General features: G+C 58.5%; 46 protein-coding genes and 2 pseudogenes. 22 read left to right on the top strand and 26 right to left on the bottom strand.

The features are described from left to right. Positions 1-219: 219 nt before the first annotated feature. The 9 genes from EC915_RS23030 to bioB form a co-directional block, all read right to left on the bottom strand. Positions 220-1995 carry an acyl-CoA dehydrogenase C-terminal domain-containing protein gene (locus tag EC915_RS23030; RefSeq protein WP_133752815.1) on the bottom strand — a complete coding sequence of 592 codons (1776 nt, stop codon included), beginning with the start codon at positions 1993-1995 and terminating at the stop codon, positions 220-222. A 221-nt stretch (positions 1996-2216) separates the two neighbouring features. Beyond that, the gene (locus EC915_RS23025) at positions 2217-3512 is read right to left on the bottom strand and encodes a GGDEF domain-containing protein (RefSeq protein ID WP_133752814.1); all 1296 of its coding nucleotides are present in this window, start codon (positions 3510-3512) and stop codon (positions 2217-2219) included. 216 nt (positions 3513-3728) lie between these two features. Then, a complete protein-coding gene (locus EC915_RS23020) occupies positions 3729-5534 on the bottom strand; it encodes a phenylacyl-CoA dehydrogenase (protein ID WP_133752813.1) in 1806 nt (601 codons plus the stop codon). Positions 5535-5902: 368 nt separating this feature from the next. Beyond that, positions 5903-6199 carry a pyrroloquinoline quinone biosynthesis protein PqqE gene (locus EC915_RS23015; RefSeq protein ID WP_133752812.1) on the bottom strand — a complete coding sequence of 99 codons (297 nt, stop codon included), beginning with the start codon at positions 6197-6199 and terminating at the stop codon, positions 5903-5905. A gap of 149 nt (positions 6200-6348) precedes the next feature. Further along, positions 6349-7032, bottom strand: a complete 684-nt coding sequence (gene bioD, locus EC915_RS23010) for a dethiobiotin synthase (protein WP_133752811.1) — start codon at positions 7030-7032, stop codon at positions 6349-6351. An 87-nt stretch (positions 7033-7119) separates the two neighbouring features. Next, positions 7120-7968 (bottom strand): malonyl-ACP O-methyltransferase BioC, encoded by an 849-nt coding sequence (gene bioC, locus EC915_RS23005; protein ID WP_133752810.1) that lies wholly within the window; start codon positions 7966-7968, stop codon positions 7120-7122. Continuing rightward, on the bottom strand, positions 7961-8692 hold the full coding sequence (locus EC915_RS23000) for an alpha/beta fold hydrolase (RefSeq protein ID WP_133752809.1): 732 nt from the start codon (positions 8690-8692) through the stop codon (positions 7961-7963). Before EC915_RS23000 ends, bioC begins: the two co-directional genes overlap by 8 nt. Beyond that, positions 8685-9875 carry an 8-amino-7-oxononanoate synthase gene (gene bioF / locus EC915_RS22995; protein WP_133752808.1) on the bottom strand — a complete coding sequence of 397 codons (1191 nt, stop codon included), beginning with the start codon at positions 9873-9875 and terminating at the stop codon, positions 8685-8687. The genes EC915_RS23000 and bioF overlap by 8 nt, the downstream gene beginning before the upstream one ends. A 173-nt stretch (positions 9876-10048) precedes the next feature. After that, positions 10049-11104, bottom strand: a complete 1056-nt coding sequence (bioB, locus tag EC915_RS22990; RefSeq protein WP_133752807.1) for a biotin synthase BioB — start codon at positions 11102-11104, stop codon at positions 10049-10051. A gap of 107 nt (positions 11105-11211) precedes the next feature. Between bioB and EC915_RS22985 the strand changes: the two genes are divergently transcribed. The 5 genes from EC915_RS22985 to rarD all read left to right on the top strand — a co-directional run bounded on the left by EC915_RS22985 (position 11212) and on the right by rarD (position 17338). Beyond that, positions 11212-11946, top strand: a complete 735-nt coding sequence (locus tag EC915_RS22985; RefSeq protein ID WP_133752806.1) for a ComF family protein — start codon at positions 11212-11214, stop codon at positions 11944-11946. A gap of 262 nt (positions 11947-12208) precedes the next feature. Then, a complete protein-coding gene (locus tag EC915_RS22980) occupies positions 12209-12973 on the top strand; it encodes a TOBE domain-containing protein (protein ID WP_133752805.1) in 765 nt (254 codons plus the stop codon). Between the two features lie 105 nt (positions 12974-13078). After that, on the top strand, positions 13079-15007 hold the full coding sequence (locus EC915_RS22975; protein WP_133752804.1) for a PhoX family phosphatase: 1929 nt from the start codon (positions 13079-13081) through the stop codon (positions 15005-15007). 228 nt (positions 15008-15235) lie between these two features. After that, positions 15236-16210, top strand: a complete 975-nt coding sequence (locus EC915_RS22970) for a serine/threonine protein kinase (protein WP_133752803.1) — start codon at positions 15236-15238, stop codon at positions 16208-16210. 234 nt (positions 16211-16444) lie between these two features. Then, positions 16445-17338 (top strand): EamA family transporter RarD, encoded by an 894-nt coding sequence (gene rarD, locus EC915_RS22965; protein ID WP_133752802.1) that lies wholly within the window; start codon positions 16445-16447, stop codon positions 17336-17338. A gap of 309 nt (positions 17339-17647) precedes the next feature. Here the strand turns inward: rarD and EC915_RS22960 are convergent. After that, positions 17648-18167, bottom strand: a pseudogene (locus EC915_RS22960) (glycine cleavage system protein R). A gap of 399 nt (positions 18168-18566) precedes the next feature. Between EC915_RS22960 and EC915_RS22955 the strand changes: the two are divergent. Continuing rightward, positions 18567-20744: a malate synthase G gene (locus tag EC915_RS22955; protein ID WP_133752801.1), complete on the top strand. Its 2178-nt coding sequence runs from the start codon at positions 18567-18569 to the stop codon at positions 20742-20744. A gap of 86 nt (positions 20745-20830) precedes the next feature. Here the strand turns inward: EC915_RS22955 and EC915_RS22950 are convergent, their stop codons facing one another. Beyond that, entirely contained in the window at positions 20831-21277 is a 447-nt protein-coding gene (locus tag EC915_RS22950) for a response regulator (RefSeq protein ID WP_133752800.1), read from the bottom strand. A gap of 225 nt (positions 21278-21502) precedes the next feature. Between EC915_RS22950 and EC915_RS22945 the strand changes: the two genes are divergently transcribed. The 8 genes from EC915_RS22945 (at position 21503) to EC915_RS22910 (ending at position 31759) form a co-directional block, all read left to right on the top strand. Then, positions 21503-23437 (top strand): putative nucleotidyltransferase substrate binding domain-containing protein, encoded by a 1935-nt coding sequence (locus EC915_RS22945; RefSeq protein ID WP_133752799.1) that lies wholly within the window; start codon positions 21503-21505, stop codon positions 23435-23437. Positions 23438-23447: 10 nt separating this feature from the next. Beyond that, positions 23448-24167 (top strand): PolC-type DNA polymerase III, encoded by a 720-nt coding sequence (locus EC915_RS22940; protein WP_133752798.1) that lies wholly within the window; start codon positions 23448-23450, stop codon positions 24165-24167. A gap of 332 nt (positions 24168-24499) precedes the next feature. Continuing rightward, positions 24500-25018 carry an RNA polymerase sigma factor gene (locus tag EC915_RS22935; RefSeq protein ID WP_133752797.1) on the top strand — a complete coding sequence of 173 codons (519 nt, stop codon included), beginning with the start codon at positions 24500-24502 and terminating at the stop codon, positions 25016-25018. Beyond that, positions 25015-26004, top strand: coding sequence for a FecR family protein (locus tag EC915_RS22930; RefSeq protein WP_133752796.1), 990 nt, complete (start codon positions 25015-25017; stop codon positions 26002-26004). Before EC915_RS22935 ends, EC915_RS22930 begins: the two co-directional genes overlap by 4 nt. A gap of 145 nt (positions 26005-26149) precedes the next feature. Then, a complete protein-coding gene (locus EC915_RS22925; RefSeq protein ID WP_133752795.1) occupies positions 26150-28585 on the top strand; it encodes a TonB-dependent siderophore receptor in 2436 nt (811 codons plus the stop codon). Positions 28586-28666: 81 nt separating this feature from the next. Continuing rightward, positions 28667-29800, top strand: a complete 1134-nt coding sequence (locus tag EC915_RS22920; RefSeq protein ID WP_133752794.1) for a PepSY domain-containing protein — start codon at positions 28667-28669, stop codon at positions 29798-29800. Next, the gene (locus EC915_RS22915; RefSeq protein ID WP_133752793.1) at positions 29797-29994 is read left to right on the top strand and encodes a hypothetical protein; all 198 of its coding nucleotides are present in this window, start codon (positions 29797-29799) and stop codon (positions 29992-29994) included. Before EC915_RS22920 ends, EC915_RS22915 begins: the two co-directional genes overlap by 4 nt. 451 nt (positions 29995-30445) lie before the next feature. Beyond that, on the top strand, positions 30446-31759 hold the full coding sequence (locus EC915_RS22910; RefSeq protein WP_133752792.1) for an MFS transporter: 1314 nt from the start codon (positions 30446-30448) through the stop codon (positions 31757-31759). A 60-nt stretch (positions 31760-31819) separates the two neighbouring features. Here the strand turns inward: EC915_RS22910 and EC915_RS22905 are convergent. Further along, positions 31820-32089, bottom strand: a pseudogene (locus tag EC915_RS22905) (response regulator); the annotation flags it as partial. A gap of 59 nt (positions 32090-32148) precedes the next feature. Further along, on the bottom strand, positions 32149-32649 hold the full coding sequence (locus EC915_RS22900; RefSeq protein ID WP_133752791.1) for an ATP-dependent zinc protease: 501 nt from the start codon (positions 32647-32649) through the stop codon (positions 32149-32151). A 197-nt stretch (positions 32650-32846) separates the two neighbouring features. On the opposite strand from EC915_RS22900, the gene EC915_RS22895 reads away from it, so the two are divergent. Then, the gene (locus EC915_RS22895; protein WP_133752790.1) at positions 32847-33740 is read left to right on the top strand and encodes an acyltransferase; all 894 of its coding nucleotides are present in this window, start codon (positions 32847-32849) and stop codon (positions 33738-33740) included. 113 nt (positions 33741-33853) lie between these two features. Here the strand turns inward: EC915_RS22895 and EC915_RS22890 are convergent, their stop codons facing one another. Then, entirely contained in the window at positions 33854-34405 is a 552-nt protein-coding gene (locus EC915_RS22890; RefSeq protein WP_166651064.1) for a DUF2780 domain-containing protein, read from the bottom strand. Between the two features lie 257 nt (positions 34406-34662). Between EC915_RS22890 and EC915_RS22885 the strand changes: the two genes are divergently transcribed. Beyond that, the gene (locus EC915_RS22885) at positions 34663-35031 is read left to right on the top strand and encodes a hypothetical protein (RefSeq protein WP_133752788.1); all 369 of its coding nucleotides are present in this window, start codon (positions 34663-34665) and stop codon (positions 35029-35031) included. A 41-nt stretch (positions 35032-35072) separates the two neighbouring features. On the opposite strand, the gene fdhA is transcribed toward EC915_RS22885, so the two are convergent. From fdhA to EC915_RS22840, 9 genes are all read right to left on the bottom strand, one after another. After that, on the bottom strand, positions 35073-36272 hold the full coding sequence (fdhA, locus tag EC915_RS22880; RefSeq protein ID WP_133752787.1) for a formaldehyde dehydrogenase, glutathione-independent: 1200 nt from the start codon (positions 36270-36272) through the stop codon (positions 35073-35075). Positions 36273-36470: 198 nt separating this feature from the next. Further along, the gene (gene purU, locus EC915_RS22875; RefSeq protein ID WP_133752786.1) at positions 36471-37328 is read right to left on the bottom strand and encodes a formyltetrahydrofolate deformylase; all 858 of its coding nucleotides are present in this window, start codon (positions 37326-37328) and stop codon (positions 36471-36473) included. Between the two features lie 154 nt (positions 37329-37482). After that, on the bottom strand, positions 37483-38115 hold the full coding sequence (locus tag EC915_RS22870) for a sarcosine oxidase subunit gamma (RefSeq protein WP_133752785.1): 633 nt from the start codon (positions 38113-38115) through the stop codon (positions 37483-37485). A 123-nt stretch (positions 38116-38238) separates the two neighbouring features. Further along, entirely contained in the window at positions 38239-41259 is a 3021-nt protein-coding gene (locus tag EC915_RS22865; RefSeq protein ID WP_133752784.1) for a sarcosine oxidase subunit alpha, read from the bottom strand. Then, on the bottom strand, positions 41256-41579 hold the full coding sequence (locus EC915_RS22860) for a sarcosine oxidase subunit delta (RefSeq protein ID WP_133752783.1): 324 nt from the start codon (positions 41577-41579) through the stop codon (positions 41256-41258). Before EC915_RS22860 ends, EC915_RS22865 begins: the two co-directional genes overlap by 4 nt. A gap of 22 nt (positions 41580-41601) precedes the next feature. Further along, positions 41602-42852: a sarcosine oxidase subunit beta family protein gene (locus EC915_RS22855; protein WP_133752782.1), complete on the bottom strand. Its 1251-nt coding sequence runs from the start codon at positions 42850-42852 to the stop codon at positions 41602-41604. 15 nt (positions 42853-42867) lie between these two features. Next, positions 42868-44121, bottom strand: a complete 1254-nt coding sequence (gene glyA, locus EC915_RS22850) for a serine hydroxymethyltransferase (RefSeq protein ID WP_133752781.1) — start codon at positions 44119-44121, stop codon at positions 42868-42870. A 321-nt stretch (positions 44122-44442) separates the two neighbouring features. Beyond that, the gene (gene alaC / locus EC915_RS22845) at positions 44443-45660 is read right to left on the bottom strand and encodes an alanine transaminase (RefSeq protein WP_133752780.1); all 1218 of its coding nucleotides are present in this window, start codon (positions 45658-45660) and stop codon (positions 44443-44445) included. A gap of 245 nt (positions 45661-45905) precedes the next feature. Next, a complete protein-coding gene (locus tag EC915_RS22840; protein ID WP_133752779.1) occupies positions 45906-46649 on the bottom strand; it encodes a TraX family protein in 744 nt (247 codons plus the stop codon). 99 nt (positions 46650-46748) lie between these two features. Here EC915_RS22840 and EC915_RS22835 point away from each other — a divergent pair, with 99 nt between their 5' ends. Continuing rightward, entirely contained in the window at positions 46749-47789 is a 1041-nt protein-coding gene (locus EC915_RS22835; protein ID WP_133752778.1) for a low specificity L-threonine aldolase, read from the top strand. A gap of 177 nt (positions 47790-47966) precedes the next feature. Here the strand turns inward: EC915_RS22835 and EC915_RS22830 are convergent, their stop codons facing one another. Together EC915_RS22830 and EC915_RS22825 are read right to left on the bottom strand one after the other, a co-directional pair. Then, positions 47967-48269 carry a cell division protein ZapA gene (locus EC915_RS22830; RefSeq protein ID WP_133752777.1) on the bottom strand — a complete coding sequence of 101 codons (303 nt, stop codon included), beginning with the start codon at positions 48267-48269 and terminating at the stop codon, positions 47967-47969. Then, the gene (locus EC915_RS22825; protein WP_133752776.1) at positions 48266-48499 is read right to left on the bottom strand and encodes a hypothetical protein; all 234 of its coding nucleotides are present in this window, start codon (positions 48497-48499) and stop codon (positions 48266-48268) included. Before EC915_RS22825 ends, EC915_RS22830 begins: the two co-directional genes overlap by 4 nt. 320 nt (positions 48500-48819) lie before the next feature. On the opposite strand from EC915_RS22825, the gene EC915_RS22820 reads away from it, so the two are divergent. Further along, positions 48820-50445, top strand: a complete 1626-nt coding sequence (locus EC915_RS22820; protein WP_133752775.1) for a methyl-accepting chemotaxis protein — start codon at positions 48820-48822, stop codon at positions 50443-50445. Positions 50446-50620: 175 nt separating this feature from the next. On the opposite strand, the gene gbcB is transcribed toward EC915_RS22820, so the two are convergent. Next, on the bottom strand, positions 50621-51721 hold the full coding sequence (gbcB, locus tag EC915_RS22815; RefSeq protein ID WP_133752774.1) for a glycine-betaine demethylase subunit GbcB: 1101 nt from the start codon (positions 51719-51721) through the stop codon (positions 50621-50623). Between the two features lie 329 nt (positions 51722-52050). Between gbcB and gbcA the strand changes: the two genes are divergently transcribed. The 4 genes from gbcA to EC915_RS22790 all read left to right on the top strand — a co-directional run bounded on the left by gbcA (position 52051) and on the right by EC915_RS22790 (position 57365). Continuing rightward, positions 52051-53346: a glycine-betaine demethylase subunit GbcA gene (gbcA, locus tag EC915_RS22805; RefSeq protein WP_133752773.1), complete on the top strand. Its 1296-nt coding sequence runs from the start codon at positions 52051-52053 to the stop codon at positions 53344-53346. A 196-nt stretch (positions 53347-53542) separates the two neighbouring features. Continuing rightward, positions 53543-54577, top strand: a complete 1035-nt coding sequence (locus EC915_RS22800; RefSeq protein ID WP_256658817.1) for an IS3 family transposase — start codon at positions 53543-53545, stop codon at positions 54575-54577. A 624-nt stretch (positions 54578-55201) separates the two neighbouring features. Then, a complete protein-coding gene (locus EC915_RS22795) occupies positions 55202-55597 on the top strand; it encodes a hypothetical protein (RefSeq protein WP_133752772.1) in 396 nt (131 codons plus the stop codon). A gap of 439 nt (positions 55598-56036) precedes the next feature. Continuing rightward, positions 56037-57365, top strand: coding sequence for an HlyD family secretion protein (locus EC915_RS22790; RefSeq protein ID WP_133752771.1), 1329 nt, complete (start codon positions 56037-56039; stop codon positions 57363-57365). The last annotated feature ends 306 nt before the right edge of the window (positions 57366-57671 follow it).

The raw sequence follows: 57671 nt of genomic DNA, 5'->3' as shown, positions 1-57671 counted from the left end.
ATAAAAGAAAACCCCGCCGAAGCGAGGTTTTCCAGACTGTTTCCCTTTTGACTTCCCTTTCTTCCCGCCATCCTGGCAGGCATTCCCTACGTGTCCCTGTTATCTGTTTGCGCATCCTGCGCTACGTCCATGTGTGTAGATTAACTTTGGATCCCATACCGCGATAGAGCAGATTGTCATCGCGTCGTGTAAGCAAAAGCTTACACGAACCCTCCGCCGTCAGAATTGTGACGCCTGGAGCAGATACAGCGACTCACTGCCCGCTTTGACCGATGCTGCAAGCGACTGAATTCTGGGCAGCATGCGTGCGAAATAGAAACGCGCGGTGCCCAGCTTGCCGGCGTAGAAGTCCTCCTCATCCTTGCCCAGCGCGGCCTTCGCCGACATCGCCCACATGTAGGCGTATGCCGTGTAACCGAAAGCGTGCAAATACTCCACCGACGCTGCGCCGATTTCGTTGGGGTTGCTTCGCGCGCGATCCAGTATCCAGTCAGTCAATTCATCCAGGGTGGTCAGCGCTGCGGCCAATGGTTTGGTGAACTCTCCCAGCGAGGGGCCGGACAACTCAATGAAAGCGCGGACTTCATCAGAAAACAGCCGGTAATGCGCCCCCTCGCTGCCAACGATCTTGCGGCCCAGAAGATCCAGCGCCTGAATGCCGTTGGTGCCCTCGTAGATTTGAGTGATGCGCACATCACGGACCAATTGCTCCTGGCCCCACTCACGGATGTAACCGTGGCCGCCGAACACTTGCTGACCGAGGATGGTGATGTCCAGCCCCATATCGGTCAGGAACGCCTTGGCAACCGGTGTCAGCAATGCGACCAACCCATCGGCGCGCTGGCGCACATCAGCGTCTTCGCTGTATTTGGCAGCGTCCAGTTGCAGAGCGACATAGGTAGAAAACGCACGTCCGCCCTCGTTCAGGGCCTTCATGGTCAGCAGCATGCGCCGCACGTCAGGGTGCACGATGATAGGGTCGGCAATAGTGTCCTTGGACTGCGCGCCGGTCGGCGCCCGACTTTGCAGGCGGTCACGGGCGTATTCGATGGCGTTCTGATAAGAGCGCTCGCCGGACGCCAAACCCTGAATACCAACGCCCAAGCGCTCGTAGTTCATCATCGTGAACATCGCCGCCAGCCCTTTGTTTGGCTCGCCGATCAGATAGCCTTCTGCCTGATCGAAGTTCATTACGCACGTCGCGGAGGCCTGGATACCCATTTTGTGCTCGATGGAACCACAGGACACCGCGTTGCGCTCGCCCAGGCTGCCATCACTGTTGACGAAGAATTTCGGCACCAGAAACAGCGAAATGCCCTTCGGGCCAGCAGGCGCGTCCGGCAGTTTGGCCAGGACCAGATGGATGATGTTTTCAGTCAGATCGTGTTCGCCACCGGTAATGAAGATCTTGGTGCCGGTGATCTTGTAGGTGCCGTCGGTCTGCGGCTCGGCCTTGGTGCGGATGATCCCAAGGTCGGTGCCGGCATGCGCTTCGGTCAGGCACATCGAACCGGCCCAGATACCGGCGTACAGATTCGGCAGGTAAGTCGCCTTGAGCTCTTCGCTGGCGTGGGTGTTGATCGAGACGCAGGCGCCCGAGGTCAGCATCGGATAAAGGCCGAAGGCCAGGCTTGATGAGTTGACCATTTCCTCGACCTGAGCCGAAACAGCCTTGGGCATGCCCATGCCGCCGAACTCGGGATTGCCGCCAACCCCCACCCAGCCGCCCTCGGCGTAGGCCTGGTAAGCCTTGACGAAGCCTTGCGGCGTGGTCACCACGGTGTCGTTCCAGTGGCAACCTTCTTCATCGGCTGCGCGGCTGAGCGGGGCCACGGATCTGCTGGTGACCTTGCCCGCCTCTTCTAGAATCGCCTCGACAGTTTCGGCATCCACTGCCTCGGACAGCTCCGGCAGCGTGGCCCAGAGTCTGGAGACTTCGAACACTTCATTGAGGACGAAGCGCATATCGCGCAAAGGCGCTTTGTAGTCAGCCATGGCAAACCTCGCAAACAGCAACAGATACCCGAAAATGAGACGCCGCAGACCGTGAGCAGCATCAATGTGTCAGTGAGTCGGAGTGTACAGGAACGCCATTTAAGACACATAGGGTCAAGTAGTGACTACAAGACAATTTTCGGTCACATATTTCCCGCGCGCACGAGAAAGACCCACCCGCAGACAAAGGTCTCTGACAATAAAGAAGAAGGACGACGCGATCAGCCAGCAGCAGCCATTCTTTCGGCGCCGCGCCTGTTGGTTTGACCGTAGGCAATAACGCAATTTCGGCCCGCGCCTTTGGCCGCATAAAGTGCCTGGTCCGCAGCTTTGAGCACCTCGTCGGGGTTGCGATGCTCCGCCTGACGCTCGGCTACCCCGATACTGACGGTCACCGACACCACCGATGCCGGTGAACCTGCGCGACGTTGACGACCTTGCAGATCGTCCTGTGGCCGGTTGTCCTGATTACGTAAATGGATAGCGTAGTTAGCGATGGTCTCGCGGATGACTTCCAGATGCGGCATGCACTCATCCAGCGTCTTGCCCGCAAAAACGATCGCGAACTCTTCGCCCCCGTAACGATAGGCCCGGCCGCCGCCGTTGGTGATTTTCGATAACTTGCTCGCCACCAGACGCAGCACCTGGTCGCCGACATCGTGGCCGTGGGTGTCGTTGAATTTCTTGAAATGGTCGACGTCACTCATTGCCAGCACGTAGTTTCGGCCCAGGCGCTGCATGCGCTCGTTGAGCGCCCGTCGACCCGGCAATCCTGTCAGCTCATCGCGGAAGGCCATTTGATAGGCCTCATGAGCGACCGCTGCGGCGATCATCAGCATGACCTGACTGCACATGATGTTCAGCGTAAAGGGCAGGATGAAGGTTTTCGGCAAGGCCCAGAACAACCCCAACAGCCCCACCAGTTGAGCGGCATGCAACGGCCTGGGCTTGCGAATGTACTGGACGAGCAGCACGGCGAAGGCAATGAGGAAGGTCACGTAGGAGAGCTGAATAAGGCTCATCCATTCGCCATGCAGCGAGGGCCAGCGAATGTCGGCCAGCCACGCCAGCAGGCTTTGCGGGAAGCTCTGTTCAAGCCCCAAGGCAACGCTGCCGACGGCGACAAGCACCGCCAGCCGCGCGACAAGGTCCTGAAGCAAATGGGTACGCTCTTCCCAGGCAGCGAACAACCCAAACATGACGGGCAGCAACAGGCAACAAAGATGGAACACCACTGCGGCGTCTTCGCGGACTTTGCCGTTGTCGCGGTAGTAATCGGTCTGGGTATCGAGCAGGAAATAGGCGATGTACACCGTAATCGTCAGGAACAGTTCACGCTGGCGCTTATAAACGATGCAGTAGGCACCGCCGAGCAACAGAACCAATGTGGGCAGCACGTTGAACAGCGAGGTGAAGAACACGTTGAGGTCCTTCACGTACGCAGCCGCAAGTCCGGCGATCAACAGCGCCAGTGAAGGTAGAAAATGGCTGAGGTGTGCAGCTGACGGGCGCAGCAAAAGGACTGACTCCTACCCATAACGAACGTGTGTAAATTAAATGGCATTGTGCCTGTATCGACCGGATAGCGAATTTGATGAGGAAAATTGTGAGACAGGTCACTGTTTTTCCGTCAGTGCCCGTATCCGCGCGGTATCGGTTGAGCTGCCTGACAGGCACAAAAAAGCCGCCTGCCCCGAAGGACAAGCGGCTTTAAGGTAAAACAGGCCGGTGACTCAGTAAGCCAGGCCGAAGTGCTCTTCGTTCATGTCCATCAGGTTGCTGGCACCTGACAGCATGGCCGCAACATGTGTGCGGGTACGCGGCAGGATGCGCTGGAAGTAGAAGCGCGCAGTCTGCAGTTTCGCGGTGTAGAAAGCTTCTTCGCTGGTGCCGGCTGCCAGTTTCTCGGCTGCAATGCGGGCCATGTCAGCCCAGAAATACGCCAGGCATACGTAGCCTGAGAACATCAGGTAATCCACCGATGCGGCACCGACTTCTTCGCGATCTTTCATGGCGGCCATGCCGACCTTCATGGTCAGGTCGCCCCACTCCTTGTTCAACGCAGCCAGCGGGGAGACAAATTCGCTGACCGCTTCGTTGCCTTCCTGCGCCTGGCAGAATTTGTGGACGATCCTGGTAAAGCCCTTCAGCGCCTCGCCTTGAGTCATCAGCACTTTACGGCCCAGCAAGTCGAGAGCCTGAACGCCCGTAGTGCCTTCGTACAGCATCGAAATACGGCTGTCGCGCACGTTCTGCTCCATGCCCCATTCCGCGATGAAGCCGTGGCCGCCGTAGATCTGTACGCCGTGGTTGGCGGATTCGAACCCGACTTCTGTCATGAACGCCTTGGCGATCGGGGTCATGAACGCCAGCAGGCCATCGGCTTGCTTTTTAGCATCAGCGTCATCGCTGTATTTGACAATGTCGACCTGCTTGGCGGTGAAGTAAACCATCGCCCGAGTCCCCTCGGCGAACGCCTTCATGGTCAGCAGCATGCGACGCACGTCCGGGTGGACGATGATCGGGTCAGCGGCCTTGTCCGGCGCTTTCGGGCCCGTCAGCGAGCGCATCTGCAAACGTTCACGGGCGTATTTCAGGCCGCCCTGAAAGCCGACTTCAGCGTGGGCAAGACCTTGCAACGCGGTACCCAGACGCGCCGTGTTCATGAAGGTGAACATGCAGTTCAGGCCCTTGTTCGGCGGACCGATCAGAAAGCCGGTGGCGCTGTCGAAATTCATTACGCAGGTAGCGTTGCCGTGGATGCCCATCTTGTGTTCCAGCGAACCACAGCTCACTGCGTTACGCTCGCCGACGCCGCCGTCAGCCGCCGACAGGAACTTGGGAACGATGAACAGCGAAATGCCTTTGGTGCCTGAAGGCGCGTCGGGCAGACGGGCCAGCACGATGTGGACGATGTTATCGGCCATGTCGTGTTCGCCAGCGGAGATGAAAATCTTGGTGCCGGACACCTTGTACGAGCCATCTGCCTGAGGCTCGGCCTTGGTGCGCAACATGCCTAAGTCAGTGCCACAGTGAGGCTCGGTCAGGCACATGGTGCCGGTCCACTCCCCCGAGACCAGTTTGGTCAGGTAGGCATCCTGTTGCTCAGGCGTGCCATGCTCGGAGATGGTGTTCATTGCGCCATGGGACAAGCCGGGGTACATGCCCCACGACCAGTTGGCCTCGCCGACCATTTCACTGACCGCCAGACCCAGCGACTCAGGCAGACCCTGACCACCATGAGCGACGTCGTGGGCCAGACTCGGCCAACCGCCTTCGACGAATTGTTTGTAGGCTTCTTTGAAGCCGGTCGGCGTCTTAACGCCCGATTCGCTCCAGGTGCAGCCTTCGGTATCACCCACACGGTTCAAGGGCGCCAGTACCTGCTCACAAAACTTGGCACCTTCCTCGAGAATGGCGTCGACCATGTCAGGCGTGGCGTCCTGGCACGCTGGCAGGCTCTGATAGTGCGCTTCATAGCCAAGCAGCTCGTCACGAACGAAGCGAATATCACGCAAGGGGGCCTTGTAATCAGGCATAGCGATAAACCTCTGCTGATGAATCCTGGAGTTGGATGACCGTGTGGTCACTGCGGGGACTTGCCCCTTACACCGAGAGTTGTTCTTTGGTCGGCGGTCAAACAGGTGTTTGAAACATACGTTTACGCCCATTTCTTGTCAAGGGTGCGTCACGCACCTTTCATCGTGGACGTCTGAACGTCGCGCAATATGAAGCGCAGAATTCCGGCTCCGAACGAATAGTAGAGGTTAAGTCCAGTTGAGCGGACCTGCACGCAGGCGGCAGAGCACTGGGATTCGCCCGCTTGATGGGCGCTATTCGGAGGGGAAGCACATACGCAAACGTGCGCCGAAGCGCACGTTGAAAGGAGACATATTTCGAAGAGTAATCAGGCGAAGGTGTCGATCAGCGTGCCAAGCATTTCATCGGCGGCCTTTTCGACCTTGACGCCCGCCTGGACCTGAATCTTGCCCTCGGTCAGTTCAACGACATTGGTGGCCATGTCGGAACGTTGCGGGCGATCGACCGAACGCAGGCGCTCAAGCTGAAAGTCCGAAGACTGGCTACGACCCGACACTTCGGTGGCTGGGCTGGCCAGCTGAGTGGCGGCCTGGTCGACACGGTCCTGCCCGACCTGAATGGCGCTCAGGCCTGGATACAGCGTGTTGTTCAGCGAGATTTGCATCAGCAGGACCCTCTGTTCATAAGCGAACAAGGCCATTAAACCAGCAAACGCCACGAAGCATTTAGCAAACGGACTAATGGCATTACGCCTTGTGACGTGGATCACATTGCCGCGATCCCCCGCAGGCAAATGCGCAGTCCGCAGCAAGCTCACTCATCCAGCAATTCCAGGTGCAAATGCTCGGCAACCATTTCCGGGGTAGCTTTCTTCATGTAGGGCACGCGCCCCAGACACGGCGCCGGCAGACGCTCGGCCAAGGTGGCGAGATTTTCTTCCAGGCGCGACGTTTTCGGGTCGATGACGTTAGCCACCCAGCCCGCCAGTTGCAGACCGTCGTTAGCGATGGCTTCGGCAGAGAGCAACGCGTGGCTGATGCAACCCAGACGCACGCCCACCACCAGGATCACCGGCAACCCAAGCGCGATTGCCAGATCGGACAAGTTGGCCTGGTCCGCCAACGGCACGCGCCAGCCTCCCGCACCTTCGATCAGGGTGAAGTCGGCCTGTTTTTCGAGAATGTGGCGCATGGGCCCAAGCAGAGATTGCACGGTCAGCGCGATGCCCGCTTCACGTGCCGCCAGATGCGGGGCGATGGCCGGTTCAAAAGCCACCGGGTTGACCTCGCTGTACGTCAACGCAATCGAACATTCGGCGCGCAAAGCCACCGCGTCGGCATTGCGCAGGCCCTTGGGCCTGACATCGCAGCCCGAGGCCACGGGTTTGCCCGCCGCCGTGCTCCGTCCGGATTGTCGCGCCGCACACAGCAGTCCTGTGGCAATGGTGGTTTTGCCAACATCGGTATCGGTTCCCGCGATGAAATAAGCAGCACTCATCTTGGCGACCATCCGTTTATAAGTTTCAAACTATTGCTCACTCACTATAGCGCCCGGATAAAAAATGCTGGCAGAACTGGTCATTCTTTAACCAGCAGCAGGCTTTTCCAACACGGCGTAAATAACCTGATAGGTCGCAGGCAGACCTTCTTCCTGGCGGAACCCTTCATACGCAGCGATCAACGCCTGAATTCGCGCCCGGCCTGTCAAACCGCCCGGACGACCCGGATTGATGTTGTGGGCGCCCAGCGCTTTGAGTTCGTGGGTCAGGCTGCGCACATCGGGGTAATGCAGGACATGCGGCTGGACGTGCAAACTGCGCACCTGCATGCCGCTGGCAGCACAGAGTCGCTGGTACTCTTCGAACTCGCGAAAGCGATTGACGTGGACCAGGCCATCCACCGCCTGCCAGCTGTCGCGCAGCTCATAAAGGGTTCCAACGCACAAACTGGCAAAGGCAAGAACGCCTCCCGGCTGCAAGACCCGACTGGCCTCGGCGAGCACCGAGGCGAAATCCGAGCACCACTGCAGGGCCAGACTCGAGAACATCAGATCGACGCAGCCATCACGCAGCGGCAGACTTTCCGCATCGCCAGCCACGTAATGCTGAGGGCCTCCCAGCGGTCGGGCATGGGCGAGCATGCCTTGGGCGATATCCAGCGCGACGCCCTCACTTTGCGGAAACCGTTCAGCCAGCATTCGACTGAAATAACCGGTACCACTGCCCAGATCGAGCCAGCGAGCGGGCCTCATCTCGGGTAGAAGCGACATCAACTCGCTGCCCACCGCACGCTGCAACTGCGCAACGCTGTCGTAACTGGCCGCAGCCTTGGAGAAGGATGCTGCGACCTGACGCTTGTCCGGCAGGCGGCTCTGGGCATTGGCCTGTTGCTGTTTCACGGCCTTCAACACCGCGCAATGGGAAAGATCAGTCATCACCGGACTCATGTAGGAATGCCTGGACCGCTGCGGCGACGCCGTGGGGGTTTTCCAGAATGAATGCGTGGCTGGCCTGTTCGATCACGCCCACTTCGATATCGGGCAAGAGATTGAGCAGGTCGGCCGACGCTTCGGCGGGCACCAACGCATCGAGACCACCAAACAAATGCAGCTGCGGGCCGCGATAAGCCTGCAATGCAGCGCGGGTGTCCATGCGCTCAAGCAGCTTCAGGCCTTCGATCAAACCGGCACCGGGGCCGTGGGGGGCGCCTGCCTTCAACTGTCGCGACAGCGCCCGCGGCGCCTCTGCGCCCTGCACACACAACAGACTGAAACGCTTGAGCGTGACCTCAGGATCGGCCTTGCACCCGGCGATGAATGCGTCGAAGTCAGCCTGCGGCATTGCGTTCGGCCACTGACTGCGGGCAACGAAGCACACGTTGCTGGCAAACGTCGCCAAACCACAGCAACGCTCGCCACGCCGCGCTGCCAATTCAGCGGCGAGCATGCCACCCAGGGACCAGCCGCCCAGCCACACGTTATCCGGCAGGGTCGAATCCAGTTCGTCGAGCCAGTCGTTGAGGTCGGCATTGTCCAGGTCTGGCAGCGGCTCGATCTCGACTCGCAAGTGCTCGTCCAGCCCACGCAGCGCTGCCGCTAATGGCTCAAGCGGCGAAACGCCAAGCCCCCAGCCCGGCAGCAGGACCAACCGGTCACGCATGTTGTGGCTCCCCGGTCTCACTCGCACCCAGCAGCGGATAGCACCGCTCCAATGCGTCCAGCAATAGTTGCACCTGCGCCTGACTGTGGGCTGCGGACAGGGTGACGCGCAATCGCGCGCTCCCGGCGGGCACGGTAGGTGGACGAATCGCCGTCACCATCAGCCCGCGCTCGCGCAACATCTGAGACAAGCGCAGGGCCCGACCACTGTCTCCGATCAGGATCGGCTGGATCGGCGTGAAGCTGTCCATCAACGTCAGGCCAAGCGCCTGCGCGCCCTCACGGAACTGTTTGATCAGCGCCTTCAAATGCTCACGACGCCACTGCTCGCTGCGCAGCAGTTCGAGGCTTTTCAGCGTCGCGCAGGCCAGCGCCGGCGGCTGACTGGTGGTGTAGATATAGGGACGGGCGAACTGGATCAGCGTTTCGATCAACTCCTCACTTCCGGCGACGAATGCGCCTGCCGTGCCAAACGATTTGCCGAGGGTGCCGACCAGCACCGGAACGTCCTCCATGCTCAAGCCGAAGTGCTCGACAATCCCCGCGCCGTTGGCGCCAAGCGGCCCGAAGCCATGGGCGTCATCGACCATCAGCCAAGCGTTTTTTGCTCGCGCAACCTTGGCCAGCGCAGGCAAGTCGGCTATGTCGCCATCCATGCTGAACACGCCGTCGGTCACCACCAGCGTATCGCCCACGGCCTTTTCGAGGCGGCTATTCAAGCTATCAGGGTCGTTGTGCAGATAGCGCGAGAAACGGGCGCCGCTCAGCAGACCTGCATCCAGCAGCGAGGCGTGATTGAGGCGATCTTCCAACACGGTATCGCCCTGCCCCACCAACGCCGTGACAGCGCCGAGGTTGGCCATGTAACCATTGGAGAACAACAACGCCCGTGGGCGACCGGTGAGATCGGCCAAGGCTTCTTCAAGTTCGTGATGCGGCGTGCTGTGGCCGATGACCAGGTGCGAAGCTCCGCCACCCACGCCCCAGCGCTCGGCACCGGCTTTCCACGCTGCAACCACGTCGGGGTGATTCGCCAGGCCCATGTAGTCGTTGTTGCAAAAAGCCAACAGCGGCTTGCCGTCAACCACCACCTCGGGGCCCTGCGGGCTCTGTAACAGTGGGCGTTGACGGTAAAGGTGCTCGGCACGACGGGCAGCGAGACGTGCGCTCAGATCGAAAGACATGCAGGCCTCAATTGTTCAGATCGCAGAATTCGGACGAATGCGATACCGGTGGGAGTGAGCGTGCTCACGAATGCGGCATCACATTCAGCATCGATGCCGACTGACCTGACGCTTTCGTGAGCACGCCCACACCCATACTATTTTGCGTTTCAATCAGCCGCATCGGTAAGCGATCAAACCGCCGCGTCGTAAAACATTTCGCTGCTCTTTTGCTCGATCAACGCTTGCTCGATTGCCGCCTCATGCACTTCGTCCGAATGCTCTTCGCGCGCTTGCGGCTGGATACCCAGACGCGAGAACAGCAGCATGTCCTTGTCAGCCTGTGGGTTGGCGGTGGTCAGCAGTTTGTCGCCGTAGAAAATCGAGTTGGCGCCAGCAAAGAACGCCAGGGCCTGCATCTGGTCGTTCATCGCTTCGCGGCCCGCAGACAGACGTACGTGGGATTGCGGCATCAGGATGCGCGCCACGGCCAGCATGCGGATGAAGTCGAAAGGATCGATGTCTTCAGCGTTAGCCAGCGGCGTACCGGCGACTTTTACCAGCATGTTGATCGGCACCGACTCCGGATGCTCTGGCAGGTTGGCCAGTTGAATCAGCAGATTGGCGCGGTCGTCCAGCGACTCGCCCATGCCCAAAATGCCGCCGGAGCAGATCTTCATGCCCGCATCGCGCACATAGGCCAGAGTCTGCAGACGCTCGCTGTAAGTGCGGGTAGTGATGATGCTGGTGTAGAAATCCGGGGAGGTGTCGAGGTTGTGATTGTAGTAATCAAGCCCCGCGTCGGCCAGGGCCTTGGTTTGGTCCTGATCGAGCTTGCCCAGGGTCATGCAGGTTTCCAGGCCCATGGCCTTCACGCCTTTGACCATCTCCAGCACATACGGCATGTCTTTGGCCGAAGGGTGTTTCCAGGCGGCGCCCATGCAGAAACGGGTCGAACCGATGGCTTTGGCCCGCGCAGCTTCTTCCAGCACTTGCTGGACCTGCATCAGCTTTTCTTTCTCAAGCCCGGTGTTGTAGTGACCCGATTGCGGGCAGTACTTGCAGTCTTCCGGGCAGGCGCCGGTCTTGATCGACAGCAGGGTGGAGACTTGAACGCGGTTGGCGTCGAAATGAGCGCGATGCACGGTTTGCGCTTGAAACAGCAGGTCATTGAAAGGCTGTGTAAACAGCGCGCGGACCTCGGCTAGATTCCAGTCGTGACGCAAAGTGGCATTGATGCTGGCGCTCATGGGCGGCTCCTTGATGGTTTGGCGAGTACCCGGGCGGTTCGGCTCGATCGGCAAACCCTAAAGTCCACAGGCGCAACACGGATGTTCGGCATATTTAAGGAAGAGGCATGCGCTGTCAACCTCACTACGGGCATCAGGTTTACATCTGGTTAAAAAACGTACAAATCTGTCTGTTATGCGACGAGCAGACCGACACAGGCTTTCCAATCTGCACGGCGTGCGAGACCGAATTGCCGTGGCTCATCGACCAATGCGAGCGCTGCGCCCTGCCCCTGCCAATGACTGGCCTGACTTGCGCGCAGTGCACGCGTCGCGCTCCGGCCTTCAACGAAGTCATCGCTGCGTGGCTTTACGACTTCCCCATCGACGCACTGGTCACACGCTTCAAGCATCAGGCTAAATGGCCACTGGGGCGATTGATGGCCGAGTTGCTGGGGCAATCGCTGCAACATCGGTTCGAAGAAGGCCTTGCGCGACCCGACATCATGATTCCAGTGCCCTTGGGCAGAAAACGTCTGCGACAACGCGGGTACAACCAGGCCGCGATGCTGGCGAACTGGCTTGGGCGACAATTGCAGCTGCCAGTGAATGAGCGACTGATCGACCGCGTGAAGGAGACGCCTGCGCAACAGGGGCTGGATGCCAGGGCGAGAAAGCGCAATCTGCGCGAAGCGTTTGTTTTGGTCGAGCCTGCTGGCGTGAGGGGTAAGCATGTGGCGCTGATCGATGATGTGCTGACCACTGGCTCCACTGCTGACACCATTGCCCGGCTGCTGGTCGAGGCGGGGGCAAACAGGGTAGATGTGTATTGCCTGGCGCGCACGCCCAAGCCTGAGGGTTGAGTCACGGTCAAAACAGATCACAGGTTCTTGGGCGCGTGCGCTATCTGTACGAGTGAATCCCATGGGTCATGTTTTGCCGCCGCCGATGCCAGGGACGGTCAAGCTTTCGGAGCGAATTGATTCGAAACGGTGCTCAGGTCGCAGACATGTTTCGGATGTGCTGCGAGTTCTCCGTCACTCACCTTCATCAAATCCGCCTCGTCCGGGCAGGCCGGTTTTGGCTTACACTGCGCCCATTATCCCAAGACAAAATCTCTCAGATATGTCCCTACCGCCGTCCCTCACTCAACACATGGTCCGTCGCCCGCACCGCATCGCGCTGTTGCAGCACATTGCCGAGCAAGGTTCGATCACCCGCGCAGCAAAGAGCGCAGGCTTGAGTTATAAGGCGACGTGGGACGCCATCGACGAATTGAACAATCTGGCGCAAAAGCCTCTGGTCGAGCGCAGTGTGGGCGGCCGGGGGGGTGGTGGCGCCAGGTTGTCGGAAGAAGGCGAGCGCGTGCTGCGGCTTTATCAACGCCTGCAGGCGCTACAGACCCAATTGCTGGAAACGCCGGAGCAATCCAGTGATTTGGCGTTGCTCAGTCGCCTGATGCTGCGCACCAGTGCGCGTAATCAGTTGCATGGCCAGGTGTCCAGCATCACCCCATTGGGCCGCAACGACATGATCAGGCTGAACCTTGCAGGCGACCTGTCCATCGACGCACAGATCACTCACGACAGCACGCTTCGGCTGGAGCTGGAGCCGGGCACCGACGTCTTCGCGCTGATCAAGGCCAGCTGGCTGGAATTGCTTGCCTCCGATCAGTCGGTAACAACTGGACATAATTGCCTGAGTGGAAAAATCGAGGAGATTCTGGACGGTGAAGAAGGCCCCAGCGAGGTCAGAATCGGTCTTCCCAGCAGTCAGACCTTATGCGCAGTCGCCGGGCCCGATCACCTCAAAGCATTGAAGTTGAAGGTCGGCAGTGATGTGAAGGTCCAGTTTGCGCCGTCCTATGTGCTGATCGGCACGCCACTTTAAGTTCGCGTCCACCGCCGCATCTCGAGGTAAAAGCGGTCATCGGACCGACACAATAGCGTCATCCGGGTTGAATAAGGTTTGCGCCAAAACCGCAGGAAGCCCGTGATGAAATTACTCGAAGAAAACCAGTCCACCGACCTCGAAACGCTGGTGCTAAAAAACAGCGCCTGCCTCACCCGCCGTGGCTTTATCAGCGCTGGCGCCCTGTGCGGCGCCGCGATGTTTCTGGGCGGCAATCTGCTCAGCCGTAGCGTGATGGCCGCCAGTGTCAGCACCGCAAACAGCACGTTGCTCGGATTCGCCAGCATCCCGTCCTCCACCGCCGATACCATCAGCCTGCCACCGGGCTACACATCCTCCGTCCTGATCAGTTGGGGGCAACCAGTGCATGCGGGTGGCCCGGCCTTCGATCCCAGCGGCAAAGGCACAGCCAAAGCGCAGGAGCAACAATTCGGCGATAACAACGATGGCATGAGCCTGTTCACTTTTCCGGGTGACGATGCCGACAACGCCACGCGCGCGCTGATGGCGATCAATAACGAATACACCAACTACCGCTACCTGTTCGATCACGGCAAAGACCCGCAATCGGCCGATGATGTGCACAAGGCGCTGGCCAGCGAAGGCGTTTCGGTGATCGAAGTGAAGCGCGAAGGCGGTCAGTGGACGTTTGTTCAAGGCTCTGAATACAACCGACGCATTCATGGCAACACGCCGATTCGGCTCAGCGGCCCCGCAGCCGGCCATCAATGGCTGAAAACCGAAGCCGACAAAACAGGCAAAGCGGTGCTGGGCACGTTTCAGAACTGCGCCAACGGCAAGACGCCCTGGGGTACGTACCTGACGTGCGAAGAGAACTTCACCGACTGTTTCGGCAGCAGTAATCCCGCCCAGACCTTCGATGCGCCTTCCAGGCGTTACGGCGTGGTTGCCACCAGCAAGGAAGTGAATTGGCATCCTCACGATCCGCGCTTTGATGTGGCAAAGAGCCCCAACGAATTCAACCGCCACGGCTGGGTGGTGGAAATCGATCCGTTCGACCCGACGTCCACGCCGGTCAAACGCACGGCCTTGGGCCGCTTCAAACACGAAAACGCAGCGCTTACCGAAACCAAGGATGGTCGCGTGGTGGTGTACATGGGCGACGATGAGCGCGGCGAGTTCATTTACAAATTCATCAGCCGCGACAAGGTCGATCACAAGAATCCAAAGGCCAATCGCGACATCCTCGACCACGGCACGTTATATGTGGCCCGGTTCGATGATGGCGACAGCAACCCTGATCGCCCGAAAGGCCGGGGCAAGTGGGTTGAACTGACCCACGGCAAAAACGGCATCGACGCCGCCAGCGGCTTCGCCAGCCAGGCCGAAGTGCTGATCCATGCGCGTCTTGCTGCGAGCGTAGTCAAGGCAACCCGCATGGACCGGCCGGAGTGGATCGTGGTCAGCCCCAAGGATGGTCAGGTCTATTGCACCCTGACCAACAACGCCAGGCGCGGTGAAGAGGGTCAGCCGGTCGGCGGGCCGAATCCGCGTGAGAAGAATCAGTACGGTCAGATTCTGCGCTGGCACGAAGCGGGCGCGGATGCGGCGTCGATGGACTTTGCCTGGGATCTGTTCGTGGTCGCAGGCAATCCCGGTGTCCATGCGGGCAAACCCCAGGCCGGGTCGAGCAACATTACCCCGCAGAACATGTTCAACAGCCCGGATGGCCTGGGTTTCGACAAGCAGGGGCGGCTGTGGATTCTGACCGACGGAGATTACTCGAACGCCGGAGACTTTGCGGGCATGGGCAATAACCAGATGCTCTGCGCCGATCCTGCCAGCGGTGAAATCCGCCGGTTCATGGTCGGGCCCGTGGGCTGTGAAGTGACCGGCATCAGCTTCGCGCCCGACCAGAAAGCGCTGTTCGTGGGCATTCAGCATCCCGGCGAAAAAGGCGGCTCGACCTTCCCCGAGCACCTGCCCAACGGCAAGCCCAGGTCTTCGGTGATGGTGATCACGCGCGAGGATGGCGGCGTCATCGGCGGATAAAGCGCCCCACTCCCTACGCCAGGGACAGCGAAAAAATCTGTGGGAGCGAGCTTGCACACGAATGCCGACTTTCAAACGCTGACGGCGTGGTGAAAGTACCGGCCCCTTCGTGAGCAAGCTCGCTCCCACAGATATCAGCGGCGCCCGCGCAACGCGGTGTGTCAGGCATCCGCTCCTGAGTTACCATGACGGGCCCGACGCGGCAGCCTGCTGCGCGCAGGAGTTAGCATGGCCCACCCGTTTGCAACACTCACACCCGACCTGGTGCTGGATGCCGTCGAAAGCATCGGTTTTGTCAGCGACGCGCGCATCCTTGCGCTCAACAGCTACGAGAATCGCGTTTATCAGGTTGGCATCGACGAAAGCCAGCCACTGATCGCCAAGTTCTACCGCCCGAATCGCTGGACCAGCGAAGCCATTCTCGAAGAGCACAGCTTTACTGCCGAGCTGGCCGACGTGGAAATTCCGGTGGTCGCGCCCCTTGTTCACAATGGCCAGACCCTGTTCGAACACGCCGGGTTTCGGTTCACGCTGTTCCCGCGTCGGGGTGGCCGCGCGCCTGAGCCGGGCAATCTGGATCAGCTGTATCGCCTCGGCCAGTTGCTCGGCCGGATTCATGCCGTCGGCGCCACCCGCCCTTTCGAGCACCGCGAAGCCTTGGGTGTGAAAAACTTCGGCCACGATTCGCTGAATTACCTGCTGGAAAACAACGTCATTCCGCGCAGCCTGCTACCCGCCTACGAGTCGGTGGCCAAGGATCTGCTCAAGCGAGTCGAAGACGTCTATGCCGCCACGCCCCACCAGAACATCCGCATGCACGGCGACTGTCACCCCGGCAACATGATGACCCGCGATGAGATATTTCATATCGTTGACCTTGACGACTGTCGCATGGGCCCCTCTGTACAAGACATCTGGATGATGCTCGCCGGTGATCGTCAGGATTGTCTGAGTCAGTTGTCGGAACTGATGGACGGCTATAACGAATTTAACGATTTCGACCCGCGCGAACTGGCGTTGATCGAACCATTGCGAGCCCTGCGTCTGCTTCATTACAGTGCGTGGCTGGCCCGCCGCTGGGACGATCCGGCGTTTCCTCACAGCTTTTCCTGGTTCGGCACCGAGCGCTACTGGGGCAATCAGGTGCTGGCGTTGCGCGAGCAACTGGCCGCGCTGAACGAGGAGCCGTTGAAGCTGTTTTGAAGCGCGTGGACGCTTCTGCCCAAAGGGCGTAGGCGTTCTCCCTGCTACGGACCTTGATCGGGCGACTTGCCGGGCGCCGGTACTCATTCAGGCGCATTCGTCGAGTCAGTCACACCGCATCTGCCGCTGCGCACAGATCGCCGGCAAGCCAGGCTCCCACGCCTTCGGGCAGCAACAGATCGCATGCAATCGAGTACCTCTTAACACTACAAAAAACTTGCCGAAGGACCACCCATGCAAGCTGCCAACCCGCGTCGCGGGTACATCCTTGGCCTTAGTGCCTACATCATCTGGGGATTGTTTCCGATCTACTTCAAGGTGCTGGCTGAAGTACCTTCTGTGGAAATCATCGTCAATCGCGCAATCTGGTCAGCGATTTTCGGCTCACTGCTGTTGCTGGTGTGGAAGCACCCGGGCTGGTGGCAGGAACTGCGAGACAACCCTCGGCGCCTGGCCGTTCTCGCAGTCAGCGGGTCGCTGATTGCAGCCAATTGGCTGATTTATGTCTGGGCGGTGAACAACAACCACATGGTCGAGGCCAGTTTGGGTTATTTCATCAACCCACTGATCAACGTAATGCTGGGCATGGTGCTGCTGCGCGAAAGGCTGCGTCCGTTGCAGTGGGTGGCGGTCATGCTGGCGCTCATCGGAGTGGTGCAACAGGTCTGGCAGGTCGGCAGCCTGCCGTGGATCTCGCTGGCGCTGGCGTTGACCTTTGGTTTCTACGGGTTGATCCGCAAAAAGGCGCCGGTCGCAGCACTGCCAGGGCTGGTAGTAGAGACCTGGATTCTGGTGCCACTGGCGGCGGGCTGGTTGCTGTTCAACCCCATGGCGCACAGTGCGCAGGCTGAATTCTGGACGACATCCGAAGCTATCTGGCTGGCCGCCGCAGGCCCGGTCACGCTGATACCCCTAGTGTGCTTCAACGCTGCCGCCCGGCACCTGCCCTACGCCACGCTGGGTTTCCTGCAGTACATTGCGCCGACGCTGGTGCTGGCATTGGCGGTAGTGTTCTTCGGTGAGCACATGCCTTCAACCACCGTCGTGACCTTCTGCTTCATCTGGGCAGGTCTGATCATCTACAGCATCGATGCCTGGGTGGCGATCCGCCGCAGCGGCGCACGCTGATCAATAAATGAACAGCGCGTTGTAAGCCACGAAAAACGTGGCTTGCAACGATGTTTGCGCAGGTTATCCACAACCTCATTCATCCTATTTGTGCACAACTTCCTGAAGTTGGCGATTTTTTGATCAATATTGGCAACGCCTTGATTGACGTGACCTGCAGGGCTGTATCCGCAGGTTATCCACAGGCAGGCTCATGAAAAAACTGGATAACTGGACTGAGCCCCTGATGCTCGGCTGGCCGTTCCGCCTGCAGGGCAGCGATGAACCTCGTATCGATCGATTTCACTCAGCTGTATAGAGTACCTCTGATCAATCGTCAGCCTTGATCTTGAGCTCCACCATTAACTCATCCGCCAACGTCTCAAGCCGTTCCTGTAGCGCATCCAGCGATAAGCTCAGGGGTAAACCCAGCAGTGCTTTGGCGCGAAACAAGGTTTCACTGCTCATCGGCGCGGGCTCTACATTCGTCATCAGTTGCTCGACATTCACCCCTTGCTCCGTTAGCAGTCGCGTAACGTCGCGCACGATACCGGGCCGGTCATTGCCTACCAGCTCCATATTGATGGATTTCCAATGTGAAGCCGGCTCGGCCACGATCTCGGCAAACTGCACGCGGATGCCCGTAAGAGGACAGTGCCTGCAAAGCATCACGTAATGCGGCATGAGCCTCTGCCGGCACGTCCACCCTGAGAATGCCGGCGAACTGCCCGGCCATGTGGGTCATGCGGCTTTCCAGCCAATTACCACCGTGATTTGCAACACACGAAGCGATCCGCTCCACCTGTCCGGGCTTATCGGGGGCAAATACGGTGATGATGAGATGATCCACGGTCCACTCCTTATTCTCTTGCGTGTGCACAGGTCGGTTTCCCTCCCTGTGCGGCTGTCGCGCAAGTATAGGCAAGGGCTCGGGGTGTGCCGGAACGCTTTCAGAAAAAAGGATTTGTGTACTATTTCTATAATTTCCTAGAACAATTCGTATATTTTTTGAGAACATCCGCAACGCTGATTTGACCCGCGTAAGAAAATCAGTCGTTCGGTGACATATCGAGTCCGATTTTCACGCAGCAACTCATCATGTAGTATTCCGCCGCGTTCACTACATACTTTGGAAAGATGCCTGACCCAGCATTGCTGCTCGAAACCTTAAAGGTAAGCAGTGATGTCGATGGCTTAAACAAAAGCGCGCGAGATCAAGCGCAGATAGCTGAGCAGAGTGAGGCAAGCAATGACTGAACACGTTCAAGTCGGTGGCCTTCAAGTCGCCAAAGTCCTGCTGGACTTCGTGAACAACGAAGCCCTTCCTGAAACCGGTATCGAAGTCGCCGCGTTCTGGGCCGGAGCCGATAAGCTGATCCATGAGCTGGCGCCGAAGAACAAAGCTTTACTCACCAAGCGCGACGACTTTCAGGCACGCATCGATGCCTGGCACCAGTCCAATGCCGGTCAGGCCCACGACGCCCCCGTGTACAAGGCCTTCCTCCAGGAAATCGGTTATCTGTTGCCAGAAGCAGCGGACTTCCAGGTGACGACGCAGAACGTCGACGAAGAAATCGCTCGCATGGCCGGCCCGCAACTGGTGGTCCCGGTCATGAACGCCCGCTTCGCGCTGAACGCCTCCAATGCCCGGTGGGGTTCACTGTACGACGCGCTGTACGGCACCGATGCCATTTCCGAAGAAGGCGGCGCGCAAAAAGGCAAAGGTTATAACAAGGTTCGCGGCGACAAGGTCATTGCCTTCGCTCGCGCCTTTCTCGACGAAGCCGCACCATTGGCTGCGGGCTCCCATGTCGACTCCACCCACTATAAAGTTGCCGATGGCGTATTGATCGTCGGCCTCAAGGGCGGCAGCAACACGGGCCTGCGTGACGACGCACAGCTCATCGGTTTTCAGGGGGAAGCATCTGCGCCGACGGCGGTTTTGCTCAAGCACAACGGCCTGCATTTCGAAATTCAGATCGATGCCGCAAGTCCTATCGGCCAGACCGACGCAGCGGGCGTCAAAGACGTGCTGATGGAAGCCGCGCTGACCACCATCATGGACTGTGAAGACTCCATCGCTGCGGTCGACGCCGACGACAAGGTGGTGGTCTACCGCAACTGGTTAGGCCTGATGAAGGGCGATCTTTCCGAAGAAGTGTCCAAGGGCGGCACGCGCTTTACCCGCACCATGAACGCCGACCGCGTGTACACCTCGCCGCAGGGCGAGCCGGTGACACTGCACGGCCGTTCATTGCTGTTCGTGCGCAACGTGGGTCACCTGATGACCATCGATGCCATCCTCGACAATCAAGGTCAGGAAGTGCCGGAAGGCATCCTCGACGGCCTGCTGACCAGCCTGGCGGCGATCCATAACCTCAAGGGCAACACCCTGCGCACCAACAGCCGCAGCGGTTCGGTCTACATCGTCAAGCCCAAGATGCACGGCCCCGAAGAAGTGGCGTTCACCAACGAGCTGTTTGGCCGCATCGAAGAGGTGCTGGGCTTGCCGCGCAATACGCTAAAAGTCGGGATCATGGACGAGGAGCGCCGCACCACGGTCAACCTCAAGGCCTGTATCCAGGCCGCCCGTGAGCGTGTGGTGTTCATCAACACCGGCTTCCTGGACCGCACCGGCGACGAAATTCACACCTCCATGGAAGCAGGGCCGGTGGTACGAAAGGCGCAGATGAAGGCTGAGAAATGGATCGGTGCCTATGAAAACTCCAACGTCGATATCGGCTTGAAGTGCGGGCTGCAAGGACGTGCCCAGATCGGTAAAGGCATGTGGGCAATGCCGGATCTGATGGCAGCCATGCTGGAGCAGAAAATCGCTCACCCGCTAGCCGGCGCCAACACCGCGTGGGTGCCTTCGCCGACCGCAGCGGCCCTGCACGCACTGCATTACCACAAGGTCGATGTGTTTGCGCGACAGGCCGAACTGGCGCAGCGCGCGCCTGCGTCGGTCGATGACATCCTGACCCTGCCGCTGGCGCCGAATACCGACTGGACGCCCGAGCAGATCCAGAACGAACTGGACAACAATGCCCAGGGCATTCTCGGTTACGTGGTGCGCTGGATCGATCAGGGCGTGGGTTGCTCCAAGGTGCCGGACATCAACGACATCGGTCTGATGGAGGACCGCGCGACGCTGCGTATTTCCAGCCAGCATATTGCCAACTGGTTACGGCACGGCGTGGTCAGCGAGCAGCAGGTGATGGAGAGCCTCAAGCGTATGGCGCCGGTGGTCGACCGCCAGAACACCGGCGACGCACTGTACCGTCCACTTGCGCCGGACTTCGACAGCAACATCGCCTTTCAGGCGGCGGTAGAGCTGGTCATCGAAGGCACCCGTCAGCCCAACGGCTACACAGAGCCTGTGCTCCATCGTCGTCGCCGTGAGTTCAAGGCGAAGAACGGGTTGTAGTTCAGTAGCAAAAAAGGCGGCGTTCCTGCATGGCACGCCGCCTTTTTCATTACCGACAAATAAATGTAGCTGGGCCGGTGGTGAACTTACTCCATCCCCAACTCCCGCTTCACCAACCGCAACAACTGCTTGGTGTTGATCGGCTTGAGCAGGAAATCCACCACGCTCAGGTGCATGGCATCGATTGCGTCGCGCACATGAGCATCGCCTGAAACGATGATGATGGGCATCGCCGCCCGAGCCGAATCCCTGACCTGCCGGATCAAATCCAGTCCGTCGCACGGCGCCATCCGCAGATCGGTGATCAGCAGCGCAATGGAAGGCCGGGTTTCCAGCAGATGCATGGCACTGGTGCCGCCAGCAGCGGTGATGCAACTGATGTCGTTGAGGCTCAGGATTTCAGCAAGGATTTCCCGAGCATCCCTGTCGTCATCCACGATCAGTACTCTTTGTGGCGATTGCGATGCAGGGGCAAGCATTACCTCATTGAGGGCTTCGCGCTCTTCATCACTCAAAATGTCGTGATCGAACATACCCGTTTCATCTTCCCGTCGACTTCATTCTGACAGCGCAAACAGACTCAAAACCTTGCGCACTTTGTCGGCTTCCTGCCAGGCCATTGCGACCTGCGCATGCTGTGGTTGTACACCACCACGCAATGCGCTCCAACGCGTTTCCCGCGACCTAAGACTTACGTCCAATGGGCACTGCCCGACAAGCCGCCGACCATGAAGCCATAACAACAAGTGGTAACGGTCATGAGCAAAGCGGATGCGTTCACCAAGGCTGGCAGGACGGCCATATTGCAGAACATCCACGGCACCATGCAATTCCTGCAAAAATTCCCGCCGTTCAATCAGATGGAGAACACTCATCTCGCGTATCTGGTCGAGCAATGCCAGCTGCGTTTCTACGCTACGGATGAGAGCATCATCAAGCCTGGCGATGGGCCAGTAGAGCATTTTTATATTGTTAAACAAGGCCGCGTTGTCGGCGAACGACCGCATCCGGCCAAAGGCAGCACTGAAACCACTTTCGAAATCACCCTCGGCGAATGCTTTCCCATTGCCGCACTGTTGGGCGAACGCGCCACGCGCACTGAGCATCTGGCGGCCGAAGACACGTTCTGCCTGCAACTGAACAAACAGGCTTTCATCAAGCTGTTCGCCCTTTCCAGTTGCTTTCGCGACTTTGCCCTGCGCGGTGTCAGTAGTCTGCTGGAACAGGTTAACCAGCAAGTAAAGCAGAAGGCCGTGGAAACACTCGGCACTCAGTATTCGCTGAACACGCGCCTGGGCGATCTGGCCATGCGTCACCCGGTGACCTGCTCGCCAGAAACACCGTTGCGCGAGGCCGTCAGACGGATGGATGAGCAGCAGGTAGGTAGCATCGTGATCGTCGATGAAGCCAAGGCGCCGCTGGGGATTTTTACCCTGCGCGATCTGCGGCAAGTCGTGGCAGACGTCAACGCCGACTTCGGCCAGCCGATCAGTCACAGCATGATTCAGGCGCCCTTCCATCTCAGTCCCGATGCCAGCGCATTCGATGCGGCGTTAGCCATGACTGAACGTCATATCGCGCATGTCTGCCTTGTAAAGGATCAGCGCCTGTGCGGCGTGGTGTCCGAGCGCGACCTGTTTTCCCTGCAACGGGTGGATCTGGTGCACCTGGCGCGGACCATCCGCAACGCGCCGCGCATCGATTCGTTGAGCCATATGCGTGGCGACATCGTGCAGTTGGTGGATCGAATGCTGGCCCATGGCGCCTCGTCCACGCAGATCACCCAGATCATCACCCCGCTCAACGACCACATGGTCTGCCGCGTCATTGAACTGACCCTGGAAGAACAAGGCGATCCGGGCGTCTCGTTCAGTTGGCTGTGCTTTGGCAGCGAGGGCCGATGCGAGCAGACGCTTCATACCGATCAGGACAATGGCATCCTGTTCGAAGCTCCCGACGCCGCCGAAGCTGCGCGCATTCGCGGGCTTTTGCTGCCGATCGCCGAGCGGATCAATCAGGGTTTGGCGCAGTGCGGTTTTGCGTTGTGCAAGGGCGGGATCATGGCCAGCAACCCCGAGTTGTGCCTGTCCCGGACCGAATGGGCACGGCGATTTGGCTCGTTCATTCGTGAAGCGACGCCAGAAAACCTGTTGTCTTCCAGCATCTATTTCGACCTGCGCGTGGTCTGGGGCGATGAACGTGGCGGCGAGCAACTGCGCCAGAGCATTCTGGCGCAGGTCGCGGATAACACGCTGTTTCAACGCATGATGGCCGACAACGCCTTGCGCCAGCGACCGCCGGTGGGACGGTTCAAGGACTTCGTGGTTGTGCGTAAAGGCCACGAGAAGGACACGCTGGACCTCAAGACCCAAGGTCTTACACCGTTCGTCGACGGCGCGCGGTTGCTTGCACTGGCCCACGGCGTCGCGGCGAATAACACCCTGGAGCGTCTGCGCCAGCTGGTCGCCAAAGACGTTATCGACCCACTGGACGGTGCGGCGTATGAAGAGGCCTATCACTTCATCCAGCAGACCCGCATGCAGCAGCATCAACAGCAGAGCCGACAGAACCTGCCGTATTCCAATCGGATTGACCCTGACGTGCTCAACCACCTGGACCGACGAATCCTGCGTGAATCATTTCGTCAGGCGCAACGGCTGCAAATGAGCCTGACCCTGCGCTACCAACTTTAAGCGACCGCCCATGAATCTGTTTCAATGGCTCAAGCCCACCAGACGCGCCAAGGCGCCGGACCTGACACACGAACAAACACAGCGCCGGCTTAAGCTGGCGAGTCCCGCTGTGCTCAGTGAGCAACCACTGCGTGAGCAGCGCTGGGTGGTGCTGGATCTGGAGACCAGCGGGCTGAACATGAACCGCGATCAGGTGCTGTCCATTGGGGCCGTGGTCATCGAGGACAGCGCCATCGATCTTGGCCAGCTGTTTGAGCGCACGTTGTTGCGTGCAGACCACAAGCTCACTCCGAGCGTGCTGATTCATGGTCTGGGCCCAAGCGCTATCGCGGCGGGCAGCGAGCCGGTGGAGGCGCTGCTGGATTTCATGGCGTTCGTGGGTGACAGCCCCTTGCTGGCGTTTCATGCGCCCTTTGACCAGCACATGATCAGCCGCGCATTAAAAGAAAGCCTGGGATACAAACTGCAGCACCCGTTTTTGGATATTGCTGAAATGGCTCCGCTGCTGTGTCCGCACGCGTGCCTGCGCCAAGCGGGACTGGATGACTGGACCGGTTTTTTCGGCCTGCAGGCTCAAGAGCGCCATCACGCCAGCGCCGATGCCCTGGTGACCGCTGAGCTGGCACTGATCCTGTTCAGTCATGCCCGACGCCAGGACATGGACAGCCCGGCGCGGCTGGAACAGAGCCTGGCGAAGTGGCGACGCCGGCAGCAGTCGCATTCGTTTTAGCACGCGGCCACGTCGCCACATCCGATCCGTAACCCTGATCCATAACCCCTGATCTGCGGCCCCTGACCGGATACCTGTGTGAACGAATTCATTCGCGGGGGGCGGTACAGGCAATGCATCTCTAGGGCCGGGTCTATTTTTCGCGAATGAATTCGTTCCCGGAAAGGGTCATCCTCGGGCCCTCAAACATCTTCTGTCCTCATTGCTGCGCAGAAATTTCCCGAAATCAAACCGCTCGGCTCCTTCTTACACGGACCAATTGCCAGCATTCCCTGGCTCTGACACAATCGCGAATAATTCTCGTTAGTTACTTTGTTCTCCTCGGTGCGTACGTGTCGTCACTCCAAAGTCCTCAACATCAGCTAGTCGGAACGCTCTATCGCGATCATCGCAGCTGGTTACTGGCCTGGTTGAAGCGTAATGTCGCCTGCCCGCACCGGGCCGAAGATCTGAGTCAGGACACCTTCACCCGTTTACTGGGCCGAGAGCATCTGGATACGCCACGCGAACCGCGGGCATTCCTGGTGCAAGTGGCCAAGGGGCTGATGTTCGACCATTTCCGTCGCGCAGCCCTCGAACAGGCCTACCTCAACGAACTGATGCTGATTCCGGAAGGCGAACACCCTTCACTTGAAGAACAGCAACTGATCCTCGAAGACCTCAAAGCCATAGACCGCATGCTCGGCAAGCTGTCCAGCAAGGCGCGCGCGGCCTTTCTGTACAACCGGCTGGATGGCTTGAGCCACGCCGTAATCGCCGAGAAGGTTGGCGTTTCCGTACCGCGCGTACGGCAATATCTGACCCAGGGCATTCGTCAGTGCTACATCGCGCTGTATGGCGAACCCATATGAGCATCACCGCGCGCCCGGTTTCTTCGCAGGTGCTGGATGCTGCAATCGCCTGGCAGCTATGTCTGGATGGTGGGCAGGGCAGCGAGACCGAACGCGAGGAGTTCGCCAGGTGGTATGCCGCCAGCGAAGAGCATGCCCGCGCCTGGATGCAATTGGGCATGCTCGATCAGCGACTCGCACGGACCACAGGCCCTGCACGCTCGGCATTGATGCGTTCTCGCGAAGGCGTTGGCCGGAAAGTGAGCAAGCTGGGTCGTGGTGTAGCCGGTATCGCCGTGGCGCTGGGGCTGACCGTTTTTCTGGGCGAGCGCCTGCTGCCGGTGAATTACTGGCTGGCCGACCAGCGCACCGCCACCGGTGAGCAACGCACCATCCGGCTATCGGACAACACCCTCATTCGCCTCAATACCCATAGCGCGCTGGACGTACGATTCGATGCCCGACAGCGTCGGGTCGTCCTTCAGGAGGGAGAGATCTTCGTTGAAACCGGCAGCCACGAGGATCCGCGGCCCTTCATCGTCGAAACCAACGAGGGCCTAATGCGGGCCCTGGGTACCAAATTTCTGGTCAAGCGACGCAACGACGGCACGCTGGTGAGCGTGCTGCAGTCGGCCGTCGCGGCTCATCCACAGGCAACCGATAAAGAAATGATCCTGCATGAAGGCCAGCAGATGCTGATTCAGCGCCATAGCCTGGGCCCGATGGTCGCCATCGCGCCGGGAACGGATGCCTGGATGCGCGGCATGCTGGTGGTGGACAACGCGCCGCTCAGAGACGTGGTTGCGGAAATCAGCCGCTATCGTCAGGGGTATCTGGGCGTTGCAGCGGACGTCGCTGATCTTCGGATTACCGGCAGCTTCCCGCTCAATGACACCGATCTGGCCCTCAAGGCACTGATGCCGACCTTGCCCGTGGAGATCGAGGCGCGCACGCATTGGTGGGTCATGGTGGTGGCGAGCGAGGCAAACACGACGCGCAAGATGTGAAGAATGCGCCTGTGGCCCAAGTTCGTTGCGATGAGCCCCTGCCATTCCCAAATTGTAAATCTAAATTATTTTCGATCAGGCCCTATCACTTTTCAAATCTCGTCCGGCACATAGGCATTGAGCACATTCAACTCAGGAGCCGCCCATGTCCCGCACGCTTCAAACCCTTCTGCGACCGAGCCTGTTGGCAGTCGCCGTTGCCCTTGCCGCACCCCTGGCGAGCACGCAGTCAATGGCGGCTTCTCAGGCCTCCAGTGTTCGTGCCTACAACCTGCCAGCCGCGTCGCTCTCCACCACGCTGACGCAAATCGCCAGCCAGGCTGGTTTGGCACTGTCGCTGGACCCGACGCTGGCCGCAGGGCGCACGTCTTCACCGGTCCAGGGTCAGTTCGACGCGCCGGGCGCGCTGTCACAGGCGTTGCGCGGCACGGGTTTGCAGCTGAGCCAGACCTCGGCCGGGACCTACAGCCTGATCGCCGCACCGGAAGGTGTAATGGCGCTACCGGAAACCAGCATTCAGGGTCGTCAGGAAGCCGTTGAAAGCGCATGGGGGCCGGTTGAAGGCTATGCGGCCACTCGTACGGCCGCAGGCACCAAGACCGACACCGCGCTGGCCGAAGCGCCGCGTTCGATTTCGGTTGCGACCCGTCAGCAGATGCAGGATCGCGGCGTGCAGAATCTCGACGACGCCGTGAAATACATGCCTGGTATTGTTTCCAGCAGCTTCGGCAGCGATACGCGCGCTGATTGGTTGCGCGTCCGAGGCTTTGAACCGACTCAGTTTCTTGATGGCTTACCTCTAGCAAAAGGGGTGTACGCCAACCCGAAACTCGAAACCTGGGATCTGGACCGGGTCGCCCTGTTACGCGGCCCAGCTTCGTCTGTGTACGGCCAGACACCTCCGGGTGGCCTGCTCGACATGGTTAGCCGCCGTCCTCAAGCCGAAACAAATCATGAGATCGAACTGCAGTACGGCAGTGACAACCATCGCCAGATCGACTTCGCCAGTACCGGGAAAATCGATGATGAAGGCCAGTTTCTCTATAGTCTCAGTGGTGTACTGCGGGACAGCGACACCCAAGTCGATCATATCGGGAACAAGCGCTACAACATCGCGCCAAGCCTGACCTGGAATATAGATTCGGATACCAAACTGACCTTCCTCAGCCAATTCACGCGTGACGATACAGGCACCACCAGCCAGTTTTATCCGATTCAAGGCACGAAGATCAGCATGCCCTTCGGTGATGTCTCACATCACAAGAATCTGGGCGACCCGAAATGGGAATATTACGATCGTACCTACTACGCGCTGGGTTACGCGTTCGAGCACCGATTCAACGATACCTGGCAGTTCCGTCAAAATCTGAGGTACACCAAATCGGATCTGTCCTTTCAAGCAATTACACCCGGCTCGTATCCGTTCACTCAGATCGATGACCAAGGAAATCTGGCTTCTCGTACCACCACTAGCACCGATGAGGACATTTCTCAGTTTGCTGTGGACAATAACCTGCAAGGCAACTTCAATACCGGCAGCATCGCTCATACCCTGCTTATCGGACTGGATCAGCAGCGTAACAATACCAACTACACATCAATCTTTGGTACAGCCCCCGGCATCAACGTGAACAACCCTGTTTACGGTCTGCCTATCACTCGTCCGCCACGCTCCTCAGCGTTTTACGATTACGACCAGAAAACTGTCCAGACTGGCGCTTATGTCCAAGATCAGATTGCGCTCGACCAGTGGCGTCTAACGCTTGGTGGACGTGAAGACTGGGTTCATACGGGGACGAAGTTTTTCAACAAGGCCGATGCTACCAATACCGAACGCGACAAAAACTTCAGCGGCAACGCAGCAGTTAGCTACGTGTTCGACTCCGGTCTCGTACCCTATCTGTCCTATGCTGAATCTTTCCAGCCGACTAGCAATGCCACTGCCTCTCCTACTGATTCATTCAAGCCGACTGAGGGTAAGCAGTGGGAACTGGGGATCAAATACCAGCCACCAGGTAGTAAAACTCTGCTCAGTGCAGCCGTTTATGATCTGACACAGAAGAACGTATCGGTCACCTCTACAAACAGTGGTGGCGTCTCGATCACAAGCCAGACCGGCGAAGTGAAGGTTAAGGGTCTGGAGCTGGAGGCCGTCTCTGATGTTACAGATAATCTCAAGGTCATTGCCGCCTACACCTTAGCCAAGTCAGAGGTACAAAAAGGTGAATTCAAGGGCAACCGTCTACAACTGATGCCAAACCAGCAGGCTTCACTGTGGACTGACTACACTTGGCATGAGGGTGCGCTGGATGGTTTCGGTATCGGTGGCGGAGTGCGATATACCGGAAATACTTATGGAGACCAGGCGAATACATGGCTTGGCAAGGCAGATGCCTATACCGTCGTTGATGCGTCAGTGCACTATGAACTGGGTCGCGTAATTAATACACTCAAAGGCACCACCGTTTCGGTCAAGGCAACCAACCTGTTTGACAAGGACTACATCTCCACCTGTGACAGCTACTACTGTTACTACGGCGACCAGCGCAGCGTTGTCGCCAGCGTGAACTACAAATGGTAATCGTTTAAAATCCTGAAGCTGTAAAACAAGGGCCGCTCGAAACAGCGGCCCTTTTGCTTTCGTCCATTTCGGTATGTGCACATGAAGAGCCAAACCATCCGCCGCTGGTCGTTCATCCACACCTGGAGCAGCCTGATCTGCACGCTGTTCCTGCTGATGTTGGCGATTACCGGTTTGCCGCTGGTGTTTCATCACGAGATCGAACATCTGCTGGGCGATGCCCCCGAACTTAGGGAAATGCCCGCCGATACGCCGCGCATGGACCTTCAACAGCTGGTGAAAGCCGCCCAAGCCCACCGCCCCGGCGAGGTGGTGCAGTACTTCGGCTGGGACGAGGATGAGCCGAACGGGCTCTACGCGTTCATGGGCAAAACCGCAGGCGGCGACCCCAACGACACCCATACCTTCATGCTCGACGGACGTACCGGCCAAGCGGTGGAAACACCTTCAGCCAACGGCGGCTTCATGATGGTGATGCTCCGTTTACACGTGGACATGTATGCAGGGCTGCCCGGAAAGCTGCTTTTGGCGTTCATGGGGCTGCTTTTTGTATTAGCGATTGTTTCAGGCGTGGTGCTGTATGCGCCCTTCATGCGCCGTCTGGATTTTGCCACCGTACGCCCGAACAAATCGAACCGTGTGCGTTGGCTCGACCTGCATAACCTGATTGGCGTGGTGACACTCACCTGGGCGTTCGTGGTCGGCTTGACCGGTGTGCTCAATGCCTGCGCTGATCTGGTGATCGCGCAGTGGCGCAACGATGCGCTGGCCGCCATGGTCGCGCCTTACCGTGACGCGCCGCCGCTGACCGATCGAGCGCCTGCGACCCACCTGCTGGACATCGCCCAGGCCACGGTGCCCGGCGCCGAGCCTTCGTTCATCGCATTCCCGGGCTCGCGTTTTTCCAGTGAACACCACTACGCCGTGTTCATGAAAGGCAACACGCACCTGACCTCTCACCTGCTGACGCCCGTGCTGATCGACGCCAAAGACCTCACCGTGACGGCGATCGTCAACAGCCCCTGGTACATGGATGCGCTGCTGCTGTCGCAACCTTTGCACTTCGGTGACTACGGCGGCATGCCGATGAAGGTTCTCTGGGGCGTGCTCGATGTGCTGACCATCATCGTGTTGGGCAGCGGCGTGTATCTGTGGTGGGTAAGGCGCCGCGCGGCTGTGACGGCCAACGCTCGTCAGGCAGTGGAGGCGGCATGACCCGGCACCGGAAACACTCGGCCTTCTGGAAGACCTTCAGCAAACCCACATGGATTGCGTTGCTGACCGCTGCAGGCCTGTTCGCGGCGCTGCTGGGCGACGGTGCCTGGGACGTACTGTCGTGGGTAGGGCTGGGCATCCCCGCATGGCTGAGCATCAAGGGCCTGATGATGCGACGGCGCGGTTGCGGCTGACCGCTTTAATTGCCATTCCCGTCCTCAATTGACGACGCAGAAACCGCAGCCGCACACAGAGCCGCTGCGGGAGCGAATTCATTTGCCAAAGATCTGTCAGGCGTCGCATGTGCATGAACAGTCCTGGCCTCTGGCGAATGTATTCGCTCCCACAGAGTGGGCCTGCGTCGGGCAAAACTGCCTGCTGAATGTGCCCTCGGCGCAGGAATGGACGCGCCTCATCATACGACTGAGCACTTCCTGCTTCAGCGAGAGCCAGATTCATCATCCGCACGCTTTACCCACCGCCCTATATCCCGGTCGCTCCGTCACAACTCTGTGACATACAGAAATACAATCGTGGAAAAAGCAGTTTGCATTGACAACAAAAGCGGCGTTTGCCTAAATCCGCAGTCATACGACGACGTATAACAATCGTCGCAGAATAAAAACAATACTCAGAGTGGACCTGATGAAAATAAAAGGCATCCGTTGGTGGATGGTCGCGCTGATTACAGGCGGGCTTATCGTCAACTACCTGGCTCGCAATACCCTCTCCGTCGCCGCTCCCACCATGATGAGCGAGCTCAATATTTCCACCGAACAGTACTCACACGTCGTGATTGCCTGGCAGATGGGCTATGCCTTCATGCAACCGGTGGCGGGCTATGTGATCGATGCGATCGGCACCAAGATCGGTTTTGCCGTTTTCGCCGTGGCCTGGTCGGTTGCCTGCGCATCGGCAGCCATGGCGACTGGGTGGCAGAGCCTCGCGTTTCTGCGCAGTCTGTTGGGCATCACCGAAGCTGCAGGCTTTCCTGCTGCCATCAAGGCAACCACCGAATGGTTTCCAGCCAAGGAGCGCTCGGTCGCCATCGGCTGGTTCAACATCGGCTCGTCCATCGGTGCATTACTGGCGCCGCCGTTAGTGGTGTGGGCGATCCTGCACAGTGGCTGGCAAGTCGCATTCATCATCGTCGGCGGGCTGGGCCTGTTATGGAGTGCAAGCTGGCTGCTGCTCTACAAGCACCCGCGCAATCAGCGCCTGCTCGGCGATGAAGAGCGTGATTACATCCTCGCCGGACAGGAATCCCACCTCAAGGACGCGCCGACCCAGCGCGCCCGCTGGAAGAAGATCGTCGGCACCCGTAACTTCTATGCCATCGCTTCGGCACGCATGCTTTCGGAGCCGGCCTGGCAGACGTTCAACGCGTGGATTCCGTTGTACCTGATGACCGAGCGGCACATGAACATCAAGGAAATCGCCATGTTCGCCTGGCTGCCTTTCCTCGCGGCCGATATTGGCTGCGTGCTCGGCGGCTACCTGAGCCCGTTTTTCTACAAGCATTTCAAGGTGTCGCTGCTGACCTCACGCAAGATGGTCATGGTCCTGGGTTCGCTGTGCATGATCGGGCCAGGCTGTATCGGTCTGGTGGACAGCCCCTACGTGGCCATTGCCTTGCTCTGTGCTGGCGGCTTCGCCCACCAGACGCTTTCCGGCGCCCTGTATGCCATCACTTCAGACTCCTTCGGCAAGAATGAAGTGGGCACCGCGACAGGCCTGGGCGGCATGTTTGGTTTCCTCGGCGCGGCATTATTCACGCTGGTGCTGGGGATCATGGTGACCAAAGTCGGCTACTCACCGCTGTTCGTAGCCTTGGCTGCCTTCGATCTCGTCGCGGCCGCCATCATCTGGTTTGTGACCAAACCGCTGGTGACGCCCGCCGCGACGGTGCAATCCGGTGAATCACCGTCCGAGTCCCCGGACGGCATCCGCACCGTTTAGACAGTCATCTTTGCGGGGGGCGAGCTTGCTCGCGAAGGCGCAGTCATCCAACTGGACAGACCCGGCGACACGATCGATCTCGCCATCGCGCGCACTGAGAAACATCACCGGCACTTCAGTGAAACGGCGCAACTGCTTGCAGGTTTCGAAGCCGCTGATGTCGGGCAAACCGATGTCGAGGATGATCAGATCGGCAGGAGTATCGCGCTGGTGCTCCCACCGCTGCCAGGCCAAGGTTAGCCATGGGGTGGTGAAACCCTCGTCCTGCAAGGCATAGACAAGGGTATCGGCGATGGCGGCTTGGTCTTCGACAATCAGAGTGTGGGGCATGGCATCCGAGCACTTGGCGTAAAGCCGGAACGGTGCCGGTTATCAGCCCCGCGCGTCAATCAGCACTCGGGCTTATCGGCCGTATAACGGCGTGCAGGGTTTACGGCCGCGCCGAATTCACGCAAGGCCTTGGCACCGATCAGCAGCGGATAGTTGAAGTGGCTGCGATCCACGAGGTTGACCTCGACGGTACGCTTGACGTTGCCCAGGCACAGTTCAAGGTCCACCACCGGGCGTTTGGTCGGGTCGACCGGTTCGTCTTCATCCTCGCCATCGGCGCGGCCTTTGATGCGGCTGATGCGCGAAACCTTGTGTTCGTAGACGTTGTTGTCAGCGTCTTTGGTCGCCAGACGGAAGCGCACCCAGTCATCGCCATCGCGCTTGAACAGCTCGATGTCCTTGGCCGAAAGCGATGCGGTGAGCGCACCGGTGTCCATCTTGGCCTTGAGGGTCTGGCCGATCTCGGAGACCTGGATGTATTCGTAGCGACCATACAACGTCGGTTCGGCGGCCATCACAGGCAACGCCAGCAGAGACAAAAGCGCCAGAAGGGATTTCACGTAGCAGGTTCCTCGCAATGGGTTGGGCGTTGCACGGGCCCGATTTTAGACCGCAACTTTGTGTATCGTTCGCTTACCAAAGAAGGACCTGACGCTACACGCCGGCAGGTGAAACATCTGTCGACGACGGTCGGATTTGGCTACTGCGACCTACCTGCTTATCATTGCCCGCCCATTACATCCGCCACGAGTGTTTTATGCGTCACCTGCTCATTGGAATTGCCGTCACGCTGCTGCTCTTGCTCAACACACTGGTGCTGTTTGGGCCGCTGATGATCTTCGCGCTGCTCAAGCTGGTCTTCCAGAGCGAAATGCGTGATCGCTGCTCATGGGCCGTGATGTGGATTGCCGAGACCTGGGCCGAGATCAACAAGCTGATCTTCAGGTTGTGTATCCCGACGCGCTGGGAGATCAGCGGCCATGAAGGTCTGCGCGGCGATACCTCTTATCTGGTGATCAGCAACCATCAATCGTGGGTGGACATTCCGGCGCTGGTGCAGGCGCTCAATCGTCGCACGCCGTTCTTCAAATTCTTCCTCAAGAAAGAGCTGATCTGGGTGCCGTTTCTGGGCCTGGCGTGGTGGGCCCTCGACTACCCCTTCATGAAGCGCTACACCAGGGCGTTTCTGGCGAACAACCCTGAGCTTAAGGGCAAGGATCTGGAAATCACCAAAGAGGCGTGTGAGCTGTTCAAGCGCCAGCCGGTCACGGTAGTGAATTATCTGGAAGGCACGCGCTTTACGCCCGGCAAACATGCCGAACAGGCATCGCCCTATCGCTACTTGCTCAAGCCCAAGGCAGGTGGCGTCGCCTTTGTGCTGGCAGCAATGGGCGAGCAAATGGACGCTGTGCTGGACGTGACCGTGGCGTACCCGAGCGAGCAGATTCCCGGCTTTTGGGACCTGATTTCGGGCCGGGTGTCTCGGGTGATCGTCGACATCCAGACCCACGAACTCGACCCCGCACTGTGGCAAGGCGACTACGAAAACGACCCGGCGTTTCGAGAGTATGTGCAGGCGTGGGTGAATGGGCTGTGGATCGAGAAGGACGCGCGGATTGCGCAGCTACGAAGCAGGCCGCCAAAGGGCTGATGTGTCGCAGGAGCGCGCTGCCCGCGATTGCAATCTGTCAGAACGTTGAAGAGCACTGACACACCGTGATCGTGGGCAAGCGCGCGCCTACGAGGAACGCGCGGCGGTGAAGATCACTTAGCGCCCCAAACCCCACTCAGCGCCGAGAGCGCCGAACCGCTCGCGCCTTGTTGCCCCAGGTATTGCAGAATCACCGGAACAAACTGACCGACCATGCCGCTGTCCATGCCCAGCGCACTGAACGCATTGTTCACGTCGCCCATGCTCTGCACATTGCCCAGCGCACTATTGACCGCCGAGTTGCTGCTGGATGAGTTGCTGAGCATACCGCTCAGGCCACCCAGACTGCCCAGCGCGGAGGTGCCGGCCAGTTGATCGATGCCCGGCACGGATTTGCTTAGCTGCGAGTAATCGCTGCCACCCAGTTTGTTCTTCGCCAACCCCAACAGCGCGCCTGTGCCGCCGACGGCTTGCTGCGGGGTGACGTTCAATTGGGTGCCCAACGTGTTGAGCAGGCCGGCCGCTTCAGGTGCTGCGGTGGCTTTCTGTTGTCCGCCGGTGGCGTCGGAAACGGCATTCGCCGCGTCGTTCAGATTGAAAGCGAAGACCGGGGTCGCCGCCAGCGCCATCAGCGTCACCAATGCAGCGCCGCATGCTTTTTTCATTGAAACCTTCATCGGGCCCACCTCACTTGCAAAAGAACCGGCCAGGGCCGGAGTAGCTTCGCGTTGGACCGCTGTCCTAATGGAAGTTCCAACGTTGCGGCACACCGAAAACCTGGCAATTCAGCCAGACCGAGGCAAAGTTATTGCCATAAGCGGTTGTTATTTCCAATCGGTTCTAAAACTGTCACTTCTGACAGTAGACCGCGCCACAGCATAAAAGGACCCTCATACATAGGCAGGTAAAGGAGTACCAAATCATGCGAAATGGAATCGCCTGGGCCGCACTGGTGATACTTTTTCTGGCAGGCGAAGCGAGTGCCGAGGGTGATATCTCGGTCTGTCCCGATGTCAGCGCTATCAAGGCATCGGCGTTCAAAAGTGACGTGACGCCAATGCCTGCGCCCTATAACGCAGGGTATGAATACGATGCCGTCACGCCTGACGGGACGAAATGGCACGGTGAAACGCTGGCCACCAAAGACAGTTTCCTCGAGCCGAAATACGAGTTGAGGCCTGATTCGGAGGAAGAGCAGGACAAGAAGATCATCTGTCGCTACCGAGGGACCACGGTCACAAAGGATAAAAACGTTGTGTCGCCCTATCTGAAGTTGATCCGGGAAAAATGAAAAAGGCGACCGAGGTCGCCTTTTAACCCATGCGGACCGTATTACGCTGCGCTGAACAGCTTGTGCGGGTCGATCACGAATTTCTTCGGAACGCCTGCGTCGAACTCACCATAACCGCGCGGTGCGTCGTCCAGACTGATGACTTGCACGCCAACGACTTCGGCGATGTTGATGCGGTCCCACATGATGGCCTGCATCAGTTGGCGGTTGTACTTCATGACCGGGGTCTGACCGGTGTGGAAGCTGTGGGATTTGGCCCAGCCCAAGCCGAAACGAATGCTCAGGCTGCCGATTTTCGCGGCAGCATCGGCAGCGCCAGGGTCCTCGGTGACGTAGAGGCCAGGGATGCCGATCTTGCCCGCTACGCGCACCACGCCCATCAGCGAGTTGAGCACGGTGGCCGGGGCTTCGGCCTTGGCGCCTGCATGACCATGGCCTCGGGCTTCGAAGCCTACTGCGTCGACGGCGCAGTCCACTTCCGGCTCACCCAGCAACTCGGCGATTTGCTCGTGCAGCGGCGTGTCTTTGGACAGGTCGGCGATTTCAAAGCCCTGCGCCTTGGCGTGAGCCAGACGCACGGGGTTGACGTCGCCAACGATCACCACCGCCGCGCCCAGCAGACGTGCGGAGGCGGCAGCCGCCAGCCCCACAGGACCTGCCCCGGCGATGTACACCGAGCTGCCAGGCCCCACGCCAGCCGTCACCGCGCCGTGATAACCGGTCGGCAAAATGTCGGAAAGACAGGTCAGATCGCGGATCTTTTCCATGGCCTTGTCGCGATCAGGCAGTTTGAGCAGGTTGAAATCGGCATACGGCACCAGCACGTATTCGGCCTGGCCACCTGTCCAGTCGCCCATGTCGACGTAGCCATAGGCACCTCCGGCACGCGCTGGGTTGACGGTCAGGCAGACGCCGGTGTGTTGCTCCTTGCATGACCGGCAACGGCCGCATGCAACGTTGAAAGGCACCGACACCAGATCACCAATTTGCAGGTTTTCGACGTCGCTGCCCTTCTCGATCACTTCACCGGTGATCTCATGGCCCAATACCAGGCCGACCTGAGCGGTAGTGCGACCGCGCACCATGTGTTGGTCCGAGCCACAGATGTTGGTGGATACCACGCGCAGAATGACCCCATGCTCGATCTTCTTGCCGCGCGGGTCCTGCATTTTGGGATAGTCGATCCTCTGTACTTCGACCTTGCCAGCGCCGAGATACACCACACCACGATTACCAGACATGCTTTCACCTCGCTGATTGTTGTTATGAATACAGCCGTGTAGCGGAGTTATGCGTTGCTTGGGGATGGCGGCAACGCACTGACTCTTGATCGTTCCCACGCTGCGCGTGGTAATGCAACCCAAGACGCTGCGCGTCACACATCGCACGCAAAGCGTACCAGGCGAGCTCCCACGCGGAGCGTAGGAGCCAACAGTGTCTTACAGGACCACCGTTCGATTGGCATTGAGAAACACCCGCCGCTCAATGTGATAGCCCACCGCGCGGGCCAGGGTCAGGCCTTCGATGTCACGCCCCTTGGCAATCAGGTCCTCGGGGTAGTGGCTATGATCCACGGCCTCGACGCCCTGGGCGATAATCGGGCCCTCGTCCAGATCGTTATTGATGTAATGCGCCGTGGCACCGACCAGCTTCACGCCCTTGTTGTAGGCCTGGTGATAAGGCTTGGCGCCCTTGAAGCCCGGTAACAGCGAGTGATGAATGTTGATCGCTTTGCCATCGAGCTTGCGGCACAGCTCCGGCGACAGCACTTGCATGTATCGGGCAAGCACCACCAGTTCGGCGCCTGAATCTTCGATCACCTGCCAGACCTTGGCTTCCTGGGAAGGCTTGTCGTTAGGGTCGAGTGGGAAATGGTAGTAGGGAATCTCGTGCCAGCGCGCCAAAGGTTCAAGATCAGGGTGATTGGAGACCACGGCGACCACGTCCATCGACAGTTGATTAATACGTTGCCGATAGAGCAGGTCGTTCAGACAGTGGTCGGCCTTGGAGACCATGATCACCACTTTTGGCCGGTAGTTCGGCGCTGTCAGCTCAAAGATCATGCCAAAAGCCTTACCTCGCTCGGCAAGTCCGGTACGGAACGCCGCCTCGTCGAAGCCCTCGGGCTGACGGAATTCGACACGAATGAAAAAGCGGCTGGACAGCCGGTCATCGAAGGAATGGTGCTCAGTGACATAGCAGCCCTGCTCGAACAGATAGCGCGTCACCGCATCCACCGTGCCCAGCATACTGGGGCAGTCGGCGGTCAGAATCCAGGTATCGGGGGCGCGGCTCATGCATATTCCTCTGATCGTTCCCACGCTCCGCGGGGGAGCGCAATTCAGGACGCTGCGCGTCTATCACAATGACGCGAAACATCAGGGGCGGCGTTCCCACGCAAACGGTTCGACGCCTCGACGTGGGAACGATCATTGTAGGCGCGTTAAATCCTCAGGCCGCGACACCAAGCCCGTACTCGGCACTCGCATCCTGCAACCACAACCACCAGTAATCGGCGAAGCTGCGGCGGATGACCAGCTCCCAGGTCTCTTCGCCGGTACGGCGAATCACCAGTTGCGACTTGGCAAACACAGTCCCTACGGCCTTGCCCACCGGGAAATTATTTGGATGCACATCGTAACTGGTGGATTTCATCAGCACTTCGCGCACGTTCGGACCAGTCAGTTCCAGCAGCGATTGACCGCCGCTGACGTTGACGACCGCAATGTGCTGACCCTCCAGCGCTTCGCGCAGTTTCTGCTCGATGGCAAATTCCTCACCGGTAGGCACGATCAGCAGCCACTCATCCGGGCCAAGCCACTGGATCGAGTGATCGCCACTAGACACCAGCGCCAGCGCGCCGGGCAGTTCCATGCCCAATGCCTTATGCACACCAACTGCGAACAGCGGATCATGCCCGTTGCCGCGAAGGGTCAAGTGGCCCAGCAGTTTTTTCTCGCGCAGCACCACACCCGGGTTGGTGCGGCCTTTACCGACCAGGCTTTTCAGATCGGCGTGAAACAGCGGCGACTCGGCTTTGACGTCGGTCGTTGGCCGCTGTTGGTAAACGTTGGCTGTGGTCATAGAGCACCTGTGTTGAATTCTGTCGTTTCATCGGACGAAGCATCGCGGGGCGGCATCGCGAATAAATTCGCCCCCAAAGGACACCGCAGTCCAATGTAGGAGCGAATTTATCCGCGAATCGGTTTACTCCACGTTCTGCCGCTCACCCTTCGGATCAAAGAACACCGAGGACACAATCTCAGCCTCGATCACCGACCCATCCACCTGCGGGGAGAACACCCGTTCACCTATGCGCTTCAGGCCGCCCTTGACCACCCCCATGGCGAATGAGTAACCCAGCGAATTCGCCGCGTAGCTCGACGTCACGTGGCCGACCATCGTCATCGGGATCGACTGTTTAGGATCGAACACCAACTGCGCGCCCTCTGGCAGCCACTTGGTCGGATCGACGGGCTTAAGGCCCACCAGCTGTTTGCGGTCTTCACGCACGCAGTCTTCGCGACTCATTCCGCGCTGGCCGATCCACGAGAACGGCTTGGTACGACCGACACACCAGCCCATGTTCAAGTCGTCCGGCGTCATCGAGCCGTCGGTATCTTGCCCAACGATGATGAAACCCTTCTCGGCCCGTAGGACGTGCATGGTTTCCGTGCCGTACGGCGTCAGGTTGTACGGTTTACCCGCCTCGGCAATTTTTTCCAGAACACCCATGGCGTAGTCGGCCTGAATGTTTACTTCGTAGGAAAGCTCACCAGTGAACGAAATTCGGAACACACGCGCCGGCACGCCACCGACCAGACCTTCCTTCCAGGTCATGAACGGGAAGGCTTCACGCCCCAGGTCGATGTCGGTCACTTCGCTGAGCAGCTTGCGGCTGTTGGGGCCCGACAGAGTCAGGGTCGCGTAATGGTCGGTCACCGAGGTGAAGTACACCTTCAGGTCCGGCCACTCGGTTTGCTGATAGATTTCCAGCCACTGCAGCACACGAGCTGCGCCGCCCGTGGTGGTGGTCATGATGAAGTGGTTGTCGGCAATACAGGCGGTGACGCCGTCGTCGAACACCATGCCGTCTTCCTTGCACATCAGGCCGTAACGGGCCTTGCCCACGTCGAGTTTGGTCCAGGCGTTGGTGTAGATGCGGTTCAGAAACTCCCGTGCATCCGGGCCTTGAATGTCGATCTTGCCGAGGGTCGAGGCGTCCAGCAGACCGACGCTGTCACGTACAGCCTTGCATTCGCGACGCACCGCCGCATGAATATCTTCTCCGGCCTTGGGGAAATACCACGGACGTTTCCACTGACCGACATCTTCGAATTCGGCGCCGTTTCTGACGTGCCAGGCGTGCAGCGCGGTGAAGCGCACAGGCTCGAAGATATGGCCACAGTGCCGACCGGCTACCGCGCCGAAGGTCACGGGCGTGTAGTTCGGGCGGAACATGGTGGTGCCCATTTCCGGGATCGTGACGTTCAGCGAGCGGGCCGCGATGGCCAGACCGTTGACGTTGCCCAGCTTGCCCTGATCGGTGCCGAAACCCAGCGCGGTGTAGCGTTTGACGTGCTCGACCGACTCAAAACCTTCGCGGGTCGCCAGTTCGATGCCAGCGGCAGTCACGTCGTTTTGCAGGTCGACGAATTGCTTCGGCGCACGGGTCGTGGATTTCTCATGCGGCACCTGGAACAGCGCCAATGTCGGCTCTTCGACGCGGCTCAGCGCTTTCGGAATGACGCCTTCGACGGGCTGGAAACCGGCTTCGCTGGCGGCACGAACGCCACCTTCGAAACCGTCGGCAAGCGCATCGCCCAATGCATACACGCCATTCACGCCACCGACGCAGATGCGCTTCTGCGGCGCTTCACCCGGTACGAAACCGAGGATGTCTTCACGCCAGACCGGCTTGCCACCCAGGTGCGAGGCCAGGTGCACGATCGGGCTGTAGCCGCCGGAGCTGGCCACCAGATCGCAGTCCAGCCATTCGCCGGGACTGGTGACCTTGTGCGATTTGACGTCGATGGCTGCAACGCGGGCGCCACTCACGCGCTTGCTGCCGCGGGCTTCGATCACAGCGCTGCCGGTCAGGATGCGGATACCTTTGGCACGCGCCTCTTCCACCAGCGCGCCGCGCGGGTTGTGACGTGCATCGGCCACGGCAACCACCTGCAAACCGGCATCAAGCCAGTCCAGCGCAACGCGATAGGCGTAATCGTTGTTGGTCGATAGCACCAGTTTTTTGCCCGGCGCCACGCCATAGCGGCGGACATAGGTTGAAACAGCTCCGGCCAGCATGTTGCCCGGCACGTCGTTATTGCCATACACCAGCGGACGCTCGTGAGTCCCGCTTGCCAGCACCACACGTTTGGCGCGGACGCGGTGCATGCGCTGACGCACCTGGCCGATGGGCGCGCGATCCCCGAGATGATCGGTCAGGCGCTCATGAATGGTCAGGAAATTGTGGTCGTGATAGCCGTTGACCGTGGCGCGTGGCAGCAGCACCACATTGTCCAGACCCTTGAGCTCGGCAACGACGGTGGCGGCCCACTCCGCTGCGGGCTTGCCATCGAGGCTTTCGCGAGAGTCCAGCAGACTGCCGCCGAATTCTTCCTGCTCGTCGGCAACGATCACCCGGGCACCGGTGCGCGCGGCAGCCAGGGCTGCCGCGAGACCGGCTGGGCCTGCGCCAACCACCAGTACGTCGCAGTGCTGGTTCATGTTGTCGTAGGTATCGGGGTCGATTTCAGTCGGTGAACGCCCAAGGCCTGCAGCCTTGCGAATGTACTTCTCGTAGGTCATCCAGAACGATTGCGGGTACATGAAGGTTTTGTAGTAGAAGCCCGGCGGCATCAGTTTGCCGCCGACCTTTCCAAGAATCCCCATCATGTCGGTGTTCACGCTCGGCCAGCCGTTGGTGCTGGTCGCGACCAGCCCCGCGTACAGCGCCTGTTGCGTGGCGCGCACGTTGGGGATCTGCGTGGCTTCGGTGGCACCGATCTGCAACACCGCGTTGGGCTCTTCGGAACCCGCCGCGAAGATGCCGCGAGGACGCGAGTATTTGAAGCTGCGACCAATGATGTCGACGCCGTTGGCCAGCAGGGCTGCGGCCAGGGTGTCGCCTTCAAAGCCCTGGTAGGTCTGGCCGTTGAAGCTGAAATTCAGGACCTTGCTACGGTCGATGCGACCACCGTTGGGCAGGCGATTGGACTGACTCATACCTGATCTCCCTGCGTGTTCTTGATTGCAGACGCCGGTGTTTCACTGAACTGAGGCTGGGTGCCAATCGGGTAGGTTTCGAGAATTTCGTAGGTCATGGTGTTGCGCGTAGCGTTGAAATACTGACGGCAACCGGCGGCATGAATCCACAGCTCGTGGTGCTGGCCGCGCGAATTGTCGCGAAAGAACATGTAGTCGCCCCACTCGGCGTCGGTGCAGGCCGCCGGGTCCAGTGGACGCGGGATGTGGGCCTGGCCTGACGGGTGGAATTCCTCTTCGGAGCGCAGTTCGCCACAGTGAGGACAGAAGATGTGCAACATAGGAAAACTCTCCTGTTAGTGGTTAGTGAGCTACCGCAGCAGCGCCGTGCTCATCGATGAGCGCGCCGTTGTGGAAACGATCAATGGAGAAAGGTTTGGCCAGCGGGTGCATTTCACCCTGGGCAAGGCTTGCGGCAAACACGTTGCCCGAGCCCGGCGTGGCCTTGAAGCCGCCGGTGCCCCAACCGCAGTTGAAGAACATGTTCGGCACAGGGGTCTTGGAGATGATCGGGCAGGCGTCCGGCGTGGTGTCGACGATGCCGCCCCATTGACGGTTCATCCGCACGCGCGACAGCACCGGGAACATCTCGACGATGGCCTGAATGGTGTGCTCGATCACCGGGTACGAACCACGCTGACCGTAGCCGACCCAGCCGTCGATACCGGCACCGATCACCAGGTCGCCCTTGTCGGACTGGCTGATATACCCGTGCACGGCGTTGGACATGATCACGCTGTCGATAATCGGCTTGATCGGCTCGGACACCAGCGCTTGCAACGGATGGGATTCGACCGGCAGGCGAAAGCCCGCGAGCTTGGCCATATGACCGGAGTTACCGGCCGTCACCACACCGACCCGCTTGGCACCGATGAAGCCCTTGTTGGTTTCCACACCAATGCACACGCCGTTTTCCTTGCGAAAACCGGTCACTTCGGTCTGTTGAATCAGGTCCACGCCCAAGGCGTCGGCGGCGCGGGCATAGCCCCAAGCCACGGCATCGTGACGGGCTACGCCGCCACGACGTTGCACGGTCGCGCCGATGATCGGGTAGCGAGTGTTTCTGGAGCAATCCAGATACGGAATCTCTTCGGCCACTTGCTTGCCGTTGAGCAGTTCGCCGTCTACACCATTCAAACGGTTAGCGCTGACGCGGCGCTCGGAGTCGCGCATGTCCTGCAGCGTATGGCACAGGTTATAGACCCCGCGCTGGGAGAACATGACGTTGTAGTTCAGGTCCTGGGACAGGCCTTCCCACAGTTTCATCGCGTGCTCGTACAGGTGAGCCGATTCGTCCCATAGATAGTTGGATCGCACGATGGTGGTGTTGCGGGCGGTGTTACCGCCGCCCAGCCAGCCCTTCTCGACCACGGCCACATTGGTGATGCCGTGCTCCTTGGCCAGGTAGTAGGCCGTCGCCAGCCCGTGCCCGCCGCCGCCGACGATAACCACGTCGTAGACTTTTTTCGGGGTCGGTGTGCGCCACATGCGTTGCCAGTTTTCGTGGTGGCTGAGGGAGTGTTTTAAGAGGCCAAAGCCTGAGTAATGCTGCATGGTGCTCCTCCTGACTCAGCGGTAAACCGGGAAATCGGCGCACAGCGCGGCAACCTGACCTGCAACGTTGGCCTCGACATCGGCATCGCCAAGGTTATCGAGAATGTCGCAGATCCAGCCGGCCAGCGTGACGCATTGGGTGACTTTGAAACCGCGGGTGGTGACCGCCGGGGTGCCGATGCGCAGGCCCGACGTCACGAACGGTGACTGCGGATCGTTGGGCACGGCGTTCTTGTTCACAGTGATGTGCGCGCGGCCCAACGCGGCATCGGCGTCCTTGCCGGTCAGGCCCTGACGGATCAGGCTGACGAGGAACAAATGGTTGTCGGTGCCGCCGGACACAACGTCGTAACCACGCTCGATAAACACCTGCGCCATGGCCTGGGCGTTATCGATCACTTGCTGCTGATACGCCTTGAAAGTAGGCTCCATCGCCTCTTTGAAACACACCGCCTTGCCCGCGATGACGTGCATCAGCGGGCCGCCTTGGGCGCCGGGGAACACAGCCGAGTTGAGTTTTTTCTCGATTTCCTGGTTGGCCTTGGCCAGGATCAGCCCGCCACGTGGGCCGCGCAGGGTCTTGTGGGTGGTGGTGGTGACCACATCGGCGTAGGGCAGTGGGTTCGGATACAAGCCAGCAGCCACCAGGCCGGCGACGTGGGCCATGTCGACGAACAGCAGCGCGCCGACCTTGTCAGCGATCTGGCGGAAGCGCGGAAAGTCCAGGGTTTTGGAGTAGGCCGAGAAACCGGCAACGATCATTTTCGGCTGGTGCTCGACGGCAAGACGCTCGACTTCGTCGTAATCGATCAGGCCGGTGGTGGTGTCGATGCCGTATTGAACGGCGTTGTACAGCTTGCCCGAAGACGACACTTTCGCACCGTGGGTCAGGTGGCCGCCATGCGCCAGGCTCATGCCCAGGATGGTGTCGCCTGCCTGGATCAGCGCCAGGTAAACAGCGCTGTTGGCCGAAGAACCGGAGTGCGGCTGCACGTTGGCGTAATCGGCACCGAACAGCAGCTTGGCGCGGTCAATGGCCAGTTGTTCGACCTTGTCGACGTGCTCGCAACCGCCGTAGTAACGCTTGCCCGGATAGCCTTCGGCGTATTTATTGGTCAGGCCGCTGCCCTGAGCCTGCATCACGCGCTGGCTGGTGTAGTTCTCCGAGGCGATCAGCTCGATATGATCTTCCTGACGCTGATCTTCGGCGTTCATCGCAGCCAACAGTGCATCGTCATAACCCTGGATCTGGTCTTGCTTGCTGAACATGCGGTTCTCCCAGCGGCGGCGCGGCGCCTGAATGATCGGTAGGGCTTTTGAATTGCCCTTTGGCAGCGATGGTATGGCCGACGCAGACTGCCCAGATGCCTACGCACGCCACACAAAGGCGCGTTTACGACATGGGTTTGCGGGAATACGGGATGCGCGGATGCGACACCGACGTCCTGCAGCAGTCCGACTGCCCGACGGCAGCGGCCCTTGAGCCTGCAACCGCTGGCAAGCCGGACTGCTACAGGGAAATGGAGGGCATCCCCCGGACATGAAAATCCCCGGTCGAGGCCGGGGATTTGGGGGTCGCGAATGTCGTAATCAGACCGACTTTGCAGGCAACTGGCCGTCGGCCCTGAACATCCCACGAATCCCGCGCACCGCCTGACGAATCCGGTCCTGGTTCTCGATCAGGGCGAAACGCACATGATCGTCGCCGTACTCACCAAAACCGATACCTGGCGAGACGCAGACCTTGGCCTCAAGCAGCAGCTTTTTAGCGAACTCCAGCGAACCCATGTGGGCGTAGGCTTCAGGGATCTTGGCCCAGACGTACATCGACGCTTTGGGTATTTCTACCATCCAGCCCAGTTCGTGCAGGCCTTTGACCAGCACGTTGCGACGCTGGCGATATTGCTCAGCGATGTCGAGTACGCATTGTTGATCCCCTTCGAGCGCCGCGATAGCGGCCACTTGCAGCGGGGTGAAGGTGCCGTAATCGTGGTAGCTCTTGATCCGCGCCAAGGCGTTGACCAGCTCCGGGTTACCGACCATGAAACCGATACGCCAGCCGGCCATGTTGTAGCTTTTGGACAGGGTGAAAAACTCCACCGCAATGTCCTTGGCGCCCGGCACCTGCATGATCGATGGCGCCTTCCAGCCGTCGTAGACGATGTCGGCGTAGGCCAGGTCGTGAACCACCAGCACGTCGTACTGCTTGGCCAGCGCGACAACACGCTCGAAGAAATCCAGTTCGACGCATTGCGCGGTCGGGTTGGATGGGAAACCCAGGATCATCATCTTTGGCTTGGGAATCGAGCCGCGAATGGCTTTTTCCAACTCGGCGAAGAAGTCCACGCCCGGCACCAGCGGCACGGAGCGCACTTGCGCGCCAGCGATGACGGCGCCGTAGATGTGAATCGGGTAGCTGGGATTGGGCACCAGCACCGTGTCACCCTGATCGAGGGTGGCAAGCATCAGGTGCGCCAGACCCTCTTTCGAACCAATGGTAACGATGGCTTCGCTCTCAGGGTCGATATCGACCTCGTAGCGCTTTTTGTACCAGTTGGAAATCGCCCGACGCAGACGCGGGATGCCACGCGAAGTCGAGTAGCCGTGAGTGTCTTCACGTTGGGCGACAGTGACCAGTTTTTCGACAATGTGCGGCGGCGTTGCCCCATCGGGGTTGCCCATGCTCAGGTCGATGATGTCCTCACCACGACGACGAGCAGCCATTTTCAGCTCGGCAGTGATGTTGAACACGTAAGGGGGGAGTCGATCGATGCGCGCAAAACGGCGCGGCGAACCTTGATCTGCCATGGAGGCCTCTAAAGACGTAAGCGCCCGGAACCGTCCGAGCGACGCTGGCCACTGCGGTGGCCTGTACGGAAGATAAGGGCGGTAATGGCGGTTTGTCTACAGGGATTTGCAGCCCGCTACGTTTCACCTGTGGGAGCGAATTCATTCGCGATGCAATGTGTCAAACGACCTGTTTACAGCGGATGTACCGCGGTCTCGCGAATGGATTCGCTTGCACAGCCCCCCATTTTGACCCCACTGCGTGGCTAGACAGTCACCATCCGCACCACGAGCAACAGCAAAAAATGCAGCGGATAGATCAGGTACGCCCAGCGCCGCATAGGCCAGACACTGAACGCCGGGCGCCAGCGCAGCAACGCTATACCCAACCACGGCCCCAGCAGACAGGCGATCAGCGCGCCTATGGAAATCGGATCGCCCCAGAGCATGCCATCGATGATCTTCGGCCATTCATTGCTCAACAGGCACACCACGCCGGGCAGCACCGCCAGCCACAGCGACCTGTGCAGTACCAACAGACACGCGGTGGGCAGCAGCACGCCAAAAGCGCCGAACATCAATTGCGCGCTGAAAACAACGCCGATACCCAATGCAACAACACCTGATAGCCGCATGGGCCAGGAGCGGCTGAAAGCCCCCTGCGCCACTAACAGTCCCAACGCCAGCGTTGGCAGGACGTTCAACGTCGTCACTTCCTCAGCCATGTAGAGGCGGTAGGGAAACTCGGCAACGACGGAGAAAACTGCCAGCCATGCCAGATACTTCCAGTCCAGCCTTGGCTGGCTTGCCCGCGCCGCGCCACGCCCGACATTCACCGCAATTGCCAGGCAAAACCAGGCAAACGCAAAGCGTCCCGGCACATAAAGCCCATCGACATGCCAGCCCACATAGCGCAGGTGATCGAGGACCATGCTCAGCACCGCCAGCCACTTGAGCAGGTCCAATGCACGATCACGCACAGGTTGTTCGATTGGATTCGTCTCGCTCATCTCACTTCGCCGTCCGGCTGAATGTTGTGACGCAAGAATGCATGACCAACGTGCCGAAATCTGGTTAAAGTCGCAGCCTTCGATTACAGGGAAGCGGCCATGTCAGACCAAAGCCAGCAGTTTGCCAGCGATAACTATTCGGGAATCTGCCCGGAAGCCTGGGCGGCCATGGAACAAGCCAATCACGGGCATCAGCGTGCCTATGGCGACGACCAATGGACAGCGCGTGCGGCCGATCAATTCCGCCAGTTGTTCGAAACCGACTGCGAAGTCTTCTTCGCCTTCAACGGCACGGCTGCCAACTCACTGGCGCTGTCGTCGCTGTGTCAGAGCTATCACAGCGTTATCTGCTCTGAAACCGCCCACGTCGAGACCGACGAATGCGGCGCGCCGGAGTTTTTCTCCAACGGCTCGAAGCTGCTGACCGCCCGCAGCGAAAACGGCAAGCTGACACCAGAATCTATTCGTGAAGTGGCCCTGAAGCGAGCGGACATCCATTACCCAAAACCGCGCGTCGTCACCCTGACCCAGGCCACCGAAGTCGGCAGCGTGTACCTGCCCGAAGAGCTCAAGGCCATCAGCGACACCTGCAAAGAGCTGGGCCTGAACCTGCACATGGACGGCGCACGCTTCGCCAACGCCTGTGCGTATCTGGGTTGCACCCCGGCAGAACTGACCTGGAAAGCCGGCATCGACGTACTGTGCTTTGGCGGCACCAAAAATGGCATGGCAGTAGGTGAGGCAATTCTGTTCTTCAACCACACCCTGGCCGAAGATTTCGACTATCGCTGCAAGCAGGCCGGGCAACTGGCGTCGAAAATGCGTTTTCTGTCGGCGCCCTGGGTCGGCCTGCTGGAAAACGACGCCTGGCTCAAACATGCACGCCACGCCAATAGCTGCGCGCAACTGCTGGCAGAGCTGGTGAAGGATATTCCGGGTGTGGAGCTGATGTTCCCGGTGCAGGCCAACGGAGTCTTCCTGCAATTATCGGAAGCGGCCATTGCAGCCCTCACCGGCAAAGGCTGGCGTTTCTACACTTTCATCGGCAGCGGTGGCGCCCGCTTCATGTGCTCATGGGACACCGAAGAGGCTCGCGTGCGGGAGTTGGCGGCAGATATCCGGTGGGTGATGGGTGCCTGATGCAACACACCAAACGGTGTGAGGGAGCGCAATAAACTGTGGGAACGAATTCATTCGCCAGACGCCCGTTCAGCCGATAGAGATTTATCGAAAGAACCTGCATCGCGAGTCAATTCACTCCCACAGGATTCATGCAGGGCGGAACATTCGTGCGTGCCCATCAATCCGCAGCAGCACTCACCCCTGCGCAATCACCTTCTCGATCACTCCCACCGTCGCACTGACCTTGTCCTCATAACGGCTCAGCTCTTCGGCATGCTGCTGTTTGAGTTCGATTTGCTTGGAGCACAGGTTCAGCGCCGCCAGTACCAGCAGGCGGTCGCCGATGAGGGTCGGGTAGTTGCGTTTGGTCTCGGACAGCGCCGTCTTGAGCAGGACCACGGCGTCCATCAAGGTCTTCTCCTGCCCTTCAGGCGCCTTGATCGTGTAGTCGTTGCCAAGAATGGAAATGAGCTTGGTGGCGTCGCGGTCGTTGATCATGCGTCGACCGCACTGGCGCTGGTGGCGCGATCAACCAGCGCCTGAATGCGGGCGGCGGTTGCGCCCTGCTTCTCTTCCTGTTCCAGCAGGCTCAACTGCAAGCTGTCGTTGTCATCCCTGGCTTGCTTGAGCGCTTCTGCGAGCGTGCTGTTCGTGTTCTGCAAGTCCTGATTCTGCTGCACCAGGTCAGCGACGAGCTTTTCCAACTGGCTTAGGGATGCTTCCAACATTTTGATTTCTCAGGCAAATTTCAAAGGGCGCGTACGATAAAGAAAAGTCACTCCAGCTACCAGTGAAATCAGGGCTTTGACGCCACTACACCGAACAGACAAGCACTTGTATTACTTCAATTGCGCAAACGCATAACGGACCTGATTGACTGCGTTTTTCCCATCTTGTTCCTGCTATTCGTCAGATCGCCTTCATTGCGAGATAAGTGCACAGCAATGGACCAAAGTGTTCAAGTCTGTGCGGTGGCTACCGATAAGGCATGCATCATCGTGATTATCTCCCCCGCCTCGCATGGATCGCGGCTTTCCCAGGAACCGTCATGTCCCTACGCAATATCAATATCGCGCCCCGCGCCTTCCTTGGTTTTTCCATCATCGGCGTGTTGATGCTGGCGCTTGGCATCTTCGCGTTGATGCAAATGAGCAAGATCAACGACGCGACCGAACAGATGGCGACCAACAGCGTGCCGAGCATCAAGGCTCTGGACAGGTTGACTGAGGCCAGTATTCGCCTGCGCGTGCTCTCCTACCGTCTGTTGCTCAATCGCGATGCCGAAACTCAACGTAAAACCATCGATCTGCTGGCCCAACGCAACAAGCAGATCGAGGACGCGCGCGCTATCTACGTCAAGCTGATTCTGCAGCCGGAAGAACAAGCCGCCTACGCTCAATACGTGAAACTGCTGGGTGACTACCGGCAGCTCGAGGACCGGATGAAGTCCTTGAGCGGCGCCAACAAACTCGACGATTTAACAGCGCTGCTCAACACCGAACTGATGACCAACTCTGACCAGATGAACGTCGTTTTGGCCAAACTGATCGAGATCTGCACTCAGCAGTTCCAAGATGCAAAACAGGTTGCTTCGCAGCAGTATTCGACAGCGATCACGATGGTTGTCACCCTGCTGATCATTGCCAGCGCCTTGACCTTGCTGTTCGCCTGGCTGCTGACCAACAGCATCACACGCCCCATCGCTTCGGCGTTGAACGCGGCTGAGGAAATCGCCGAAGGCGACCTGACCCGCACCATCCAGGTTGATGGCACCGACGAAGCCGGTCGTCTACTCACGGCCATGCTGAAAATGCAGTCCCGGCTGCGCGACACGCTGCAACGCATTTCCGGCTCCGCGACTCAACTGGCCTCTGCGGCAGAAGAGCTCAACGCCGTCACTGATGAAAGCGCTCGTGGCTTGTCGCAGCAGAACAATGAAATCGAACAGGCGGCTACGGCAGTCAACGAAATGACCAGCGCCGTGGAAGAGGTAGCACGCAACGCGGTGAGCACTTCCGAAGCCTCGAAAAACGCGACGACCTCGGCCAGTGACGGGCGTGATCTGGTGCAGGAAACCGTCGGCGCCATCGAGCGCATGAGCAGCGACGTGCAAGGAACTGCAACACTGATCGGCAACCTCGCCGATGAGTCTCGCGACATCGGCAAGGTGCTGGACGTGATTCGTGGCCTGGCGGATCAGACCAACTTGCTCGCGCTTAACGCAGCTATCGAAGCCGCACGCGCCGGTGAAGCCGGTCGTGGCTTTGCGGTAGTCGCCGACGAAGTTCGTGCGCTGGCCCATCGTACCCAGCAATCGACCAGCGAAATCGAGCGCATGATCGGCAGTATCCAGGGCGGTACCGAACAGGCGGTCAACTCTATGCGCAGCAGCACCGAGCGCGCCGAATCGACCCTGAACATCGCCAAGGGCGCAGGCCTTGCGCTGGATACCATTAACAGCGCGGTGGTCGAAATCAACGAGCGCAACCTGGTGATCGCCAGCGCCGCTGAAGAGCAGGCGCAGGTGGCTCGTGAGGTGGACCGTAACCTGGTTAACATCCGTGACCTGTCGACCCAGTCGGCGACCGGCGCCAACCAGACCGTCGCCGCGAGCAATGAACTGTCGCGCCTGGCGGTAGATTTGAATGGAATGGTCGCGCGGTTCAGGTTGTGATCTGCGCCGCCTAACCGGGTCGACGGATCGCGTCTATTAAGGCAGTGGCGGCTAAGGCGGTGGCAGAGAATTCATTCGCGATACGGTTGGTCTGGCGATGAAGATGGCACCGTCTGACCTGACCTCTTGCGAATGAATTAACGCTCACAGGACCACAACCCGGCTACAGGCCGGGTCAGTATTCGATCCGCACATCCCCCTTCGGCACGCTGCAGCAGGACAGGATGTAACCCTCATCCACGTCGTCGTCGGTGATGCCACCGTTGTGGTCCATTTCCACTTCGCCGCTCAGTTTCATCACCTTGCATGTGCCGCAGATGCCCATGCCGCAGGCCTTGGGGATCATCAGCCCGAGCTTGGCGGCGGCGGCGTGCACCGTTTCACCCGGCGCGACACGAATGCTCTTGCCAGTGTCGGTGAACTCGACCTGATGCAGCTCGGCGACATCGATTTCCGGGGCGTCGGCGGCCTGCTCTGCCTGTTCCACCGCGTCGGCCCGGGCTTCCGGCGGCGTCGCACCAAACGACTCTTCGTGGTATTGCTCCATGTTGAAACCGTTGGCCTCCAACAGCCGCTTGACCGCATTCATGTATGGCGTCGGGCCGCAGCAGAACACTTCGCGCTCCATGAAGTCCGGCGCCATCAGTTCCAGCATCTTCTGATTCAGATACCCTCGATACCCTGCCCAGGGCTCGCCCAGCCCATGCTTTTCGCAGACGATATGCAGCGAAAAGTTGTTGATCCGCGACGCCATCTGCTCCAGCTCGCGATGGTAAATGATGTCTTTGGGCGACCGCGAACTGTGGACGAACACCATGTCGACATTGGCGTTGGTGTCGTAGTACCAGCGCGCCATGGACATGACCGGCGTGATGCCGACGCCACCGCTGAGATAGAGAATTTTCGGATTCGGAAAGTCGATGGCATTGAACAGCCCGACCGGCCCGTGAACCGCCAGCTCCTGTCCTTCATGCAGCGTGTCATGCAGCCAGTTGGAGACCTTGCCGCCCGGCACGCGCTTGATGGTGATCGAGAAGCTGTAGGGCACCGAAGGCGAACTGGAAATGGTGTAGGAGCGCATGATCGGCACGCCCTCGATTTCAAGCTCAAGGGTGACGAACTGACCCGGCTTGAAAAAGAACAGGATCGGCTGGTCGGCCATGAAGCAGAAGGTGCGCACGTCCCAGGTTTCCTGGATCACTTTGACGACTCGCACCTGATGGCGGCCATTGGCCCAAGTCTGCGTGTTGACCGGGCTGAGGAAACTCTGGGACATACTCACTCTCCACGGCCGACGGTCGGCCTCTTATGGTGGCGATTCTGCGTAACGCGCGAACCACCTGTTTACCTATCTGCGACATTCACATGCTTATGGCGACCAGCCCCGATCCATCGGGGTTGCGTCGTCGGAAACGGATTCGGCCATGTCGCCCATGGATAAGGTTCGCGCCGCGCCGGGCTACACACTCGCGGTCAATCGAGTACAGATTTTCATCCCTGAGCATGAGCGACAGAACGCACCGCCGCCTTGCCTGCAAAACCACTTACACAACCGTATTGGCCACATTCGTAGACCGATGAGAACGCGGTCTGAGGACTTGAAAGATGGACACCGCAACTCTAAGCCTGGGCGATCCGCTGGAACCCGCACGCAAGGCCACCGCCGAAATGCTGCAAAACCGAGAGCGTACTTACTCGTTGCCGCAGCCTTTCTACAGCGATGAGCGGCTGTTTGAAATCGACATGCAGGAAATCTTTCAGAAAGAGTGGCTGATTGCAGGAATGACCTGCGAGATCCCGGCCAAGGGCAACTTCCTGACCCTGCAGATCGGCAAGAACCCGATCCTGGTGGTGCGCGCTGCGGACGGGTCGGTCAATGCCTTCCACAACGTCTGCCGTCACCGCGGCTCGCGTCTGTGCACCAAGGACAAAGGCAAGGTTGCCAAGCTGGTCTGCCCGTATCACCAGTGGACGTATGAGCTCGACGGCCGCCTGCTGTACGCAGGCACTGAAATGGGCGCGGACTTCGACATGAAGCAGTTCAGCCTCAAGCCTGTGAACTGCAAGGTTGCCGGCGGTTACATTTTCATCAGCCTGGCCAGCAACCCGCCCGCCATCGACGAGTTCCTGCAAACGCTGAACCACTACATGGAACCGTACGACATGGAAAACACCAAGGTGGCGGTGCAAACCACCCTGGTCGAAAAAGCCAACTGGAAGCTGGTGTTGGAAAACAACCGCGAGTGCTACCACTGCAACGCCTCGCACCCTGAACTGTTGAACACCCTGCTGGAATGGGACGACGTTACCGACCCACGCGCCGACCAGGCGTTCAAGGACCACGTCGCCGCCTCCGCCGCCGCTTGGGAAGCCGAGAAGATCCCGTTTGCACACGCCAGCTTCGGCCTGCGCAACCGCATCGTGCGTATGCCACTGCTCAAAGGCACCGTTTCAATGACCATGGACGGCAAACAAGGCAGCAGCAAACTGATGGGGCGCATCAAGAACCCGGACCTGGGCTCGATGCGCATCCTGCATCTTCCGCATTCCTGGAACCACTGCATGGGTGATCACGTGATCGCGTTCACTGTGTGGCCAATCAGCGCGCAGGAAACCCTGGTCACCACCAAATGGCTGGTGCATAAGGACGCCGTTGAGGGCGTGGACTACGACGTCGCGCGCCTGCGTGAGGTCTGGGATGCCACCAACGATCAGGACCGCCGCCTGGCCGAAGAAAACCAGCGCGGCATCAACTCCATCGCTTATCAGCCAGGTCCGTATTCACAGACCTATGAGTTCGGCGTAGTCAACTTCATCGACTGGTACAGCGCCAAGCTGCTGGAAAACATGGGCGCCGAGCCCGCGCCGTATTTGAAGGGTGTGGCGGTTAATCACGAGTAAGCTACGACAGCACGATCACGAGCAAGCTGAACTGGCCTAATGATTTTGGACACCTCAATCGGGCGCTATGATAGCGCCCAAATCCGAGGTGCTTATGGGCATGCGTACTTCTTACTCCAATGAATTCAAACTCAAGGCTGCGGCCATGGTGCTGGACGAGGGGCAATCCGTCCCTTAAGTCGGTGCCAACCTCAGCATAGGCCTTACAGCGCTCCGCCGTTGGGTTGAGCAAGTACGTGATGAGCGCCAGGGAACAATCCCTGTTGGTGCAAAGGCGATCACTGCTGAGCAACTGGAAATCCAGCGACTCACAACCCTGCTCAGGCAAAAAGACCGGGATATCGAAATCCTGGAAAAAAGCCAGTGCTCTTCTGCTTTTGGACTCCAAAAATCATTCGAACTGGTCTGCAAACTGGGCGAGCACTACGGCGTTAACGATTGTTGCCGCGTGTTGGGAGTCAACCGCAGCAGTTTCTACGCCTGGCGTCAGCGCCAGGGTACGGTTAACCCTGCCCGAGTGCGCCTGAGGGAGGCGATAGTGCGCTTTCACAAGGCGTCCAGGGGATCGGCAGGTGCGCTGGCCAGTGATTTACAGAACGAAGGGCATCATGTGGGACGTTATATGGCTCGTAGCCTTATGCGCGAAACGGGGATCGTCAGCTGTCAGCGTCGCCCACACAAATACAAATCGCCCGGCGCAGAGGCGTTGGTAGCACTGCATCTGCTCAAACGAAAGTTTGACGTAGAGGCCCCGAATACCGTGTGGTGCGGGGATGTGACCTACATAAAAGCAGGTGCACGATGGTTATATTTTGCGGCGGTGCTTGACCTGTTTGCGCGCAGGATCGTGAGGTGGTCATTTTCGACGACGCCGGATGCTGCATTGACGTGTGAGGCGTTGCGGATGGCGATAGAGCTACGCGGACACCCTAAGAACGTACTGTTCCACTCGGGCCAGGGCTGTCAGTACACCAGTCATACATTCAGAAATGAGCTGCTGGCTCATGGTTTCAGGCAGAGCATGAGTCTTAAGGGTGAGTGCTGGGACAACGCGGTAATGATGCGTTTCTTCGGCAACCTGAAATCAGAGTGGGTGCCTTCAACGGGATATGAATCAGCTCATGAAGCACGCATGGATGTGCAGGGTTGTGTGATGCGTTACAACAACCAAAGACCTCATAGCTACAACAGCTACCGATCGCCGGTAGCTGTTGAGAAAACGGCGACTTGAGAAACCTAAGCTGGTGTCCAAAATTACTTGACCCGTTCACACAGGCGCCTTACGACTTCAAAGAGCGAGCGTCACCGAACCTGCCCCTCCTCCACCCACAACATCAAGGTCGCCACCGCGCCGTCCTGAAGACTCAGACGCCCTATCAATCCATCCATTAATGAGACGCGCTTGTGGGAATTTATCGATATATCGTCATCTCAATTGTTTCCGATTAATTCAATTCAGATGTGAAAAAGATAATGAACGATAGAGGCAACGCGATGGACAACGGCTTTCAAGCAATATTAGACATTTTTCGCACCCTACAATTGTCGGGGGTATCACATCAGTGAACCATAAGCCATGATTACCGAACCGACTAAATAGATAAAAAAACTGACGGATAAATACAAATCAGCAGAGAAACATCCAAATAAACGCACATTGAAACTGACTTAAAATAACGGGCAGATTAACCACGCCCGATGAAAATTTTAAAATCTGTACCGGGAACTGTCCATATCAGGACAACAGACCGCCAGTTGGTAATATTTTTATCACAAGCAGTAACCGCAGATAATTATGTGGACTACCGCCGGACTACGAAAGCACCGCTGACAGCTATACGCAAAAGGAATATTTATGAATAACGCCGTTAGACCTTATTTCTTTGCCATGGCATGGTCAATCGCTATTTTATATTTAATGTACTGGGATACAAGCCAAAACCCAGGATTACTATTAAAAACAGCAGACTATATTATTTCGATATCCGTGATCGGACACGCACTATACTTGTTCGGTTCGGCGATTAATACCGCCATGACCAAAATCCCAGACTACGCTACCACCAGCCTAAAAAAAACGATCATAGGAAGTTCTCTATTAGCGACCATCAACATTATTGCCGCATGGTTAATCTATAATGATCACACAGGAAAAACCTTGATTGGAGTTTCTTTAGGGTGCTTGATTCCAGCTGCCTCCTTTAACCTTATCCTCTATAGCATTCGCAATAAATTACACAACAAGGAGTAATACTATGAGAGAAATAACTGTTCAAGAGCTCTGTATCGTAACAGGTGCATGTGGGGCAGGCACAACTGCCGGCGCTGCAGGTTTAGGAGGACACATCGGGGCGTCTGCAGGAGGCGGTGCTGGTAGGGTAGTTGGTGGCTACGTGGGCGGTGCAGTCGGGTCTCTGGCTGGGCCAGGAGGTACTGTAGTTGGAGTCGCGGTAGGGCAACAGGTTGGCGGATATGTAGGTACTGGTCTAGGAGCGGGGATGGGTGGGTATGCAGGTAGCGAAATTGCCAGTCATATGTGCCCACCTCCTCCAGAACCTACGGGATTGAATTATTGCGGTGGAGGATACTGATTGGTCGGGCCGAGCAGCGCTGCTCGGTCCTCTAAACCAGCGCTTTGCTGGATACAACAGGACAACCGTAGATATCTACCAAGAAATTGGCAAAGACAAATGGGTAATAATAGACGCGGCGAGGGGCAGGAATCACGCGAGGTTGAAAGTGGAAAACCATCGAATTCACTTGGCTTTTTATTTCGAGATGAATGCATTAATGGAAACTATCCGAATGCGCTTGGCAGGCCTGCCCAGCACCATCGTTCTATGGCCGCAGGGAGAACGGCCTCGGTAGCGATACTATTAATCACCGCAATATTGGCATTCGGATACTTTGGAACCTATACACGTAAAGCCACAGTCAAAGGAGTGCTCGCACCACATCTAGGGACTTCTCATTCGACGTCTCAAACGAGCGGCGTCGTGGAAAAAATATACGTAAAAGAAGGAGAATCCGTGAGGGCGGGACAAAGAATCCTTAAAATATCGAAAGAAAGCACCACATCCAGCGGCCCAACCTTTGCACTTACATCAGAAAAAATCGAAAGCCAGATACGCTCACTTAATTCTAAAAAGAATCTAACGACGCTGAAGCACGATCAAGAGGTGCTGGAGCTTAGCAACATGGCCAGGCAACTTAAAGCTAGAATAACAATACTTAATAAGACTATTCATTTTCAGACCCAGATTGTCGAGGGTAAGAATGAGACAGCAAAAAAATATAATCTGTTGCTGACTGACGGAGCCGTTTCAGTGGTAGCCCATGAAGACGCCAAAAGAGATTATTTGTTGGCTGCGGTAGAGCTACAAAATTCAAAGAAAACATTACACGATATAGTTTCTGAAATTGAAAATATCCCTTTGAAAAAGCGAACCCTCGGTACAGCTTCCGCCATCGCGGTATCTGTGATTAACAGTGAGTTACTGGCCCTTAGCAGAGAACTCCTGAACAATGAGAATTCAAAAGCTGTGTATGTTGTATCGCCCATCGCCGGCACCATTACAGCTATTAACGCCACCGTTGGTCAAACAGTACTACCGGGCACGACGCTAGCGACCACCTATCCCGCCGGAAGTAAACTACAGGCGAATCTCTACACACCGTCTGAAGGAAGGGGATTCGTTGAAAAATCGCAGCGCGCCCATATCAGAATCGCTGCGTTTCCGTTCCAGAAGTATGGAGTCGCGAAAGGAAAAATTATAAGCATTTCAGACACACCTTACCAGAGCAGCGAAATGCCTATACAGCTGGCAGAAATAGTTGACCTCAATAGAAATTACTACAAAACAGTGGTAGAGCTTGAAGAACAACTGATTAGGGCAGACGGCAAGCCCATAAATTTAAGACCCGGCTTGATAGTAGAAGCAGATGTATTACTGGAAACACGAAAAATGTATGAGTGGCTGTTGGCTCCACTTTACTCGTTCACAAAAAAGCATCTCTAAGGACAGGCGGATATGACGATAGATTTTGGAATATCTCGGAATCATTTCGAAAAGCACATTCAAGGTAAAAAACCATACCTATTTAAAAATGCCATATGCAACCATGGTATAGATTGGCACTTAGTTAACCAGTTGATAGGGCGGCACGACCACACCTCGAGTAACTTCAAAATACTGAAGAACGGGCTTATCTTGAAATACGATTACCTAGGGAAGGTCTGAAGTAGCCGGATGTTTTCCGGCTACCGAGTCCTCAGCTCTTTTCAAAAAACGATGCATGTCGAAATTTGCTCAATTCTCTTCGTT

Origin of the sequence: Pseudomonas sp. LP_7_YM, from assembly GCF_004364435.1 — a bacterium.
GTDB lineage: Bacteria > Pseudomonadota > Gammaproteobacteria > Pseudomonadales > Pseudomonadaceae > Aquipseudomonas.
This window is presented reverse-complemented; position numbering and strand designations above follow the sequence as displayed.

Coding starts and splice junctions, on each gene's coding strand:
- bioB (WP_133752807.1), bottom strand. CDS start 11,104: ATGAGCGCCAGCATCAATGCCACTTTGCGTCACGACTGGAATCTAGCC.
- EC915_RS22795 (WP_133752772.1), top strand. CDS start 55,202: ATGAATAACGCCGTTAGACCTTATTTCTTTGCCATGGCATGGTCAATC.
- EC915_RS22930 (WP_133752796.1), top strand. CDS start 25,015: ATGAGCATCACCGCGCGCCCGGTTTCTTCGCAGGTGCTGGATGCTGCA.
- EC915_RS22870 (WP_133752785.1), bottom strand. CDS start 38,115: ATGACCACAGCCAACGTTTACCAACAGCGGCCAACGACCGACGTCAAA.
- EC915_RS22985 (WP_133752806.1), top strand. CDS start 11,212: ATGCGCTGTCAACCTCACTACGGGCATCAGGTTTACATCTGGTTAAAA.
- EC915_RS22895 (WP_133752790.1), top strand. CDS start 32,847: ATGCGTCACCTGCTCATTGGAATTGCCGTCACGCTGCTGCTCTTGCTC.
- EC915_RS22790 (WP_133752771.1), top strand. CDS start 56,037: ATGGGTAATAATAGACGCGGCGAGGGGCAGGAATCACGCGAGGTTGAA.
- bioD (WP_133752811.1), bottom strand. CDS start 7,032: ATGAGTGCTGCTTATTTCATCGCGGGAACCGATACCGATGTTGGCAAA.
- EC915_RS22975 (WP_133752804.1), top strand. CDS start 13,079: ATGAAATTACTCGAAGAAAACCAGTCCACCGACCTCGAAACGCTGGTG.
- EC915_RS22865 (WP_133752784.1), bottom strand. CDS start 41,259: ATGAGTCAGTCCAATCGCCTGCCCAACGGTGGTCGCATCGACCGTAGC.
- EC915_RS22945 (WP_133752799.1), top strand. CDS start 21,503: ATGAGCAAAGCGGATGCGTTCACCAAGGCTGGCAGGACGGCCATATTG.
- EC915_RS22940 (WP_133752798.1), top strand. CDS start 23,448: ATGAATCTGTTTCAATGGCTCAAGCCCACCAGACGCGCCAAGGCGCCG.
- gbcB (WP_133752774.1), bottom strand. CDS start 51,721: ATGTCCCAGAGTTTCCTCAGCCCGGTCAACACGCAGACTTGGGCCAAT.
- EC915_RS22820 (WP_133752775.1), top strand. CDS start 48,820: ATGTCCCTACGCAATATCAATATCGCGCCCCGCGCCTTCCTTGGTTTT.
- bioC (WP_133752810.1), bottom strand. CDS start 7,968: ATGACTGATCTTTCCCATTGCGCGGTGTTGAAGGCCGTGAAACAGCAA.
- EC915_RS23030 (WP_133752815.1), bottom strand. CDS start 1,995: ATGGCTGACTACAAAGCGCCTTTGCGCGATATGCGCTTCGTCCTCAAT.
- EC915_RS22910 (WP_133752792.1), top strand. CDS start 30,446: ATGAAAATAAAAGGCATCCGTTGGTGGATGGTCGCGCTGATTACAGGC.
- bioF (WP_133752808.1), bottom strand. CDS start 9,875: ATGTCTTTCGATCTGAGCGCACGTCTCGCTGCCCGTCGTGCCGAGCAC.
- EC915_RS22980 (WP_133752805.1), top strand. CDS start 12,209: ATGTCCCTACCGCCGTCCCTCACTCAACACATGGTCCGTCGCCCGCAC.
- glyA (WP_133752781.1), bottom strand. CDS start 44,121: ATGTTCAGCAAGCAAGACCAGATCCAGGGTTATGACGATGCACTGTTG.
- gbcA (WP_133752773.1), top strand. CDS start 52,051: ATGGACACCGCAACTCTAAGCCTGGGCGATCCGCTGGAACCCGCACGC.
- EC915_RS23020 (WP_133752813.1), bottom strand. CDS start 5,534: ATGCCTGATTACAAGGCCCCCTTGCGTGATATTCGCTTCGTTCGTGAC.
- EC915_RS22825 (WP_133752776.1), bottom strand. CDS start 48,499: ATGTTGGAAGCATCCCTAAGCCAGTTGGAAAAGCTCGTCGCTGACCTG.
- EC915_RS22970 (WP_133752803.1), top strand. CDS start 15,236: ATGGCCCACCCGTTTGCAACACTCACACCCGACCTGGTGCTGGATGCC.
- EC915_RS22890 (WP_166651064.1), bottom strand. CDS start 34,405: ATGAAAAAAGCATGCGGCGCTGCATTGGTGACGCTGATGGCGCTGGCG.
- alaC (WP_133752780.1), bottom strand. CDS start 45,660: ATGGCAGATCAAGGTTCGCCGCGCCGTTTTGCGCGCATCGATCGACTC.
- EC915_RS22955 (WP_133752801.1), top strand. CDS start 18,567: ATGACTGAACACGTTCAAGTCGGTGGCCTTCAAGTCGCCAAAGTCCTG.
- purU (WP_133752786.1), bottom strand. CDS start 37,328: ATGAGCCGCGCCCCCGATACCTGGATTCTGACCGCCGACTGCCCCAGT.
- EC915_RS22860 (WP_133752783.1), bottom strand. CDS start 41,579: ATGTTGCACATCTTCTGTCCTCACTGTGGCGAACTGCGCTCCGAAGAG.
- EC915_RS22840 (WP_133752779.1), bottom strand. CDS start 46,649: ATGAGCGAGACGAATCCAATCGAACAACCTGTGCGTGATCGTGCATTG.
- EC915_RS22830 (WP_133752777.1), bottom strand. CDS start 48,269: ATGATCAACGACCGCGACGCCACCAAGCTCATTTCCATTCTTGGCAAC.
- rarD (WP_133752802.1), top strand. CDS start 16,445: ATGCAAGCTGCCAACCCGCGTCGCGGGTACATCCTTGGCCTTAGTGCC.
- EC915_RS23000 (WP_133752809.1), bottom strand. CDS start 8,692: ATGCGTGACCGGTTGGTCCTGCTGCCGGGCTGGGGGCTTGGCGTTTCG.
- EC915_RS23015 (WP_133752812.1), bottom strand. CDS start 6,199: ATGCAAATCTCGCTGAACAACACGCTGTATCCAGGCCTGAGCGCCATT.
- EC915_RS22855 (WP_133752782.1), bottom strand. CDS start 42,852: ATGCAGCATTACTCAGGCTTTGGCCTCTTAAAACACTCCCTCAGCCAC.
- EC915_RS22950 (WP_133752800.1), bottom strand. CDS start 21,277: ATGTTCGATCACGACATTTTGAGTGATGAAGAGCGCGAAGCCCTCAAT.
- EC915_RS22835 (WP_133752778.1), top strand. CDS start 46,749: ATGTCAGACCAAAGCCAGCAGTTTGCCAGCGATAACTATTCGGGAATC.
- EC915_RS22915 (WP_133752793.1), top strand. CDS start 29,797: ATGACCCGGCACCGGAAACACTCGGCCTTCTGGAAGACCTTCAGCAAA.
- EC915_RS22920 (WP_133752794.1), top strand. CDS start 28,667: ATGAAGAGCCAAACCATCCGCCGCTGGTCGTTCATCCACACCTGGAGC.
- EC915_RS22885 (WP_133752788.1), top strand. CDS start 34,663: ATGCGAAATGGAATCGCCTGGGCCGCACTGGTGATACTTTTTCTGGCA.
- EC915_RS22925 (WP_133752795.1), top strand. CDS start 26,150: ATGTCCCGCACGCTTCAAACCCTTCTGCGACCGAGCCTGTTGGCAGTC.
- fdhA (WP_133752787.1), bottom strand. CDS start 36,272: ATGTCTGGTAATCGTGGTGTGGTGTATCTCGGCGCTGGCAAGGTCGAA.